This window comes from Streptomyces sp. NPDC031049 (assembly GCF_055571015.1).
Genome location: NZ_JBVIGC010000018.1, coordinates 56,152 through 111,836, shown reverse-complemented (window position 1 = coordinate 111,836; position 55,685 = coordinate 56,152). Strand labels below are relative to the sequence as shown.

The window sequence follows — 55,685 nt, the reverse complement described above, 5'->3', positions numbered from 1 at the left end:
TGCCGTGGTCCGTTGACAGGAGGACCACGAGCGACCATGCTAAGCAGTCGCTTAGATTGAGGAGGCCGGGACATGGCAGAGCCGAGGATCTTCACCTCCGTCGACGACCTGAAGGCGGCGGCGGGCGAGCAGTTGGGCCACACCGACTGGCTGGAGGTCGACCAGAAGCGCATCGACCTGTTCGCGGACGCGACCGGCGACCACCAGTGGATCCACGTGGACCCGGAGAAGGCCGCCGGGGGCCCGTTCGGCACCACCATCGCGCACGGCTATCTGACCCTGTCGCTGCTCCCGCTCTTCGGACCCCAGCTGATCCAGGTCGACGGCGTGAAGATGGGCGTCAACTACGGCACCAACAAGGTGCGTTTCCCCGCCCCCGTCCCGGTCGGCTCGCGGCTGCGCGCCACCGCGACGATCTCCGGCGTCGAGGACGTCACGGGCGGCGTCCAGGTCACCCTCGCCTTCACCGTGGAGCGCGAGGGCGGCGACAAGCCGGTGTGCGTGGCGGAGTCCGTCTCACGCTACTACCTGTGAGCGGCCGGCCCTGAGCGGCCGGCTGGGCGACCGGCCCTGAGCGCCCCGGCCCCGACGGCTAGTCCTGAGCGCTGCCGCCGGGCCGCTTCGCCCCCACCATCCTCAGCACGAGGTCGGCGTAGAGCGCGCCGACCTCGTCGGGCGTCCGGGGTCCGGCCACGTTGAACCAGCGGGCGACGTCGATGCAGAGCGAGAGCACGGCGAGGGTCGTGCCCTTGAGGTCCAGCACCTCGAATTCGCCGCTCGCCACGCCGTCCTCGATGATCCCGCGCACCTCGGCGTCGCACTGGCGGCGCAGCGCGAGGATCTCGGCGCGGGCCTCGGCGCCCAGCGCGTCCAGTTCGTACTGCACCACCCGGGCGGTCGTCCGCCGCCCGGCGTGCCAGCGGACGAAGGAGCCGACGGCGTCGGCGAGCCGCTCGGTGGCGCTGCCCTCGCCGCGAGCCGCCGTGCGCAGGATGTCCAGCGCCTTGACGTGGCCGAGCCTGCTGATGCGGTGGAGCAGCTCTTCCTTGGTCTTGTAGTGGATGTAGAGCGCGGCCGGGCTCATCCCGGCACGGCCCGCGATGTCCCTGGTGGTCGTCGCGTGGTACCCGCGCTCGGCGAAGGCCTCCACGGCGGCCACCAGCAGCCGCCGGGCCGCGTCAGGCGTGACCTCGCCCCACGGCTCGACCTCGCCGCCCGCCGTCTCCTCCGCCGTACTCATCTCGCTCTCGCCCCTCTCGGTGACAGGAGGCTCCACCATACCGCCCGAGGTGAGCGGTCGCTTAGAGAGCTGGTGCGCGGGAGTGACCGGCGGCCCGGACGCCCTCGTTCCTCACAGTTTCTCGAAGGGGTCGTGCTCGGCGAGCAGCTTCTCCAGCCTCGCCTGGTCGACGCGGCTGACGATCTGCCCGGCCTCCTGGCGGTCGCGGATGACCTTGGCCAGGGTGAAGGCGGAGGTGACCAGGTAGAGGACGGCGACGGCCAGGAAGGCGCGCACCCAGGCGTCGGTCTGGAGGTTGAAGATGCCGACGGCCGTGGCGGCCAGGGCGACCACGAAGGAGGCGACGGCCTGTCCGTAGAAGGCGGCCGTGCTCTGCTGCTTGACCGGTGTGTCACTCATGCGGAAAAGGATCGGCGGACGTGGCCGCCGCCACATCCGCCGGAATACTCAGCCGTCGTACTCAAGGCCCTCAGAACGCCGAGACACCCGTCAGAACGCCGAGACACCCGTCAGCGCCCGGCCGATCACCAGCTTCTGGATCTGGCTGGTGCCCTCGTAGAGGGTCATCACCCGGGCGTCGCGCAGCAGCTTGCCCGCCGGGTACTCGTCGATGTAGCCGTACCCGCCGAAGACCTGAAGGGCGTTGTTCGCGGCGCGGACGGCGGCTTCCGAGGCGAAGAGCTTGGCCTTGGAGGACTCGACCGCGAAGGGCTGTCCGCGGTCGATCAGGTCGGCGACCCGCCAGGTCAGCAGCCGGGCCGCGTCGACGTCGAGGGCGATGTCGCTGATCAGCTCCTGCACCAGCTGGTGGTGGGCGATGGTCCTGCCGAACTGCTCGCGCTCGCCCGCGTAGCGCACGGCCACGTCCAGGGCGGCCTGGGCTATGCCGACGCAGCCCGCCGCGACCGACATCCGGCCTTTGGCGAGGGCCGACATCGCGACCGCGAAGCCCTTGCCCTCCGGCGCCATCATCGCGGACGCGGGCACCCGCACGTCCTCGAGCACCAGTTCGGCGGTGGCCTGCCCGCGCAGACCGAGCTTGCCGTGGACGGTGCGGCGGGTCAGGCCGGGGGTGTCGGTGGGGACGAGGAACGCGGAGACGCCCTTGTGGCCGGGGGCGTCGGTGGAGCGGGCGAAGAGCAGGACGACATCGGCCCAGGTGCCGTTGGTGATGAACATCTTGGTGCCGTTGAGGACGTAGTCGTCGCCGTCGCGGACCGCGCGGGTGGCGAGGTTCCCGGCGTCGGAGCCGGTGCCCGGCTCGGTCAGGCCGAAGCAGCCGACCAGCTCTCCGGAGGTGAGCCCGGGCAGCCACCGCCGCTTCTGCTCCTCGCTCCCCCAGGCGGCGATCGTCTTGGCGACCAGGCCGAGGGAGACGGAGACAATGCCGCGCACGGAGGAGTCACCGCGGCCCAGCTCCTCGGTGACCAGGCAGTACGCGAGGTGGTCGCCGCCCGAGCCGCCGTACTCCTCGTCGATCGTGAGCCCGAGGAACCCGACCTCGCCCAGCTTCTTCACGATCCCCCGGTCCACCTCCTCGGCCCGGTCCCAGGTGACGACGTGGGGGGCGATCTCGCGCTCCACGAAGTCCCGGGCGAGCCGCCGGACGGCGGTCTGCTCCTCGCTGAGCTCCAGGTTCATGCCGAGTCACCCCACAGAAGACGGATCTTGAAAGCCGTACATTTAAATTAGCACTGCTAGTTTCCGGTCGCAGCCCTACTATGTGCGCCATGGCCCGACCGCGCAAGCCCCTGCTGAGCACCGACCGGATCGTCGAGACGGCCCGCGCACTGGTGGACGCGGAGGGCCTCGCGGCCGTCTCCACGCGTCGGCTGGCGGCGGAGCTGGGAGTCAGCGGGCCCTCGCTCTACAACCACTTCCGGACCAAGGACGAGATCCTGGAGGCCGTCGCCGACTCGGTGAGCGCGCAGGTCGATCTGTCGATGTTCGAGGACGGCCGGGACTGGCGGACCGCCCTGCACGACTGGGCGGTCTCCTACCGGGCCGCCCTGCGCGACCACCCGAACGTCGTCCCGGTACTGGCCCGCGGCCCCGGCCGCCGCCCGGCCGCGCTGCGGCTGGCCGACGCGGTGTACGGGGCGATGGTCGACGCGGGCTGGCCGCCGGCCCAGGCCACCTCGATCGGCGCGCTGATGCGGTACTTCATCATGGGTTCGGCGCTCGGCTCCTTCGCCCGGGGCTTCGTGGACGACGCGAGCGCCTACGACCCGTCCGACTATCCGCACCTCGGCCAGGCCCACCTGCTGGCGGAGCATCAGGAGAAGATCGACGAGCGCGCCTTCGAGACAGGACTGACGGCGCTGCTGGACGGGTTGGCCCAGCAGTACGAGGAGCTGGAGGGCCGGACCTAGGGCCTGCGGCGGGTGTCGGCACCTTTCGGCGGGGGCCGAACCAAGCGTGCCGCATGCTGGAGGCATGGGAACCCGGAACGCGACGGCCGCCGGACTCGCGGGGCTGGCCGGGCTGATCGCCGACGAGACGCGGGCCGCGTGCCTGCTGGCGCTGCTCGACGGGCGGGCGTGGACCGCCGGTGAGCTGGCGCGCCACGCGGGGGTCGCCCCGTCCACGGTCAGCGAGCACCTCGGCAAGCTCGTCGCGGGCGGTCTGCTCGCCGAGGAGCGGCAGGGCAGGCACCGGTACGTGCGGCTGGCCGACGCGAGGGTGGCGCAGCTGGTGGAGGACCTGGCGGCGCAGGTCGCACCCGAGGCGGCGGCGCGTCGCCCGCGCACACTGCGGGCGTCGAGCGCCGGCTCGGCGATGGCCCGCGGACGCACCTGCTACGACCATCTCGCCGGGCGCCTCGGGATCGCGCTGACCGACGCGCTGACCCGGCGGGGCCTGCTGCGGCAGGACACGGGCTTCGCCCTGACGGACGCGGGGCTGGCCTGGTTCGACACCGCCGGCATCCGGCTGGATCGCACCGGGCGCCGCCCGCTGGCCCGCGCCTGCCTGGACTGGACCGAACGCCGCCCGCACCTGGCCGGCGTCGCGGGCGCCGCGCTGTGCCGGCACGCCCTGGACAGCGGCTGGTGCGTGCGCATCGGCTCCGAGCGGGCGGTGCGGGTGACGGCGGCGGGTGCGGCGGCGTTGTCGGAGCTGCTGGGCATCGAGGCGCCGTCGCTGCGCTGAGCACCCGGACGGCCGCCGGACCTGGTGCCGGACGGCCGTCCGGGCGGGGCTCACGGGCGCTGGGAACGCGCCCTGGTGGCCAGGACCTTGATGGACGCCAGCGCGATCACCGACAGGGCGATGATGTAGCCCGAGACGGCCATCGAGGTGCCGGTCGCCTCCAGCAGCAGCACCATGACGAAGGGCGCGAGCCCGCCGCCCCCGACGGCCGCGATCTGGTAGCCCAGGGAGGCGCCGGTGTAGCGCATCTCCGGGGTGAACAGTTCGGCGAACAGAGCGGCCTGCGGGCCGTACATGATGCTCAGGAAGCAGCTGGCGACGAAGGTGCCGACCGCCAGCCACAGCAGCGAGCCCGTGTCGATGAGCAGGAACAGCGGGACGGCCCACACCGCGATGCCGACCGCGCCGAAGGTGTAGATGCGGATGCGGCCGAACCTGTCGGACAGGGCCGCGGCGGCCGGGATGAGCACGAGCTGGGTGAGGCTGACGCCGAGCGAGACGGCGAGCACCGCGCCGTGATCCATGTCCAGTTCACGGGTGGTGTAGTCGAGGACGCCGGTGATGAGGATGTAGAACGTCGCGGTGTTCACGGCGAAGGAGCCGCCGGCCAGCAGGACCGTGCCGAGGTGGCCGCGCAGGATCGTGCGCAGCGGGGAGGACTGCTCGCCGCGCTCCTTCTCGGCGAGCGCCCGCTCGGCCGCGCGGAACTCGGGGGTCTCCTCGACGCGGGTGTGGATGTACCAGGCCAGGCCCAGGACGAGCAGGCCGATCACGAAGGGCACCCGCCAGCCCCAGGACTCGAACGCCGGCTCGGAGGTGAGGGCGCCGGCCAGCAGGAAGACGGTGTTGGCGGTGACCACGCCGATGGGGACGCCGAGCTGGACGACGCTGCCGTAGATGCCGCGCTTGCCCTCGGGGGCGTATTCGGTGGCCAGCAGCATGGCACCGCCCCACTGGGCGCCGACCGCGACGCCCTGGGCGATGCGCAGCAGCACGAGCAGGATCGGCGCGGCGACGCCGATCGTCTCGTACGTCGGGAGCAGACCGATTCCGAGGGTGGCCACGCCCATCAGGGTGAGCGCGAGGACCAGCATCGGCTTGCGGCCCTTCTTGTCGCCGAGCTGCCCGGCGACGATGCCGCCGAGCGGGCGGGCCAGGAAGCCGACGGCGAACGTGGCGAAGGCGGCCAGGACCCCGGCGGTGGGGCTGCCGGCCGGGAAGTACAGGTCGCCGAGGACGAGGGCCGCGGCGATGCCGAAGACGAAGTAGTCGTACCACTCCACGGCCGAGGCGAGCGCGGCGGCGGTGGCGACCCGACGACGGTGCGGGTCGGCCGGGGCGGGGGCGGGGCGGGGGTGTGCGGAGGGGGGCTGAGCGGAAGGGGTGGCACCCATGCGTGCACGCTCCGGGGGTTGCGAGGGGGGACGTGGGGGGCGTTCCCGGGAACGTACTGACCGGACGGTATGCGGTCAACGGTCGTGCAGGAATTCGTCGGCAGCCGTGAGGGCGTGGCGGGGACCGGCGCCCGGCGGAGCGCGGCGAGGACCGGCGCCCGTGCGGGCATGACGGGGCGCCGGGGCGGCGTTCCCGCCCCGGCGCTCCCGCCGTGGTCGTCTAGAAGACCACCAGCGCCCGGCCGCCCTTGCCGGCGAGCATGTTCTCGAAGGCCGCCGGGATGCCGTCCAGCGCGATGCGCTCGGTCACCAGGGCACCGAGGTCCAGACGGCCCGCGCGGACGTGCTCGGCCAGCACCGGCAGATCGCGGGCCGGGTCGCAGTTGCCGTAGACGCAGCCGGCCAGGGTGCGGCCCCAGTGGAAGATCTCCAGGGCGTTGAAGGTGACCTGCTGGTCCTTGCCGCCGATGCCGACGACGGTGGTGCGTCCGCCGCGCCGGGTGGACTCCCAGGCCGTGCGGATGGTGACCGCCCGGCCGACGCACTCGACGGCCGCGTCGACGCCCTGCCTGCCGGTGAGGGCGCGGATCTCGCGGGCGGTGGTGTCGGAGGCGAGGAGGTAGTCGGTGGCGCCGGCGGCGCGCGCCAGTTCCTCCTTCTCGGGGGACACGTCCACGGCGACGATCTTGGAGGCGCCCGCGATCCGGGCGGCCTGGATCGTCGCCAGGCCCACTCCCCCGGCGCCGAAGACCGCGACCGTCTCGCCCTCCCGGACCTTCGCCGAGTGGTGGACGGCGCCGTAGCCGGTGAGGACGGCGCAGCCGAGCAGGGCGGCGTCGGTGAGCGGGATGCCGTCCGGGGCGGGCAGCACGCAGGACGCCTTCACCACCGTCTCCTCGGCGAACGCGGCGACGTTCAGGCCGGGGTGCAGGTCGGTGCCGTCGTCGGCGCGGCGGGCGTGGACGTCGGCGGTGCCGGCCAGGGCGTTCGCGCACAGCCACACCTCGTCGAGCGAGCAGGCGTGGCAGGCGCCGCAGGACGGCGCCCAGTTGAGGACGACGGCGTCGCCGGGGGCGACGTGCGTGACGCCCTCCCCGACCGCCAGGACGGTGCCGGCGCCCTCGTGGCCGAGGACGGCGGGGACGGGCACCCGCATGGTGCCGTTGGACAGGGACAGGTCGGAGTGGCAGACCCCGGCGGCGGCGAGCCTGACCCGCACCTGGCCGGGGCCGGGCTCGGGCAGCTCGACGCCGGTGATCTCAAGCGGGGCGCCGATGGCGGGGACGACGGCGGCACGGACAGCCATGAGGGAAGCAACTCTCCTAGAACTGGAGGGACTTGGTCTGGAGGTACTCGGCGAGGCCGTGGGTGCCCAGTTCACGGCCCACGCCCGACTGCTTGTAACCGCCGAACGGGGCCAGCGGGTTGAACCGCCCGCCGTTGATGTCGACCTGGCCGGTGTCCATGCGCCGGGCGAAGGCGACGGCCTCCGCCTCGTCGCCGGCCCAGACGGCGCCCGCGAGGCCGTAGACCGTGCCGTTGGCGATGCGCAGGGCGTCGTCCTCGTCGTCGTAGGGCAGGATCGCCAGGACCGGGCCGAAGATCTCCTCCTGCGCGATCGTCATCTCGGGGGTGACGTCGGCGAAGACGGTGGGGCTGACCCAGTAGCCCCGTTCGCGCGGGGCGTCGGGGCCGCCCGCGACGAGCCGGGCGCCCTCGGCGACGCCCTTCTCGATGTAGCCGCGCACCCGCTCCTGCTGCCGGGCGTTGACGAGCGGGCCGATGCGCTCGGCGTACTTGGCGGCGGCGGCCGCGGCCAGCTCCACGGCCTCGGCGTACCGGTCGCGGTGGACCAGCATGCGGGTCCAGGCGCTGCACGTCTGGCCGGAGTTGGACATGACGTTGGCGACGCCGACGTTGACCGCCTTGGCGAGGTCGGCGCTCGGCAGGATCACGTTGGCGGACTTGCCGCCCAGCTCCAGGGCGACCTTCTTGATCGCGGCACCGGCGGTCGCGCCGATCCTGCGGCCGACGGCGGTGGAGCCGGTGAAGGAGACCAGGTCGACGCCGGGGTGCTCGACGAGGGCCTGGCCGGCGACCGCGCCGAGGCCGGTGACCAGGTTGAACACGCCGGCCGGCACGCCCGCCTCGTGCACCGCCTCCGCGAACAGCTGGGCGGTGAGCGGGGTGTCCTCGGCGGGCTTGAGCACGATCGTGCAGCCGGCCGCGAGGGCCGGGGCCACCTTGGCGACGATCTGGTGGAGCGGGTAGTTCCACGGCGTGATGGCGCCGACCACGCCGATCGGCTCCTGGTACACGACCGAGTTGCCGACCTTCTCCTCGAAGGCGTACGTCCCCGCCAGCTCGGCGTACGAGCCCGCGACGGCGATCGGCGCACCGGCGTGCACGGCCTGCGAGAACGTCAGCGGGGAGCCCAGCTCCGCGGTGACGGTCTCGGCGATCTCGTCCTTGCGGGCCACCAGGACGTCCCGGAGCGCGGCCAGGCGCGCGGCCCGCTCGGCGGGCGGGGTGGCGGCCCAGCCCGGCAGGGCGGTACGGGCGGCCCGTACGGCGGTGTCGACGTCCAGGGCGGTACCGGCGGGGACCCGGCCGATCACCTGCTCGTCGGCCGGGTTCACGACCTCGATCGTGTCCCGGCCGTCGGCGGGGCGCCAGGCGCCGTCGATGTACATGCCGTCGTGTGCCTTCATCGCGTTCCTTCCGGCGGGCCTCGTCGTCCGAAACCCCAAACTAGCGCCGTTAGTTTTCCGGCACCAGAGGCCTCCGGAATGGCACGGGTCACCGTGCCGCCGGCTCACTCTTCCAGATCGGGCAGCCGCTCCGGGGCGGGGCAGATGCGCTCGCCGTGCTGGTCGAAGACGAACAGGTGGGCGAGGTCGACCAGGAGGGGGACCTGCATGCCGTGGCGGAGGTCGATGTCGGGCGTGGTGCGGACGATCAGGTCGCCGGGGAGGCGGCCCTCGGCGGGCGCGGGGTCGGTCCCGGGCGGGTCGTCCAGGGCGACGACGGGCCCGGCGCGCAGGGCCCCGGCACGCTCCCGCAGCCGGTCCAGGACGGTTCCGTCGCGGGTCTCGCGGCGGCGCCGCCGGGGCGTGCGGGCGGGCCGCGGGGCCTCCAGTTCCGGGACGACGGCGGGGCGGGAGCCGGTGTCGAAGTGGACCAGCGCCTCGTGGCCCTGGAACTCGACGTGCTCCACCAGGCCGGTGATGTGCACCTCCCCGGGCCGGGCGTCGGCGGGCCGGCCGATCCGGACCGCCTCCGAGCGCAGCCCGACGATGACCTCGCGGCCCTGCTGCACACGGAGCAACTGGTGGTCCAGCGACAGCGGTTCGGGCAGCCGCAGGTACTGCTTGCCCAGGCTGATGGTCATGGCCCCGTCGAGCGGGGCGCGGACCAGGCCGCGCAGCAGGTTGATGCGCGGGGTGCCGATGAAGGCGGCGACGAAGACGTTGGCGGGCAGGGCGTAGACCTGGCGGGGGCTGCCGATCTGCTGGAGCACCCCGCCACGCAGGACGGCGACCCGGTCGCCGAGCGACATGGCCTCCGCCTGGTCGTGGGTGACGTACAGGGTGGTGACGCCCAGTTCCCGGGTCAGCTTGGCGATCTCGGCGCGCAAATGGCTGCGGAGTTTGGCGTCGAGGTTGGACAGCGGCTCGTCCATCAGGAACGCGGTGGGGTGCCGGGCGATCGCCCGGCCCATGGCGACGCGCTGGCGTTCGCCGCCGGAGAGCTGGGCGGGGAAGCGGTCCAGGAGGTCCTCGATGCCCAGCATGCGGGCGGTGGCGTCCACGCGGGGGCGGGGATCGGACTGGGGGTCCTCGACCCGCAGCGGGAAGCCGATGTTGCCGCGGCTGGTCATGTTCGGGTAGAGCGCGAAGTTCTGGAAGACCATCGCCATGCGCCGCTCCGCGGGCAGCAGGTGGTTGGCGTACTCGCCGTCGAGGAGCAGCTCGCCCTCGGTGATCTCCTCCAGACCGGCGATCATCCGCAGGACGGTGGACTTTCCGCAGCCGCTGGGGCCGAGCAGGACGAGGAACTCGCCGGGCGCGATGTCCAGCGAGAGCCGGTCCACCACGCGGACGCCTCGCGTGTAGGTCTTGCTCACGTCGTGCAGGGAGATGGCGCGTGCGGGTGTCATGAGGGGTGCCCCCCGGGGCCAACTTGAGCGCTGATGGTCCGTGCCTCGGACGCCTTGTGCGGGTCGAACGGGGCCTGTGGGTCACGGAAGTTAACGGAACGTGCGCGGCCGGGGGAAGACACGTGACCGTATCGGGCGCCGGTGTCCGACTGGTGAGAAAGCGGACGGCCCCCTTCCGCGGGGGGCGCGCCCGGTCGTGCCGGTGCGGGCCGGGGGCCGGTGCGGGCCGGGGGCCGGTGCGGGCCGGTTCAGCGGGGGGGCTGGTGCGGACCGGCTGAGCGGGGGGAGCTGGTGCCGGGCCGGCTCAGCGTGGGGTGCGGCGCGGGAGGCGGGGGCGAGAGCGCCTGTCCGAGGGCGCCGGGTCCGGGCCCGGTGCCTGTCCCGGTGCCGGACCCGGTGCCGGTCCCGGCGGGGTGCGCAGCGCGACGCCCGAGGAGAGCAGGAGCAGGGCGCCGAGGAGGACGAACGGCGCGGCCACCCCCGCGACCCCGGCGACCAGGCCCGCGCCGGCCGGGGCGGCGACCTGGCCGAGCCGGTTGCCGGTCAGCCGCAGGGCGAGGGCGGTGGAGCGGGCCTCGGCCGGTGCCGCCTGGACGACGGTGGTCATGGACAGCGGCTGGCCGACCCCGAGGCAGAAGCCCAGCACGGCCAGCATCAGCGCGAGCGCCCACACCGGCACCGGCAGCGCGATGCCGGCGCACAGCAGGGCCGCCAGCAGACAGGTGACCGTCAGGAGCAGGGTGCGGCCGACCAGCCGCAGCAGCGGCGTCAGCACGAGCCGGCAGGCGATGGTGGCCGCCGCGCGCAGACTGAGCAGCACGCCGACCACCGACGGCGCGATGCCCCGGTGCTCGCCGACCACCGGCAGATAGGCGGTGAGGACGTCGGTCGCGGACAGCACCGACAGACTGATCAGGATGCCGGCGGGCACGCCACGGGACCGCAGGATGCGGTGCACCGGCACCCGCTGACCGCGCTTCGTCCGGGACGTGGGGGCCGTGGGGTGCTCTATCCGCCACAGGGAGGTGAACGCCATCGCCGCACCGGCGCCCGCGACCAGCAGGGCGAGCGCGCTGCCGGCCGCCATGGCCCGGCCGCCGATCAGCGAGCCCGCCGCGACGGGCCCCACGAGCTGGCCGAGCGAGGCGCCGATCGTGAAGTGCCCGAAGTTGCGGTCCTGGTCCCGCGGCGCCGACTGCCGGGCGACCAGCGACTGCGCGCCGATCACGAAGCACAGGTGGCCGAGCCCCATCACCCCGCTCCACAGGGCCATCGCCCACAGCGACCCGGCGACCCCGCTGAGCGCGCAGCCGCCGGCGATCAGCACCACGCCGGCCGGCAGCAACGGCGCGCACCGGCCGTGGTCGGTGCGCCGGCCGAGGGGGACGGCCGCGAACAGCGGCAGCAGCGCGTACACGCCCGCGATGACGCCGACCGCTCGCTCGTCCGCGCCCAGCGCGAGGGCCCGGTAGGAGACGGCGGGCCGGGCCATCGACACCGCCCCCTGCGCGAAGCTGAAGGCGATGACGAGGCGGAGCAGCCAGCCGCGGTTCCCACCGGGCCCCATGGTCGTGTCCTCCGGGATGTGTCTCTTCGTCGCTGTGTCAGCGTGTCGGTGTGTCTGTGTCCGTATCCGTGTGGCGGTGTCCGTGCGGTCAGATGATGCCGAACAGGATGCCCGCCGCCAGGACCACCAAGCAGGTGAGGGCCGCCCACTTCACCACGAACCGCGTGTGGTCGCCGAACTCGACCTTGGCCATGCCGACCAGGACGTACACGGCCGGGACGAGCGGGCTCGACATGTGCAGCGGCTGTCCGACGATGGAGGCGCGGGCGATCTCCAGCGACGACACCCCGTGCGCCTGCCCGGCCTCGGCGAGGACCGGCAGGATGCCGAAGTAGAAGCCGTCGTTGGACATGAAGTAGGTGAGCGGCAGGCTGAGCAGGCCGGTGACCAGGCCCATGTGCGGGCCCATGCCCTCGGGGATGACGTCCACCATCCAGCGTGCCATGTGGTCGACCATGCCGGTGCCGTTCAGCACGCCGGTGAAGACGGCCGCGGCGAAGACCATGCCGGAGACGTTCAGGACGTTGTCGGCGTGGGCGGCGATACGGGCCTTCTGGTCGGCCATGCGCGGGAAGTTGACGGTGAGCGCCACCGCGGCGCCGAGCAGGAACAGCACCGGGATCGGCAGCCACTGCATGATCATGGCGGTGAGCAGGACCACCGTGAGCAGCGCGTTGAACCAGTACAGCCGGGGGCGCAGGGTGGGCCGGTCGGGGTCGAGGGCCGCGAACCGCTCGTCGTCCTCGTCGGCCGCCGCGCCGTCGCCCGCGCTGGTCGCGCCGGACCCGGTACCGCCCTTGCCGCCGCCCGTGCCGGTACGGCCCTTGCCGTTGCCGCTGCCCGCACCGGTACCGCCCTCGCCGCCGCCCGTGGCGCCAGGGCCGGCCGGGCCGTTCCCGGCGCCGACCAGGACGGTCTCCTTCTCCTCCACGAGCACCTCGTCCAGCGTCAGGGTGCCCAGCCGCCTGCGCTCGCGCAGCCCGAGGACGTAGGCGAGACCGATGACGAAGAGCAGGCCGACGGCGAGCGCCGGGATCATCGGGACGAAGATGTCGGCGGCGTCGACCTTCAGCGCGGTGGCCGCCCGGGCGGTGGGGCCGCCCCAGGGCAGGGTGTTCATGACGCCGTTCGCCATGGCGGCGATGCCGGTCATCACGACCAGGCTCATCTTCAGCCGCTTGTACAGCGGGTACATCGCCGACACGGTGATCATGAAGGTGGTCGAGCCGTCGCCGTCCAGGGAGACGATCGCGGCGAGCAGGGCCGTACCGACGACGATGCGCATCGGGTCGGCCTGGCAGAACCTGAGGATGGCGCGGACGATCGGGTCGAACAGCCCGACGTCGATCATCACCCCGAAGTAGACGATCGCGAACATGAGCATCGCCGCGGTGGGGGCGAGGTCGGTCACGCCGTCGATGACGTAGTCGCCGAGCTGGGCGCCCTGGCCGACGAACACGCAGAACAGCGCGGGGATCAGCACGAGTGCCGCGATCGGCGACATCTTCTTCAGCATGATCAGGACCAGGAAGGTCGCGATCATGGCGAAGCCGAGGATGGTCAGCATGAGTGGATACCTAACGTTCGCCCTTGAACATCCCACCGGGCAGGCGGTGCGACGACGTTAGGTGGCCCAACAAGGCGTTAACAAGACGTCTACGAGCGAGCAATAAGCGCGAAACTCCAGGTCACGGCCCTGCTCAGGGCACGGGGGTCAGCTCGACGGGCACGCCGTTGAGGACCGCGTTGCCGGACAGCGGGTCGAGCAGGCTGCCGTCGAGGAGCTGGTTGACGTTGACGCCGGGATGGGTCGCGGCGTGGGTCAGCCGGGTGCCGGGACGGTCGTGGCCCCAGCCGTGCGGGAGGCTCACCACGCCCGGCCGGACGCCGTCGGTGACCTCGGCCGGGGCGATGACCTCTCCCCCGGCGCTCCTGACGCGGACGCCCACCCCGTTGCGTACGCCCAGCCGGGCGGCGTCGTCGGGGTGGATGTGCAGGGTGCAGCGGTTGGTGCCGCCGGTCAGGGCGGGGATGTTGTGCATCCAGCTGTTGTTGGAGCGCAGATGGCGGCGGCCGACCAGGACGATCCCGTCGGAGCGGTCCGCGAGCGCCTGCCGCAGGCGGGGCAGGTCGCCGGCGATGGCCGCCGGCAGCAGCTCCACCTTGCCGCTGCGGGTCTTCAGCGGCTGCGGCAGCCGAGGGCGCAGCGGGCCGAGGTCGATGCCGTGCGGGCGGGCCAGCAGCTTCTCCAGGGTCAGCCCGTCCGGACGTACGCCGAAGCCGTCGCCGTAGGGGCCGAGGCGGAGCATCATGTCCAGCCTCCGCTCGGGGCCGTCGTCGCCGGTGAGCTGTGCGGCCAGCTCACCGGGGTCGCGTCCGTGCACGGGCGAGTGCGGCTCGCGCACCGCCTTGCCGAGGGTCTGCTCGACGACCATGGCGTCGACGGCGGCGGGGTCCGTGCCGTGCATGCCGCCGGCGGCCAGGACCAGCCGGGCGAGGATCTCCGTCTCGGCCATCCGGCCGGGCTCCAGGGGCACGGCCGGGCGGGTGTAGCGGACCTGGTTGCGGACGGCGAGGGTGTTGAAGGCGAAGTCGTGGTGCGGGCTCTGGGCGGGCGGGGGCGGCGGCAGGACGACGTGGGCGTGGCGCGAGGTCTCGTTGAGGTAGGGGTCGACGCTGACCATGAAGTCGAGTGAGTCCAGGGCCTTGTCGAGGCGGTCGCCGTCGGGGGCGGACAGGACGGGGTTGGCGGCGATCGCGACGAGCGCGCGGACCGGCTCGCCCTCCTCGGTGGCGGTGTCGATCTCCTCGGCCAGCGCGGACAGCGGCAGTTCGCCCTTGGCCTCCGGGTGGCCGCTCACCCGGGAGCGCCAGCGGCCGAGCGCGAAGCCGCGGCCGGGGCCGGCCGGGCGCGGGGTCCGGTCGGTGGCGGCCTGCGGGAAGAGGGCGCCGCCGGGCCGGTCGAGGTTGCCGGTGAGGATGTTCAGGACGTCCACCAGCCAGCTGGCGAGGGTGCCGTGCGGCACGGTGCAGCTGCCGATGCGGCCGTAGACGGCGGCGGTGGGGGCGGCGGCCAGCTCGCGGGCGAGCAGGCGGGGCACCTCGGCGTCCACGTCACAGGCCGGGGCCACCGCCTCGGGCGTGAAGTCCGCCAGCGCTTCGCGGAGTTCGCCGAGGCCGTCGAGGTGCGGGGCGAGGCCGCCCACGTCGGCCAGGTCCTCCTCGAACAGCACGTGGGCGGTCGCGGCGAGCAGCAGGGCGTCGGTGCCGGGGCGGATCGCGATGTGCCGGTCGGCGAGCTTGGCGGTGCGGGTGCGCCGCGGGTCGATGACGGTGAGGGTGCCGCCGCGGGCCTTCAGTGCCCGGAGCCGGCCCGGGAAGTCGGGGGCGGTGCACAGGCTGCCGTTGGACTCCAGGGGGTTGGCGCCGATCAGCAGCAGGTGGTCGGTGCGGTCGAGGTCGGGCACGGGGATGGCGTTGGCGTCGCCGTACAGCAGTCCGCTGGAGACGTGCTTGGGCATCTGGTCGACCGTGGAGGCGGTGAACAGGCTGCGGGTGCCGAGCGTGCCGAGCAGGAGCGGCGGGTAGAGGGCGCCGGCCATGGTGTGCACGTTGGGGTTGCCGAGGACGATGCCGACGGCGTGCGGTCCGTGGCGTTCGACCACCGGCCGGATTCCGGCGGCGACCGCGTCGAAGGCCTCCTCCCAGGTGGCCTCGCACAGCTCGCCGTCCCGGCGGACCAGGGGGGTGCGCAGCCGGTCGGGGTCGGCGTCGACGGCCCCGAAGGAGGCGCCCTTGGGGCAGATGAAGCCACGGCTGAACACGTCGTCGCGGTCGCCGCGGGCGGCGGTGACGCGGGTGCCGTCGATGGTGAGGGTCAGGCCACAGGTGGCCTCGCACAGGGGGCAGATGCGCAGGGCGGTGCGGGACACGGGTCCTCCCGGTGGGCGGCGCGGTGGCGCACGAACGTGGCGTCGAGCATACCGACCGGTAGGCATGTCGGGGAGTCCCTTGGCGGGACGGGGCCGGAATCCCTCGGAGAACGGGCGCCCCGCACCGGCCTCCCCCGGCCCTCGCCCCCGCCGTCAGTCCAGTACGCGCCCCAGGTAGGCACGCAGCAGCTCCCTCGCCTCCTCGATGATCCGCGGGTCCCCGTCGGGGGCGACCCGGAAGGCGAGCTGAACGAGGGCGTCGGCGGTCTCCACCGCGACCAGGAAGGTGCGCCGCAGGTCGTCGTCGGGACTGCGGCCGAGGTGGCCGGAGATCAGGTCGGTGAGGCGGTCGGCCACGCGGTGGTTGGGTACGGCGGGGCGGCACCCCACCGGGATCTGGTTGCCGAAGTCGATCAGCGCGAAGCCGGGCGCGGTGCGCTTCATCACCAGGTACTCGTCGAGGACCGCGTCCAGCGCCGCCCGCCAGCCCCCGCCGGCCGCCTTCAGGCGCTCGGTCACGCGCTCGGCGTAGCGCTCCAGGTTGCGCTGGGCCAGGGCGTCGGCCATCTGCCGCTTGTTGCCGAAGAAGCGGTACACCGAGCCGATCGGGACACCGGCGCGCTGGGCGACGGCACGGGTGCTCAGGGCGTCGTAGCCGACCTCGTCGAGGAGGGCGGCGCAGGCGTCCAGGATCCTGGTCAGGCGTTCGGCGCTGCGCCGCTGCACGGGGGCACGGCGGAGCGGGGTCGCGTGGGGCACGGTCCTCATGATGCCTTCCCGCCACGGTCCGGTGAACTGTGCCCTCGGGTACGGACCGGAACCCCCTCGGCACTCAGCACGCCCCCGCCACCCCCGTCCGCACCGCCTTCACACGCACCGCACCCCCCGTCACCGGTCACCCCCGCCCGCACCACGCCCCGCGCCGCCTCCGCTCTCACCGCTCCCCCGTCGCCCGGTCGGCGCCGGCCCCGGTGGGCCCCGACTCCGTGATGTCCGCCGAGTTCTCGACGGGCTCGCCGTCCACCGCCCAGACCGTGCCGTCGTCGGCGTACAGCCGCACGGTGAGCTGGTGCGTGCCGCGCGTGACGAGCCCGGCGCCGAGGCGGTACCCGGGGCCGTGCAGGCGGGTGACGAGGTCGCCGTCGAGGAAGAGGTGCGCGACACCGCGGCCGGCCACCGCCTCCCCTTCCGTACCCGGCGGCGAGAACCGGAAGTTGCGCACGGTGAGCCGTACGTCCCACCCGGCGTCGCCCTCCGGCTGCACCTCGATGCCGACCTCGGGCGCCTCCGCGCCGTCCACCTCCCGCAGCCGCCGCCCCTCGGGGTCCGTGTCGTCCAGCAGCCGGCCCACCGACGACCCGGACGGCGCGGACGCCCCGGGCGACGAGGCCCCGGCGTCCGGCCCGCCCCCGCCACCGGTGCCGCAGCCCGCGGTGCCGGCCAGCAGCAGGACGCACAGCGCGAGCGCGGCGCGAGATCTCCGCGTCCACGACATGGCGGCGAGAGTAGAACAAGGGTCCGACGACCCGAATCCCCCCTGAGTCGGGTTCCGGTCATCCTCACGGCCCCTCTTGCGCGACGGCAACCGCAATCCTACGGTGATGCATAGGAATCGATCGGATCGTGATGCGGGCGGCAAGGGAGCGAACATGAGCGACGCGCGGAAGACCGCGGAGGGGCTGTCCTACCTCTCCGGGTTCGGCAACGAGCACAGCTCGGAGGCCGTGCCGGGCGCACTCCCCGAGGGCCGGAACTCCCCCCAGCGGGCACCGCTCGGGCTGTACGCCGAGCAGTTGAGCGGCACGGCGTTCACCGAGCCGCGGGCGCACAACCGCCGCTCGTGGCTGTACCGCATCCGCCCGTCGGCCGCCCACCCGGCGTTCACCCGCGCGGACAACGGCGCGGTACGCACCGCCCCCTTCACCGAGACCGTGCCGGACCCCAACCGGCTGCGCTGGGACCCCCTGCCCGAGCCCCCGGCCGGCACGGACTTCCTGGCCGGCCTGTGGACCCTAGGCGGCAACGGCGACGTGGCCCAGCGCACCGGCATGGCGGTGCACCTCTACCACGCCGACGCCGACATGGACCGCGTCTTCAGCGACGCCGACGGCGAGCTGCTCATCGTCCCCGAGCGCGGCGGTCTGCTCCTGCACACGGAGTTCGGGCTGCTGCACGCCGAGCCGGGCCACGTCGCCCTGATCCCGCGCGGGGTGCGCTTCCGGGTGCGGCTGCTGGACGCGTCCGCCCGCGGCTACGTCTGCGAGAACTACGGCGCCCCGTTCCGCCTCCCCGACCTCGGCCCGATCGGCGCCAACGGCCTCGCCAACCCCCGCGACTTCCTCGCCCCGGTGGCGGCGTACGAGGACGTGGAGGGCCCGGTGGAGGTGGTGAACAAGTACTGCGGCAACCTGTGGACCGCCACCTACGACCACTCCCCGCTCGACGTCGTCGCCTGGCACGGCAACCACGTGCCGTACGTCTACGACCTGCGCCGCTTCAACGTCATCGGGTCGATCTCCTACGACCACCCGGACCCGTCGATCTTCACGGTGCTCACCTCGCCGTCCGACACCCCGGGCCTCGCGGGCGTCGACTTCGTGGTGTTCGCGCCGCGCTGGCTGGTGGGCGAGGACACCTTCCGGCCGCCGTACTTCCACCGGAACGTGATGAGCGAGTACATGGGCCTGATCGAGGGCGCCTACGACGCGAAGACCGCCGGGGAGGGCGGCTTCGTGCCGGGCGGCGGCTCGCTGCACAACATGATGTCGGCGCACGGCCCGGACCGGGAGACGTTCGACCGGGCGAGCGCCGCCGAGCTGAGGCCCCAGAAGATCGACGACGGGCTGGCGTTCATGTTCGAGACCCGCTGGCCGGTGACCCTCACGGCCCGGGCGGCCGGCGCAGGACACCTGCAACAGCGCTACGACGACGTGTGGCAGGGCCTCGAGCGCCACTTCCGCCCGTTGCGTTGAGCACCGCCGCCCGGTACGGATAGCCCGTGACCTCCTTCGCCCCGGACTCCATCGTCCTGAACCGCAAGCTGCCGCTCTGGTACCAGGTCTCGCAGTCCCTGCGCGCCTCCATACTCGGCCGCTCGCCCCAGGACCCGCTGCGCCTGCCCACCGAGGAGCAGCTGGCCGGGCACTACGGCGTCAGCGTGCTGACGATGCGGCAGGCGCTGAAGGAACTGGAGGACGAAGGGCTGATCACCCGCCACCGCCGGCGCGGCACGTTCATCGAGCCGCACGCCCGGCGGGGCACCCCGGTGCGGCTGCTCGGCTCGGTGGACGCGATCGTGGCCCAGCAGTCCGGCATGACGACCGAGCTGCTGGCGCAGGGCAGCGAGCCGGTGCCGTCCGAACTCGCCGAGTACTTCCCGGCGGGCGGCGAGGTCGCGACGTACCACCGGCTGCGCAGCGACGAGAAGACCGGCGAGCCCACCAACCACGCCCGTAACTACGTCCGTCCGGAGCTGGCCGCCCGCATCGACCCCGAGGACCTGGTCCGCTGGCCGATGACGAAGGTGCTGCGCGACGTGGTGGGCGTGGCCATCAGCCGCATCACCGACACGGTCGAGGCCCGGCTCGCCGACCCCGACACGGCGCGGCTGCTCGAGGTGCCGCTGCTCAGCCCGATCCTGCACTACACCGGCGTCACCTACGACACCGACGGACGGGTGCTGGACGTGGCCGTCATCCACTACCGGGGGGACCGCTTCTCCTTCACGGTCACGCTGGACGCCCACTGACCGCGGTGGCACCGCGTCGTACGATGCCCGGCGTGACGCACGACGACGCTCCGCCGCTGGCGGACCTCATGCCGTGGTCCGTCGCACCGCCGCGCCTCGGCCGCGGCTGGCCGGCGGGCCCCGACCCGGCGTCCCTCAAGGCCCGTTGGGAGGCGCTGGTCAAGGCGGAGGGCCCGGACCGCGCGGCCCTGTTCCAGCCCACGCGGGCACGCACCCTGCACACGGCGGTCGGGCAGTTGCCGGGCGGCCGGGGCGGCACGGAGAAGCTGGCGCGGGCCGGCGGACCGTGCCCCGAGCCGGTGCGGGTGCTGCGCGCGCCGTTCGACGAGCAGTGGCTGATCCCGGACCACCGGCTGATCGACGCGGCGCGGCCGGAGCTGTGGCGGGTGGCGGACGCGCGTCAGGTGTTCCTGCTGGAGGGCGCCGACGCCGCCGACGGCCCGCTGGCCACCTCGCTGCTCCCGCTGTCCGGCCCGGGCCGGGTCCGCCCGCTCTACCGGCGCCCCGGCGCGGCCGAGCCGAACCTCGCCCCCGGGCTCCTCGACCACCTGGCCGCCCGCCTCGGCCACCGCCCCGGCCCACCGGACGTGCTGGCCTGGATCCTGGCGGCGGCCCGCCCCGGCACGACCGCCGTGCCGCTCACCGGGGACCCGGCGCTGTGGGCCCACGGCGTGGACCTGGGCCGCCGGGCGCTGTGGCTGATGCGCCGGGACGGCGAGCGCCCCAAGCTGCCCGGCGGGCGCCGCCCGTACGTCCGTGCCCCGCTGCCGCCGCGTCCGCTGGCCCTGCGCTACGACCGCGACGAGGAGGTCCTGCACCTCGACGAGGGCCGCGTCTCCCCGGTGCCGCCGGACGCCTGGGACTTCGAGGCCGGCGGCGTGCGGGTCCTCGAGCAGTGGTTCGCGGCCCGCATCGACCCTGCCGAGCCGGGCACCCTGGCCGCGATCCGCCCGGCCGTATGGCCGCAGGCGTGGACCTCCGAGCTGCTGGAGCTGATCACGGTCCTGGCGCTGCTGGCCGAACTGCGTCCGCGCCGGGAAGAGCTGGCCGTGGCCGATCCGGTCACGCGGGCCGAGCTGCGCGCCGCCGGTGTGCTCCCGGTGCCGGCCGCCGCCCGTCGGCCCGCCTCCGTCCTGGACGGCCAGGAGGAGGGGCCGGAAGGGCAACTGGCGCTGCTGTGACGGCGCCCGCGGCGCGGACCGCGCCTCCTCCGCGCCGGGCGGGGCCGTCGCGCCGTCAGGCGAACCCGTCCAGCACCCGCCCCAGCGCCCGTTCGAAGGCCGCGTCGAGGTCGACCGGCCCGGGGTCCTCGGCGATGGCCGCCGCCAGCCGCGGGTAGTCGCCGGCGGCGAGCCGGGTGCCGAGGTAGGCCGCGCGCGCCTCGTGCTCCCGCTGCGCCGACCAGGGCAGGGAGCGGGTGCGTTCGGCGGTGGCGAGTTCGTTGCTGACGAGCGTGGTCACCACGCCGTTGACCATCGCCACCAGCTCCACCTTGGTGCCGTAGGGCGCGTCCAGCGGGTCCAGGCAGGCCAGGCAGTGCTCCAGGAAGCGCAGGGCGTTCGGGCTGAAGCCGTACACGGGGGACAGCAGGCGCGGCAGCCAGGGGTGGCGGTGCATCAGGGCGCGGGTCTGCCGGGCCACCCGGAGCATGTCGGCCCGCCAGTCCCCGGTCGGCTCCCAGAGCTCCTGCTCACCGCTGACGGCGTCCACCATCAGCTCGTACACGTCCTCCTTGCGGGGGACGTAGTTGTACAGCGACATCGTGCCGCAGCCCAGCTCGGCGGCGACGCGCCGCATCGACACGGCGTCCAGGCCCTCGGCATCGGCGATCCGCACGCCGGCCGCCGCGATGTCGGCGCGGGTGTACGCCGGCTTCGGCCCCCGCCCTGTGCGCTCGGGGCGCGTCCAGATCACGTGGGGTTCGGCCGCTCGGCCTGGCATCGGTCATCACCTCGGCCACCATCCTAGTTACGTACAGCGTACGTAGTGCGCTATGGTCGACGCATGACTACTACGTACGCTGTACTTAGTGAGGGTCTGGAGAAGCGCTTCGGACCGGTGCACGCGGTGCGCGGGCTGGATCTGGCGGTGGCGGAGGGCACCGTGTGCGGTCTGCTGGGGCCGAACGGCGCGGGCAAGACCACGGCCGTACGGCTGCTGACCACGCTGCTGCGGCCGGACGCGGGCTCGGCCCGGATCGCCGGGCACGACCTGGTGCGCCGGGCCGCCGCCGTGCGCCGCCGGATCGGGGTCACCGGGCAGTCCGCGTCGGTCGACGGCGATCTGACCGGCCGGGAGAACCTGCGGCTGTTCGCCCGGCTGCACCGGGTACCGGACGCGGCGGCGCGCGCGGACGAGCTGCTGGAGCGGTTCGGGCTCACCGGGGCCGCGAACCGGCCCGCGTCCGGTTACTCGGGCGGCATGCGGCGCCGGCTGGACCTGGCGGCGAGCCTGGTCCGCCGCCCCGACGTGCTGTTCCTGGACGAGCCGACGACCGGGCTCGACCCGGCCGGACGGAACGCGATCTGGGAGGCGGTGCGCGAACTGAAGGCGGAGGGCACGACGATCGTGCTGACCACCCAGTACCTGGAGGAGGCCGACCGGCTCGCCGACGACATCGCCGTGGTGGACCGGGGCCGGGTCGCCCACACGGGGACGCCCGAGGAGCTGAAGGCGCTGGTCGGCGTGTACGCGGAGGCGGTCGTCGCGGACGCGGAGGCGATGGCGCGGGCGGCGGCCGTCCTGGACCGCCTCACCGGCGCGGAACCGGTCCTCGACGCCGGGCGGCGAACGGTCGGCGCGGTCAGCACCGACCGGACCCTGACGCTGCCGCGCCTGGTGCGCGAACTGGACGCGGCGGGCGTGCCGCTGGCGGACGCGAGCCTGCGCCCGCCCACCCTCGACGACGTGTTCCTCCGCCTGACCGGCGGCAGCGGCACCCTGGACGACGACAAGGAGCGCGCGGCATGAGCACGTTGGCGTACGACGGCACGGCACTGCTGGGGCGGCAGCTGCGGCGGATGCGGAACAACCCGGGCCTGGTGGTCCTGACCCAGACCATGCCGATCACGATGCTGCTGTTCTTCGGCTACGTCTTCGGCAGCGCGCTGGCGATGCCGGGCACGGAGTACCGCTCGTTCCTGGTGCCGGGGCTGCTGGTCGCCACCGCGGCCGGCGGGGTCATGACGGGGATGTTCCAGGCGGCCCAGGACACCCACCGGGGCGTCATGGACCGGCTGCGCACACTGCCGGTGAACCGGGCCGCGGTGCCGGTCGGACAGGCGGTGGCCGACCTGGTCGTCACGGCGGTGGGCACGGTGCCGCTGCTGCTGGTGGGGCTCGCGGTGGGCTGGCGAGTGGAGGGCGGCCCGCTCGCCGCGGCGGGCGCGGTGGGGCTGCTGCTGCTGTTCCGGTTCGCGGCGACCTGGGTCGGGATCTTCCTGGGGCTGCTCACCCGGAACGAGGAGGCGGCCGGTCAGCTGGGCGGCGCCACCTTCGTCCTGCCGCTGCTGTCGAACGCGTACATCCCGACCGCAGACCTGCCGGACGGGCTGCGGACGGTCGCGGAGTGGAACCCGATCAGCGCGGTGACGACGGCGCTGCGGGACCTGTTCGGCAACGCTCCCGCACCGGACGGGGCGGCCTGGCCGGTGGCCCACCCCGTCGCCGGGTCGCTGGTGTGGTGTGCGGTGCTGCTGGCGGCGTTCGTGCCGCTCGCCGTGCACCGGTACACGCACGGGGAGCGCTGACACCGGGCGCGGGCGGACGGGGGACGGGTCCGCGGGGGAGACAGCACTCCGGGGCGCCGCTGCGTGCCGTGGGGATGACGGACGACGGGTGCGCGGCGCCGCCCCGGGAGAGCGGCTGTCCGGTGCCGGAGCGCGGGTGTCAGTTGCCGCCGAACAGCGAGCGGCGGAGGCGGCGCAGCGGCGCGAAGAGCGAGACCCGGCGGACCCGCGCGCCCCTGCCGCTGCGGGTGTGCGCGGTGTCGCGCGTGGTCAGCTCGCGCATCAGGGACGTCGCCTCGACCGTCTCCCGCTGCGGGACGGCCGGACCGCCCAGCACCGACAGGTGCCGGTCGAGCCGCGAACTGCTCGCGCTGCTCCCGCAGGTGATCGCAGGGACCCTTGCCCTGCTGCGCACTGTTATCTGTTCCATGTCACTCCCCACCCGTACGAGTCCACCCGGCCCGGGCAGGGTAACCCTATCGCCCCCATGGGGCACCCGTGTATCGCGGTCACAGGATTCACCTTCCCCGTAAGGCCGTTGACGATCACTCTCCGAATCCGACGGATTCCAGGGCGAGTTGAACGACCGGCTGGCCGGTGGGGCGGGCCGATCCGCCGCCGGGTTCGACGGTCACGGCGAGTGACGAAACGGCCGGGTCGAGGCCGGTCGCGAGCAGGGGCGTGTCGCCGTCCAGAAGCCCGAGGGAGCGCGGTGGCGCGCCGGGGCGCATGGCCCACAGCTGGTGCACCCGGCCGCCGGGCGGTTCTCCGTATCCGCGCAAGGTGACGACCGCCCGGCGCTCCGCTGCGGAAGCGATCACTCCGATTCCTCGTCCGCGCTCGTCCCGGCCGCTCGCCGCCCGGGCGTCCGGGGCCGCCAGAACGTGGGCGATCTCACGCGAGCGGTCCCGGGCGGCGTCCAGTTCGTCCCGGGTCCGCTCCGCCTGGACGGCGAAGAGGGAGGCGACGACCAGGGCCGCGGCGGCCGTCGTGGTGGCGAACGGCACGAGCAGGGGGCGCGGCCGGGGCGCACGGGAGCGCACCGGTGGCAGCCGGTCGCCCCGGACGTGCGGCGGCAGTCGCGGGGTGCGGGCGGGTGCGGGGTCCTGCGGGGTGCCGCGTACGGCGGTCATGACCCGTTCGCGCAGCGCGGGCGGCGCCGGCGCGGCCGTCGACCAGGCCAGCCGGACGGCGTCCTCGGTCAGCTCGCGCACCTCGGCGGCGCAGCGGTCGCAGCCGCGCAGGTGTTTCTCGAAGCGGGCCCGCTCGTCGGGCTCGAGGGCGTCGAGCGCGTAGGGGGCGGCGAGGGAGTGCAGCTCGCCGCGGCGCAGCCGGCCGAAGAGGCTCATGCGGCACCTCCCAGGCAGTCGCGCAGCCGGCTGAGACCGTCCCTCATGCGGGTCTTGACCGTGCCCAGCGGCAGGGACAGGCGTTCGGCCACCTCACGGTAGGTGTAGCCGTCGTAGTAGGCGAGGGTGACCGACTGGCGCTGGAGGGCGGTGAGGCGGTCCAGGCAGCGCCGTACCCATTCCCGTTCGAGTCCGGCCTCGACCTCCTCGGCGACCTGGTCGAAGGCGGGATGGTGCGCGCGCCGGGCCTCGCGCCGCTCGCGTTCGCCGGCCGCGCGGGCGCTGCGCACCCGGTCCACGGCGCGGCGGTGGGCGAGGGTGAGGACCCAGGACAGGGCGCTGCCCCGGCCGGGGTCGAACCGCGCGGCGGACCGCCACAGTTCCAGGAGCACCTCCTGTGCCACCTCCTCCGACTGGGCCGGGTCGCGCACCACCCGGCGTACGAGCCCGTACACGGGGCCGGACACCAGCCCGTACAGCTCCTCGAACGCCTTCTGGTCGCCGTCCGCCACGAGCATCAGCAGCTCGTCCGCCTCCACTCGGCCTCCCCCTCTCCGCGGGCCGGGACCGGCCCCTTGGCAGGGGTTACGGATCAGCGGGCCGAAAACGCGGGTCGGGCGGGCGGCAATCGCGTCGCTCCGCCGACGCGGTCGCCGGCGACGTGGTGTTCCGCCGCCCCATGACGTGGTGTTCCGCCGACCAATCCGGCCGCACGGCCGCTCCGAACGGGTGGGTGTCAGGCACTCAGGCAGGAGGACGAACGGCATGGCAGCTATCTCCAGGCCCAGGACCGGTGGCGGTGCGGGACGCGCGGGCGTCGCCACCCTGATCTGCGGCGCGCTGGCCGCCGGCGGGCTCGCCGCCGCCGGGGCGGGCGCGCTCACGCCGGGGGCGGCCGTCGCCTCCAGCCACCGGGAGGCCCCGCTGATCTCGGGGACCCCGCAGTACGACAACACGGACCTGTACGCCTTCGTGAGCCCGGACCGGCCGGACACCACCACCGTCATCGCGAACTGGACGCCGTTCGAGGAGCCCGCGGGCGGGCCGAACTTCTACCCCTTCGCCGAGGACGCGCAGTACGACCTGCACATCGACAAGGACGGCGACGCCCACGGCGACCTGCTCTTCCGCTACACCTTCACGACGCACACCAAGAACGAGAAGACGTTCCTGTACAACACCGGCCCGGTCACCTCCCTCGACGACCCCGATCTCAACATCACGCAGACCTACGACCTGGAGCAGGTGGAGCTGAAGGACGGCAAGGAGGTCGCGCGCACCACGATCGCCCACGACGTGCCGGTGGCGCCGTCGAACGTCGGCAAGGCGTCGATGCCGGACTACGCGGCGCTGCGGGAGCAGGCGATCCACGAACTGGCCGGCGGGGCACGGACGTTCGCCGGGCAGGCCGACGACCCCTTCTTCCTCGACCTGCGCGTCTTCGACCTGCTCTACGGCGCGGACCTGTCCGAGGTCGGCAACGACACCCTCAAGGGTTACAACGTCAACTCCGTCGCCCTCCAGGTGCCCACGCACCTGATCGTGGAGTCGGCCGACCAGCCGGTGGTGGGCATCTGGTCGACCACGCGGCGCAAGAACGCGCAGGGAAGCTTCAGCCAGGTCTCCCGGCTGGGCAACCCGCTGGTGAACGAGGTCGTCAACCCGCTGGAGGACAAGGACGCGTTCAACGCCTCCGCCCCGGGGGACGACGCGCAGTTCCTGAAGAACGTCACCCACCCGGAGCTGCCGAAGCTCATCGAGGGCCTCTACAGGATCGAGGCCCCGAAGGAGCCCCGCGACGATCTGGTCGACGTCTTCCTCAAGGGCGTCGAGGGCCTCAACCGGCCCCCGCACGTGACGCCGTCGGAGCAGCTGCGCCTGAACACCTCGATCCCGCCGGCCGCCGAGCCGAAGCGGCTCGGGGTGCTCGACGGCGACAAGGCGGGCTTCCCGAACGGACGCCGGCTCACCGACGACGTGATCGACGCCGCGCTCCAGGTCGTCGAGGGGGAACTGGTCGGCGCCGCCAACGACCTGGGCGACGCGGTCGACGCCAACGACAAGGAGTTCGGGCACGCCTTCCCCTACCTGGCGAACCCGACGGAGGGTTCGCGCGGCCCGCTCGCCAAGGGGGTGGGCGACGGCAACGACGTGCGCAGCGGGCTGGGCGAGGCCCTGCGGCCGGCCGGGGCCGCCGGCTCCGACGACACGACCCTGATCGCCGCGTCCGCCGGCGCCGGAGCCGCCGGGGTCCTGCTGATCGGCGCCGGCCTGGCCTGGTGGCGCCGGGCCCGGGGCCGGGCCTGCTGATCCCGGTCCGCACCGACCGGCGCGGCCCGTCCTTCCCCACCCCCACGCGGGCCGCGCCTCCTTTCCCTTCCGTACCGCGCACCGAGCGAGGAGAGGCATGGCGCCACGGACGAACGACAGCGCACCGGCGAACGAACCGCCCGGACGGCCCGAGCAGGACGGGTCGTACGAGCGGAGCGAGCAGGGCGAGGCGTACGAGCAGGACGAGCAGGGCAAGGCGTACGAGCAGGGCGAGCGGCAGCGGGAGCTGTCCCGTGACCCGGTCGGCGACCGCCAGGTGGCGGCCGTACGGCGGCTGCGCGCGCTGCGGGCCGCCGCGTGTGCCGTGCTGCTGGCGGTGGCGCTGACCGCGGGCGGTGTCGCCTCCGGCGGCCTACGGGACGGACGCCCGGGACCGGGGTCCGGCGGGCCGGCGCCGGCACCCGGTGGCGCCGCGTCCGGGACGATGGCCGGCGCCGGTCTCGGCACCCGCCCCGGCCGCCTCGCCGGGCCCGGCGACGGAACGGACGTCGACCGGCTCCGGGCGCACCTGCGGGCCCGCCCGAAGGACGCCGGCGCCTGGGCCTCCCTCGGGCTCGCCCACGTCGAGCGGGCCCGCACCGACGGCGACCCGTCGCACTACCCGAAGGCGGAGCGTGCGCTGCGGCGCTCCCTCGGCCTGTCCCCCGGCAACGACCAGGCCCTCGCCGGCCGGGCCGCCCTCGCCGCCGCCCGGCACGACTTCACGGCCGCCCTCGACGACGCCGAGCGGGCCCTGCGGCGCAACCCGTACAGCGAACGCGCGCTGGCCACCCGTATCGACGCGCTCGTGGAGCTGGGCCGCTACGAGGAGGCGGCCGAGGCCGCCGACACCGCCGACGACCGGCGTCCGGGCGTGCCGGTGTTCACCCGGTACGCGTACGTCCGTGAGCTGCGCGGCGAGACCGGCACCGCCCGCCGGGTGCTGGAACAGGCGCTGGCCGGCGCGGTCTCCCCGTCAGACGTGGCCTACGTCGCCACCCGGCTCGGCGACCTCGCCCGCGGCCAGGGGGAGTACGGGACGGCACTGCGCCACTACGCCCGCGCCCTCGCCGCCGACGACGCGTTCCTGCCCGCGCTGGAGGGCCGTGCCCGGGCCAGGGCGGCGAGCGGTGACCGCGGCGGCGCGGTCCGGGACCTGGAGCTGGTGGTCTCCCGCGCCCCGTTGCCCGGTGCCGTCGTCGCGCTGGGCGAGCTGTACGAGGCCGGGGGCGAGACGGCCGAGGCCCGCGAGCAGTACGCCCTCCTGGACGCCTGGGCCGCGCTCGCCCGCGCGGGCGGGGTGCGCGCGGACCTCGACACCGCGCTGGCCGCGGCCGACCACGGTGACGCCGCCGAGGCCCTGCGCGCGGCCCGCGCCGCCTGGGACCGGCGCCGGACCGTGCACACCGCGGACGCCCTCGCGTGGGCGCTGCACGCCAACGGACGGTCCGAGGAGGCCCTGCCGTACGCCCGCCGGGCCACGGCCACCGGCTACCGCGACGCCGCCTTTCTGTACCACCGCGGCATGGTCGAACGCGCCGTCGGCCGCACGGACGAGGCCCGCCGCCATCTCACCGCGGCGCTGGAACTGGACCCCGGCTTCTCCCCGCTGGGTGCCCGGGCCGCGCGGGCGGCGCTGAAGGACCTCACGGGCCCGGAGGAGGCGCGGTGAGCGCCCTGGGTCGCCTGGTCCGTGCCGGCGCGGTGCCGGCCGTCACCGCGGGGCTCGTGCTGCTGCCCGCGGCCGGCGCGAGCGCGCACCCGCTCGGCAACTTCACCGTCAACCGCCACGACGGACTGGTCGCCGCCCCCGGCGAGCTGCGCGTCACGCACGTCGAGGACCTCGCCGAGATCCCGGCGACGCAGGCCCGGCCGGACATCGCGCGCATGGGGACGGCCGCGTGGGCGGGGCGGCGGTGTGCGACGGCCGCGCGGGAGAGCACGCTCAGCGTCGACGGCCGCGAGGTCCCGCTCGCCGTGGAACGCGGCCACGCGCGCGTGCGGCCGGGTCAGGCCGGGCTCGACACCCTCCGGGTGGAGTGCCGGTTCACGGCGCCGCTGCCCCGTTCCGGCCCGGTGGTCGTGGACTTCCGCGCCTCCGGCGCCTCCGCGGGCCCCGGCTGGCGGGAGGTCACCGCGCGCGGCGACCGCATGACGCTCATCGCGTCGGACGTGCCCGAGGCGTCGCCGTCACGGGAGCTGACCCGGTACCCGCGGGAGTCGTCGGCCTCCCCGGCCGACACCGTGACCGCGTCGCTGCGGGTGCGGCCGGGCGGTCCGGCCCTGGGCGAGGAGCGGCCGGACGCCCCCGCGGCCGGCGTTCTTCCTCGCGGCGCCGACCGCTTCACCCGCGCCCTGGACGGCCTGGTCGCCCGCCGCGACCCCGGGTTCGGGTTCGCGGCGCTCGCCCTCGTCGTCGCGGTCGCGCTCGGCGCGGTGCACGCGCTCGCGCCGGGCCACGGCAAGACGCTGATGGCGGCGACGGCCGCCGCCCGGGGCGGCCGGGCCCGGCTGCGAGACGTGCTGCCGATGGCCGCCTCGGTGACGGTCACCCACACCCTCGGCGTGGTCGCCCTCGGCCTCCTGGTCGCTGCGGGTTCGGCCGCCGCGCCCTCGGTCCTGGCCTGGCTCGGCATCGCCAGCGGCGCCCTGGTGACCCTGGCGGGCGCTGCCCTGGTACGGCGCGCACTGCGCAACCGGGGGCGTGGACCCGCTCACGCACACCCCCAGGGCCACCAACACCCCCATGAACACGACCACGCGCACTCCCACGGGGGCGCCCACACCCACGGCGGCCACACCCACACCCACCCCCCGGTCCCCACCCTTCGCGGCACCGTCCTGCTCGGGTTCGCCGGGGGGCTGGTGCCCAGTCCGTCCGCCGTGGTCGTGCTGGTGGGGGCCGCCGCCCTGGGCAAGGCGTGGTTCGGACTGCTGCTCGTGGTCGCCTACGGGGCCGGGCTGGCCCTCACGCTCACCGCGGCCGGCGTCGCCGTGGTCCGCCTCGGGGGCCGCGCGGCCCGGGTGCTCCGGCGCCGTCCGCGCTGGACCTCCGGCCCGCTGGCCGGCCGGGTGCGGCGGGCCGTGCCCCTGGGCTCGGCGTGCGCCGTGGTGGTCCTCGGAGCCGGATTGGTGTTCAGGGGGGCGGCATCCGCCATCGGCTGAGCTACTTTGAACCCATCGGGGGAGAAATCCGCGGAATCTCCCGGCAGGGGCGGGGAGGAACCGGGCAGGAACCGCGCGAGACGTCGTAGGGGGGCGCCGGTGTCCGAAGAACCCGGCGGCGAGCGGGTGATCGCCGGCCGCTACCGCCTGTTGTCCGCTCTCGGCGAGGGCGGCATGGGGACCGTGTGGCGCGCCCGTGACGAGGTGCTGCGCCGCGAGGTCGCCGTGAAGGAGGTGCGGGCGCCCGCCGGGCTGCCCGACGCCGACGTACGGCGGCTGTACACCCGGCTGGAGCGCGAGGCGTGGGCCGCCGCGCGGGTCGCCCACCGCAACGTGGTCACGGTGTACGACGTCGCGGCCGACGAGGGCGCGGCGGGCGGGGCCGGCCGGCCCTGGATCGTGATGGAGCTGGTCCGCGGGCTGTCGCTGGCCGATCTGCTGGAGGCCGAGGGCCCGTTGCCGCCGCGCCGCGCCGCCCGGATCGGCGCCGAGGTGCTGGCCGCGCTGCGGGCGGCGCACGCGGCGGGCGTGCTGCACCGGGACGTGAAGCCCGCGAACGTGCTGCTCGCCAATGACGGCCGGGTGGTGCTGACCGACTTCGGGATCGCCGTCGTGGAGGGCAGCTCCGCGCTGACCATGACCGGGGAGGTGGTGGGCTCCCCGGAGTACCTGGCCCCCGAGCGGGCGCTGGGGCGCAGTCCGGGCCCGGAGTCCGACCTGTGGTCGCTGGGCGTACTGCTGTACGCGGCCGTCGAAGGGACGTCCCCGTTCCGGCAGGACACCCCGCTGAGCACGCTGCGGGCCGTCGTCGACGAGGAGTTGCCGCCGCCGCGCCGGGCGGATGCGCTCGGCCCGGTCATCGAGGGGCTGCTGCGCAAGGACCCGGCGCAGCGGTGGCCGGCCGGGCGGGCCGAGCAGCTGCTGCGGCTCGTCGGCGCGGGCGGCGCCCCGCGCGCGGACACGGCCGTGGGCGGCGCCTACGCGCCGACGGTCGCGGCGCACCCGGAGCGGCCGTCGCCGACCCCGCCGTCGCCCGCGCCGGTCCCGGCTCCGCAGCCGGCGACGGACGCGACGGCGCCGACGGGGACGGCGACGGCGGGGACAGCGGCGGCGGGCCGGAACCGGCGCACGGTCGTGGTGGCGGCCGCCGGCCTGGCCCTGCTGGCACTGGCGCTGGCCTGGCTGGCGTACGCGCTGGCGAACAGGGGCGGCGGCGGGAACGGCGGGGACGAGGCCGGTGCGGTGGGCGGCCGGGAGACCGGCGTCGGCGAACCCGCCACGAGCCGGCCGGAGACGAGCGGGGAGCCGAGCCCGTCGCCGACGACCGGCGGCACGGACGAGGAGAGCCCCACGAGTTCCACGAGTTCCCCTCCCCCGCAGTCGGTCAAGGTGGCGGTGACCGGCGTACGGACCGAGTACGCGGGGGTCTGCCCGCCGCCGCACGGGCAGGCGCCGGCGTTCACGGCGACGTTCACGGTGGGGCGGCTGCCGGCGGAGGTGGTCTACCGCTGGGTGGTGGAGGACGGCGCGGTGGCCGAGCCCGGCTGGAAGACGCTGTCGTTCCCCGCGGACGGCGGCCGGTCCCGGCAGGACACGGTGGTCGTGACGACGCACGACGACGACGGCACGTTCGAGAGCGGGATCCGGGTGCAGGTGCGGGAGCCGGTGGAGGTCACCTCGGCGCCGGTGGCGTTCTCGGTGACGTGCGAGGAGGAGACCCCGACGGACGGGGCCTCCTCCCCCACGCCTTCCGGTTCGGCCTCGCCCTGAGGGGCGGCGAGGTCGGGCGGCGTTGATCAGGCGGCGCTGTTCAGGACGGGCAGATAGCCGCCCGACTGGCCGGCCGCGGTCGGGTGGTAGGACTCGCCGATGTTGGTCCACTTCACGCTGTGCAGCCAGGAGTCGCCGGAGCAGATCTCGTGGCCGGTGAAGGTGGTCCGTACGTCGCCGAACGTGAAGCCGTGGTCGGCTGCCCGCTTGGCGATCGCGGCGTTGAGGTGGTCGGAGGCGTCGTTGATCGCCTTCCGCTTGGTCTCGGACAGGCCGATGCAGTACGTGCCCAGCTTGTAGAAGCGGGGGTAGCCGAGGACGACGACGTGGGCGTTGGGTGCCTTGCTGCGGATCGCCGAGTAGACGTTGTCGAGGTTGCCGGGGAGCGTGGAGTCGACGTAGGCGCGCGCCGTGGCGATCCGGGACAGGCAGGCGCTGTCGGACTGGAGCACACAGGTCGTCATGACGTCGGCGAAACCGGCGTCGTTGCCGCCGACGCTGAGGGAGACCAGCCCGGTGGAGGTGCCGAGCGGGCCGAGCTGCCCGGCGAGAACATCACCCGTTCGGGCGCCCGAGCAGGCGGTGAAGTGGAACGTCGAGGGTGAGTTGGCGGCCTGCCACAGGTAGGGGTAGGCCCGCGTGCTGCGCTTGCAGTCGCCGCTGGCGGCGATGTAGCTGCCCGCTCCGACTCCGGAGGAGTAGGAGTCGCCGAGGGCCACGTAGCCGTCGGCGGCGGCGGGTTGGGCCGCCTGTGCGGTCGCGGCCCCGCCGAGGGCCGCGCCGGCGGCGAGGAGGAGGGAACTCAGGATGCCGACAAGTCGGGAACGTCTCATGGAACCTCCCTTTAGCAGGATCTCTGCCTCAACCGTGGTAGCAGCTACGCGTGTTGACTGGAAGTGTCCATGCCAATTGAACCGTCACATGTGGCTGACTGGTCGTTCAAAGTCGGACGAAAATCGATCGGTGCCCCGATGCCGTCTTGACGCTCCGAGCCGCACTGCGCGACATTGAGGCCCGGCATCCGGGGCTTCGGGGGGCAAAGCGGAACGGCCGGAAGCGCACACCGCTGCGCACGGGCCGCGCCGCGACAGGACAACGCCCCCCACAACGAACGGATGACGGTCAAAACAACGAAAACGTGAGAGTCCCGTCCAGGCCTTGCCATTGGGGCTCACGCGTCAATACCGTCAACATCTCACCCGCATCGGTCCGTCGGGCACGTGGTTCAGGGAGGGGCTCAGGACCGCGACGGCCCGGGCGGGGCGCGGTAGGGGGGTGCCGTGCTCGGTGACCGCACAGGTGACCGAGCCGTGCCGCGCAGTCGGCTGCCGTTTTTCTCCGGCGCCGGCCGGACATGCCAGCTCGCCTGGCTCGCACGACGGAGACGATCCGCCGTGCCCGGGTGAGACCAACCCCCCTTTCGAACCGGACACCATGCCGGACCGCCCATGGGGCGGGCGGTCCGCCGGACGAGAGGGACCAGACTCATGAGCTCAGTTCTCCAGCCGGCGAGTACCGGCGAGGACCCGTCGACGGCCGGCCGGTACCGGCCCGTCTCCACCCACCTGGCCATCGCGCCGCCGGTGAGCGTGGTGATCCCCGCCATGAACGAGGCGGAGAATCTCCCGTACGTCTTCAAGACGCTGCCGGACTGGATCCACGAGGTCGTCCTGGTGGACGGCAACTCCACGGACGACACCGTCGCCGTCGCCAAGGAGCTGTGGCCGCAGGTCAAGGTGGTCGAACAGCGCGGCAAGGGGAAGGGGGACGCCCTGATCACCGGCTTCCAGGCGTGCACCGGTGACATCATCGTGATGGTCGACGCGGACGGATCGGCCGACGGCCAGGAGATCGTGTCGTACGTCTCCGCCCTGGTCTCCGGCGCCGACTTCGCCAAGGGCTCCCGCTTCGCCAACGGCGGCGGCACCGACGACATGACCTTCATCCGCAAGCTCGGCAACCGCGCCCTGTGCGCAGTGGTCAACCGCAAGTTCGGCGCCCGGTACACCGACCTGTGCTACGGCTACAACGCGTTCTGGCGGCACTGCCTGGACAAGATCGACCTCGACTGCACCGGCTTCGAGGTGGAGACGCTGATGAACATCCGGGTCGTCAAGGCCGGCCTGAGAGTGCAGGAGATACCCAGCCACGAGTACCTGCGCATCCACGGGACCAGCAATCTGCGGGCCGTCCGGGACGGGCTGCGGGTGCTCAGGGTGATCCTGGGCGAGCGGTCCAACCGGCGCGCCCTGCGCAGCCGTACGCACTCGCCGATGCTCGGCACGGTCCGGGGGAAGGTCTCTTGAGCGGTCCCGACATCTCGGTCGTCGCCTGCGTCTACACCGAGGACCGCTGGGCCGACATCCTCGCGGCGGTCGCCTCGGTGCGGGCGCAGTCCCGTCCCGCGCGGGAGACCCTGCTGGTCGTCGACCACAACGAGGCGCTGCGGGAGCGACTGGCCGAGGAGTTCGAGGAGCTCGCGGAGACCGGGGAGGTGCGGGTGCTCGCCAACGCGGGCCCCCGCGGCCTGTCCGCCGGCCGCAACACCGGCATCGCGGCGTCCCGCGGGGAGGTCGTCGCCTTCCTCGACGACGACGCCGTGGCCGAACGCGACTGGCTGAAGCACCTCTCCGAGGGGTACGCCGACCCGCGGGTCATGGCGGTCGGCGGCCGTACGGTGCCGATCTGGGCGTCGGGGCGGCGGCCCGCCTGGTTCCCCGAGGAGTTCGACTGGGTGGTGGGCTGCACGTACCGCGGGCTGCCCCCGGGCCGGGTGCGCGTCCGCAACGTCCTCGGCGGGAACGCCTCCTTCCGGCGCAGCGCCTTCGACATCGCGGGCGGCTTCGCCACCGGCATCGGACGGGACGGCGACAAGCGGCCCCTGGGCTGCGAGGAGACGGAGCTGTGCATCCGTCTCGGCCGGGCCAGGCCGGACGCCGTCCTGCTGATCGACGACCGCGCGGTCATCCACCACCGGGTGCCCTCGGCGCGCGAGCACTTCGCCTACTTCCGCACCCGCACCTGGGCCGAGGGCCTGTCGAAGGCGCTGGTGGCGCGGAGCGTCGGCGCCGCCAAGGGACTGGAGGCGGAACGCCGGTACACCACCCGCGTCCTGCCGGCCGGCGTGGCCCGCGGCCTGCGCGACGCCCTGCTCGCGCGTCCGGGCGGCGCGGGCCGGGCGGGCGCGATCGTCGCCGGGGTCCTCACGGCGGCGGGCGGCTACGCGGTGGGCACGGCACGGGCCCGACGCGGCACGGTGACGTTCTCGGTCCCCCCGATCGAGAACAGCACGGGCAAGGACGACGGCGCCGCCGCGCCGGGGCCACCGGCCGACGGGACCGAGGCCGAGGACGCGGCGCCGGGGCCACCGGCCGACGGGACCGGGGGTACGGACACCGCGCCGCGGCCTTCGGGCGGCGGCAGCGAGGACGCCGCGCCCGGGTCTCCGGCCGACGGGACCGGGGTCGGGGGCGCCGTGCCGGGGCCACCGGCCGACCGGAGGGGAGGCGCCGTGCCCGGGGCACCGGGCGGCGGAGGCGCGGGCGGCGATGCCGTGGTGGCCGGTTCGCCCGGTGCCGGGGCCGTGCGGGAACGGGGCGGGGATGGCTGACGTCCCGGTGCCGATCCTGATGTACCACTCCGTCGCGGCCGAGCCGAACGACGCCACCCGCGCCCTGTCCGTCACGCCGGAGGCGTTCGCGGAGCAGATGGCGGTGGTGGCCGACCGGGGGCTCACCCCGGTCGGCACCGCCGACCTCGCCGCCGCGTGGCGGGACGGACGGCCGCTGCCCGAACGACCGGTCCTCGTCACCTTCGACGACGGCTACGAGGGCGTCCACCGGCACGCCCTGCCGGTGCTCGCCGAACACGGCTTCCCGGCCACGCTGTTCGTCTCGACCGGCTGGCTCCGCGGCCCCTACGACACCGGCGGCGCCCTGGCCACCATGCTCGACTGGGACCAGGTCCGCGCCCTGGCCGCCGCCGGGGTCGAGATCGGCGGCCACAGCCACAGCCATCCGCAGCTCGACCAGCTCGGCGACGACCGGCTCCGGTTCGAGCTGATCCACTGCAAGGAGGTCATCACCGACCAACTGGGCACCGCACCCGCCTCGTTCGCCTACCCTTACGGCTACTCCGACCGCCGGGTGCGGGCCGCGGTACGGGAGACGGGGTACGGCCAGGCCCTCGCCGTCGGCAACGCGCTGGCCCGGCGCCGGCAGGGGCCGTACGCCCTGCGCCGCGTCACCGTGCGCCGCGCCACGGGGACCGAGGAGTTCGCCCGGCTGCTGGAGGGCCGGGCGATCGGCCGCACCTTCGCCCGGGACCGCGCCCTGACCAAGGGGTACGCCGTGGTGCGCAGGACGCGGCAGGCCGGCCGCCGGCTGCTCGGCGCCCGTGCCTGACCCGCCGCCCGGCGCGCACCGGGCACCGGGCACCGGCCGGCCGGAGACACGCGCCACGCCCGGGACCCCGGGCGCGCGCGCCACGCCCCGGAGCCAGGGTGTGCACGCCACGCCCGTGAGCCCCGGGGCACGCGCCACGCCCGGAAACCGGGTGCACGGGGCGTGCCCGTGCCGGATCATGGCCGCATGTCCGTGAACCCGCACGACGCCCTGCCGATCCGGCTCAACGTCGACGACAGCGACTCCCCTTCCGACGTCGTCGACGCGCTGTTCCTCGGCCGCTTCGCGACGGGCGAGCAGCCCTATTCCCACGCCGCCAACATCGACCGCCTGCGCTCCGGCGCGACGCTGCTGCCGCCCGGCGCGCGCGTGCTGCGCTCCGCCCGCGACGACGACCGCAGCGCGACACTCGCCGAGGGCGACGGCTGGACCCTGCTGATCTCCCGCTGGAGCCGGGGCGCCGACGTCACGGTGACGGCGACCAGCGCCGAACTGGCCGAGGAGGTCCTCGGCCAGGCCACGGACGGTGCGGCGGACGAGCCCGAACCACAGCCGGAGAACGTGACCATGGGCTTCTGGTACGTCTCCCCGCGCCGCGGCCCGCACCGCACCACCCGGCAGATCTCGGCCGGCACCTGGGACGAGGTCCGGGCCAACTACACCGCGCCGGTCGCGGACGCGATGGACCGCCTGATGAAGACCACCCCGGAGGACATCGCCGGCCGGCTGCTGCTCCTGCACGGCCCGCCCGGCACCGGCAAGACCTCCGCGCTGCGCACGCTGGCCCGGTCCTGGCGGGACTGGTGCCAGGTCGACTGCGTGCTCGACCCCGAACGGCTGTTCTCCGACGTCGGCTATCTGATGGACATCGCCATCGGCGAGGAGGACGCGGCCGGCAGGGGCCGCTGGCGGCTGCTGCTCCTGGAGGACTGCGACGAGCTGATCCGCGGCGAGGCCAAGCACACGGCGGGACAGGCCCTGTCCCGGCTGCTGAACCTCACCGACGGCCTGCTCGGCCAGGGCCGCAACGTCCTGGTCGGCGTGACGACCAACGAGGACCTGGAGCGGCTGCACCCCGCCGTCGTCCGGCCCGGCCGCTGCCTGGCCCGCATCGAGGTCGGGCCGCTGACCCGCGCCGAGGCGGTGAACTGGCTGGGCAGCGAGGAAGGGATCGGCCGCGAGGGCGCCACGCTGGCCGAGCTGTACGCGCTGCGCCGGGGTACCTCGCCGACGGCACTGCCGGAGCCGCGGGACGGAGCGGACGCCGGGCTGTACCTGTAGCGGGGTGCTTTGATGGGGGTGTGACCCTGTTCGTCGGCACGTCGGGCTGGCAGTACCGGGACTGGCGGGACGTGCTCTACCCGTCGGGGCTGCCGGTGCGGCTGTGGCTGGAGGAGTACGCGGCCGGTTTCGCCACCGTGGAGATCAACAACGCGTTCTACCGGCTGCCGGCCCGGGAGACCTTCGCCGCCTGGCGGGAACGGGTGCCGGCCGACTTCACGGTCGCGGTGAAGGCGAGCCGGTACCTCACCCACATCAAGCGGCTGCGGGAGCCGGAGGAGCCGGTGCACCGCCTGATGACCCACGCCGCCGGCCTCGGCGACCGCCTGGGACCCGTGCTGCTCCAGCTGCCGCCGACGCTCAGGGCGGACGCGGGGCTGCTGGACGCCTGCCTCGCCTGCTTCCCGCCGGACACGCGGGTCGCGGTGGAGCCCCGGCACGCCTCCTGGTGGACGCACGAGGTGCGCGACGTCCTGGAGTCCCGGGGCGCGGCCCTGTGCTGGGCCGACGTCCGTGCCCGTCCGGTCACTCCCCTGTGGCGCACCACCGGCTGGGGCTACGTCCGCTTCCACCAGGGCCGGGCCGCCGCCTGGCCGCGCTACGGACAGCGGTCGCTGCGCACATGGCTCGACCGGATCGCCACCACCTGGCCGGACGGCGACGACGTCTACGCGTACTTCAACAACGACCCGAACGCGGCAGCCGTCCACGACGCGATCCGGTTCGCCCACCTGGCCCGAGCCGCAAACCACCCGGTCACCCGAACCCCCCTGGGGGCGCGGGGAACTGCGCGACCAGCCACACCCCACCCGCACCCGCAAACGCCCCCCAACGGCGTTCACCCGTAAGCCGCCCGCAGGGCGTCCCGCACGGCGTCCAACGCCGCCTCCTCCGACACCCCCAGCCGCCGCGCCCGGGACGCGTAACCCTGCGCGGCCGACGCCACCTCCCGCTCCGCCGCGCCCCCCGCCGCGGCGACGAACGTGCCGTTGCGGCCCCGCGTCTCGATCACCCCGTCCGCCTCCAGGGCCCGGTAGGCCTTGGCGACGGTGTTGGCGGCGAGCCCCAGGGACTCGGCGAGGCCCCGCACGGTCGGCAGCCGGTACCCCACCGGGAGCGCACCCGACCGCGCCTGCTCGGAGATCTGTGCCCGCACCTGCTCGTAGGGCGGGGCGCCGTCATCGATGTGGATCTTCAAGGTCACCCGGCGATTGTCCCGCACGGGCCGGAAAATCGGAGGCAGCGCACCCGCCCGCCCGCGTACGGTGCGACCCCATGACAGTGATCGTGCGCGACCTGCGCCCCGAGGTCCGGTCCGACCTGGAGGGCTTCGCCCTGGTGAGGCGTCTCGCCCTGCCCTTCATCCTGGTCACCCCGGAGTCCGTCGTCCACGCGCTCACCCGCACCCACCCCGACGCGCGGTTCCGCTCGCTCGTCGCGGAGGCCGACGGCGAGGTGATCGGCACCGCCCAGGTCGGCCTGGTGCACGACAGCCCGGAGCCCGGCCAGGGCTTCCTCAACGTCTACGTGCGGCCGGACCGTCTCCGGCAGGGGGCGGGCGGGCTGCTGGTGCGCACCGCCGAGGAGTACCTGGCCGCCGAGGGCGCGGTGAAGCTGTTCGCGTGGGTGCTGGACGAGCCGGCCAACCGCGTCTTCGCCGAGGGGTGCGGCTACCGGAGCAGTCGTTCCGCCCACTTCCTCAGGCTGGACCTGGCCGGGGGCGCGCTCCCGCCGATGCCGCCCCCGGCGCCCGGCGTGGAGCTGCGCACGGCGGCCGACTTCGGGGACGACCCGCGCCCGCTGTTCGAACTGGACGCGGAGACGACTGCGGACGAACCGAGCGACGTGGACGTGGAGTTCACCGACTACGAGGCGTGGCTGGCCGAGACCTGGCGGCACCCGCTGCTCGACCGCGACCTGACGACCGTGGCGGTCGTCGACGGCCGGCCCGCCGCCTTCACCGCCGCCTACACGGACGGCGGGGGCCGCTACTCCACCGGCATGACCGGAACCGCCCGCGCCTTCCGGGGCCGGGGACTGGCCAAGCTCGCCAAGAACGCCTCGCTGCACCGGGCCCGGGCCGCCGGATGCACGGAGGCGTTCACCGGCAACGACACCGGCAACGGGCCGATGCTCGCGATCAACAAGTGGTTCGGCTACGAGGTCTGCGCGACGGAGGTGCGCTATGTCCGCGAACTCGGCTGAGCCGCCCCGCCGGGTGGAGGTCGTCCTGGTCAAGGCGGGCCGTACGAAGATCCGTTACGACAGCGTGCTCGTGCACGACGACGGCACGCGCATCGCGGTCCGCGCGGACTGGGCGGGCGGGGCCGTCCGTGACTTCGGCTTCGTGCGCTTCGAACCGGGGGACGTCTTCACCGAGTACTACTGGCGCGACCGGTGGTACTCGGTGAAGGAGGTCCGGTCCGGCACCGGCGCGCTGAAGGGCTGGTACTGCGACATCACCCGCCCCGCGGTGCTCAGGGGGACGGAGCTGGTCGTGGAGGACCTCGACCTGGACCTGTGGCGCTCCGCGGACGGCCGTGACGTGCGGCGGCTGGACGAGGACGAGTTCGCCGCGAGCGGTCTGGCGGAGCGGGACCCGCGGGCCGCCGCCGCGGCGGTGGCCGCGCTGGACGAGCTGGAGCGGCTGGCACGCGGCCGGGACTTCACGGCGCTGCTCGCCTGACGACGGCTCCCGGTGTGACACGCGCCACCGGGCGCCGATGCGTGACACCCGCCACTGACAGGGATGTGTCGAGGGGCGACTCTCGGGAAAGGGGTCTACCTCCGGAGAAACGCGGAACCCGGTGGACCCCCGAGGAGGCAGCCATGCGCCGTGTGACCGTGCAGAAGCCCCTGAAGAAGACCGACGCCCGCCGGACCCGCGAGGAGCCCGAACAGCTCGCCTCCGGGCGGCCGGAGGTCCGCAAGGACATCGCCCGCACCTGGTGGCCCGACGGCTGACGGTGCGGCCGACCGGCGGGAACGGCCGCGGCGCGGACTTTGTCGTGTCAGACCGGTCGCCTGCGGTAGTGGATGCGGTCGTACGGCCCGTCCACGCGGCGTTCGACCACCTCGTAGCCGTACTTCGGGTAGATGGCCTGGTTCTCCCACATCATCGCGTTGGTGTAGAGCCTGATCTCGGGCAGGCCGAGGGCGCGCGCGTGCGCGTCGACGAACCGCAGCAGCCGTCCCCCCACGCCCTTTCCGTGCGCGTCGGGGTGGACGGCGATGCTGTCGAGGAACAGATGGTCCGTGCGCGCCTCGACCACCACGAGACCCGCCACGGGGTCGCCGGTGACGAACACCCTCCCCGCCGCCACGTCCGCCGCGTGGTCCGCCTCCATGGGCGCGGGCACCACGCCGATGCGCGCGATGTAGGGGTGGTACGCCGCGTCGGTGACCGCCTTCACCGCGGGCACGTCGGCGGCACGGGCCGGCCTGATCTCCTCGTTCGTCATGGCCCGAACGGTAGCTACCTGAGCGGAGCCTGAGCACTCCCTTAACGGGACCATAAGGATCTCCTCCACCCGCCCTCAGCAGGCGATTTCACGGCCTGCCGGGGCTAGCTTGCTGATCGCCCCCACGGGTCCGTGGCCCGAGCAGTCCAGCAAGCCTTTCGAGGAGTTCCCCATGCCCGCACCCCGCAGGGTCGCCGCCGTCGCCGCCGCCGGCGCCCTCCCGCTCGCCCTGACCGCGCTGTCCGCCGCCCCGGCGTCCGCGCACGGTTCGATGGGCGACCCGGTCAGCCGTGTCTCGCAGTGTTACGCCGAGGGTCCGGAGAGCCCGCGGTCGGCCGCGTGCAAGGCGGCGGTCGCGGCCGGCGGCACCCAGGCGCTGTACGACTGGAACGGCATCCGGATCGGCGACGCGGCCGGGAAGCACCGGGAGTTGATCCCGGACGGCAAGCTGTGCAGTGCCGGCAACGAGCAGTTCAAGGGCATGGACCTGGCGCGTGCCGACTGGCCGGCGACAAGCGTGAGCAGCGGTGAGCACACCTTCAAGTACCGCGTCACCGCCCCGCACAAGGGCACGTTCACGGTGTACATCACCAAGCCCGGCTACGACCCGGCGCAGCCGCTGGCGTGGGACGACCTGGATCTGGCCGCCCCGGTGGCGACGGCCACCGACCCGGCGGCCTCGGGCGGCTTCTACACCTTCTCCGGCAAGCTCCCCGAGCGCAGCGGCAAGCACCTGCTGTACGCGGTCTGGCAGCGGTCGGACAGTCCCGAGGCGTTCTACTCCTGCTCCGACGTCGCCTTCGGCGGTGGCGGCAGCGGTGGCGGTGGCGGCGAGGCCGCGGAACCGGCGGGCGGCTCCGCTCCCGCACCCACGGCGTCGGCGCCCTCCGAGGAGCAGATCGAGGCCGGCAACGACAAGTCCAGCATCGAGAACCACGGCCACGGCGACCACGACGCGAAGACGACGGCCGACCCGGCCGCGGGCGTGGCCGGGGAGGGCTCGGACACCGGGACCGGGTCCGGGTCCGGGTCCGGGGACGAGGGTGGCGCGGCTCCCGCCGCGGACGCCGGCGCCAACCGGCCGAAGGCCGCCGGTGCCGGCGAGAACCTCGCCGAGACCGGCGGCGACAGCACCACGCCGTACATCGCCGTCGGCGGTGCCGCCGCCCTGGCGCTGGGCGCGGCGGCGCTGTTCGCGTCGGTCCGGCGGCGCGCGGTGAGCGGCGGCCGGCACGGACGCTGATCCCCGGCGGACTCGGGGCCTGTCCGGCGGCTCAGGCCGGGCAGGCCCCGCGGCGTTCCTCCGGGCGGCTCACTCGAAGGCGGACGCACAGGTGGTGGGCCGGGAGTTCGCGGGGTCGAGGGCGCCCGCCACCGCGTGGAAGGCGATCCGGTCGAACAGCCCGATCGCCAGGTGCTCGGACAGGTCGACCGGGCAGAGGTCCTGGAGCAGGACGTTGCGGACGCCGGGTCCGCTCAGGAACTGGCTGCGGTACGGCGTGACCACCTGGTCGTACCGGGTGGCGAGGACGGTGTAGCGGACGCCGGGCACGGTGTCGCCGCCCTCGTTGAGCTTGGTGAGGAAGGCCGAGCCGGCGATCTGGTCGGCGAGGGCGGGGGCGTGCTCGGTCAGCAGGTCCCCGGCACCGGGGAAGTACGGCAGCAGGCGGGTGAGCCCGGACAGGGTGGTGCCGTGGTTGCTGGGCGCGATGCCGACCAGGGCGTTCACCTTGGCCGCGCCGCCGAGGTACTTGAGGTAGTAGCGGGGCATCATGCCGCCCTGCGAGTGGCCGACGATGTCGGTCTCGGCGGCGCCGGTGGCGGCGAGCACCTTGTCGACGAAGGCGGCGAGCTGCTCGGCCGATGCGTCGACGGGGCCGAGGCCGTGGAAGAACGGGACGCCGGGCAGTTGCCCGTAGTCGAGGGAGAAGACGCAGTAGCCGCGGGCCTTCAGGTAGGGGGCGAGCCCCAGCCAGTTGTCGACGGAGTTCCCGAAGGTGCCGTGGACTAGGACGACGGGCCGGGGGTGGGCGGCGGAGGGCCTGCAGGCGTAGTCGTTCCAGCCGGAACCGGTCGCTGCGGCGGCCCGCGCACCGGCGGCGGGCACCAGGGCGACCGCGACGGCCAGCAGCAGCGCGGCCAGGGGTCCGAACGCTCGTCTCCAGGGCAGCATCGTGTGATCTCCTTGCGGATCGGGAAGGTGCGACGGCTCTGCGCCCTGTGATCCGGATCACGAGGATGCTGTTCACTCGTCAAGTTACGAGCGAGTAGTCCAGGTGTGAAGTTACGCGCCGGTAAAAACTCTCGGCGATAACCGACGCCGCATACATGCGATGTGATAACGGCTCACCAGCCGGGCCCGCGTGTGGGCGTGCTGCCGATCACCTCGACGGCCGCACCGAGCACGTCACCGCGGGTGACACGGTGATCGTCGGCCGCGGCGCGACGCTCGCGGTCGGGAACCCGGGCGACGGCACCGCCGTCACCTGGGTCACCGCGTCCGTCGGCCTGGTGGCGGAGCCGGCCGACGGCACCCGGCTCGCACCGCCGTGGGCCGGCTGAGCCTCACTCCCCCGCGGGCGGCCCCGGCTGCGCCCGTGGGGGTTCATGCCGCCAGGGAGCCGGGCATCACCGCCCTCGGGCCGAACTTCGCCCGGGCGCGGTCCGCGACCTCCTCGATGCGGCGGACCTTCTCGTCCACGGGGTCGAAGGTGAGCTGGTGGGAGGCCTGTTCGGCGGGGGCGAGGCCCTCGGCGCGCAGGGCGAGGGAGCGGACCCGGGCGCGCTGGAGGCCGAGGGCCTCGTACATGCCGTAGGCGGCGCGGGTGAGCGCCGCCGAGTGGGCGGTCGGCTCGGGCAGGGTGCGGGTGCGGGTGGTGGCCGAGCGGTCGGCGTAGCGGACGGTGAGGGTGAGGGTGCGGCAGACCTTGTCGACGTTGCGCAGCCGGGAGCCCAGCTCCTCGGCGGCGGACAGCAGGGCGCGGCGGTGGCGGCCGGGGTTCAGTTCGTCGCGGGTGAAGGGGCGTTCGGTGGCGAGGGAGCGGGAGATCCCGTTGGGCACCACGCGGCTCCGGTCGACGCCGTTCGCCTTCTCGCGCAGGTCGCGGCCCGCCTTCGCGCCCACCAGGCGCTGGAGCGTGGACAGCGGGGCGGCGGCGACCAGGCCGAGGGTGTCCAGGCCGTACTCGCACAGGGTGCGGGCGGTCGCGGCGCCGACGCCGGGCAGCGCGACGACGGGCTGGCCGGCGAGGAACTCCCGTACCGCGTCCGGCGGCACGGCGCGGGTCAGCCCCGGCCGGGCCTGGTGGAGCGCCATGCGGGCCAGCATCGGGCCCGGCCCGGCGCCGATCGCGCACTCGACGCCGTGCAGGGCGAGGGCACGGACGCGGATCACCGCGGCCAGTTCGAGGGCCGTGCGCCCGAAGTACCGTTCGGCGCCCCGCAGATCGGCCAGCGCCCCGTCCGGCGGCAGGGCCTCGACGACCGGCGTGAACTCCTCCAGCAACCCGAGCAGCCCCGGCAGGGCCGCCTCGTCCGTCGGCGGCAGCTGGAAACGTACGCAGAGAATGGTCATCCCGCACTCCCCGGACTCTGGTGCCACAACTTCCTTCCCGCCGCGGGCCCTTCGCCCGCGGGGCGCAGATCGGCCCAGGGGTGCATCTCGTACCCCGTGGGCATGCGGATCGTCCGCTGCCCCTCCATCGGGTCCTGGGCCGCGGAACCCGACGGGGCCGGCCGCCCGTCCGAACCGGCGAGCCGCCGGCGAGCCGCGCCGTCCCCGGGGGCGTCACCCGGGGAGGGCGGCCCGCCCGTGCCGGCCAGCCGGGCCGCGACGCCCTCCAGCCCCTCCTCCCGGCGCACCTCCAGCAGCTCCGCGAGGTTCCAGGCGGCGGCGCCCACCACGCTGAGGCTGCGCGGGCCGCGGCGCTGCACCACCCCGCGCACCAGCAGCAGCCAGGAGTGGAAGACGGTGTGGGCGCAGGTGTCGTGGGAGTCGTCGAAGAAGGCCAGGTCGACCAGGCCGGTGCCGTCGTCCAGGGTGGAGAAGATCACCCGCCTGCCGGACCGGATCGGCGGCGTCTGGGTGGCCGCCTTGGCGCCCGCCACCAGCACCGTCTCGCCGTGCCGCACCGAGCGCAGCCGGCGCGCCGAGACCACGCCCAGTTCGTCGAGGAACCTGCGGTGGTCGTCCATCAGATTGCGCGAGGCGTCCATGGACAGCACGCCCAGCTCGGCGCTGAGCTTCTCCTCCGAGGTGAGGTCGGGCAGCCCGGCGGGGGCCGTCCTCCGCCCGCCGGACAGGGGGAGCTGGTCGCCGCGTCCGCCGCGGGTGCCCCGGTGCAGCTCGGTCAGGTGCAGTTGCAGGTCGCGGCGGTTGGCGCCGAACGCGTCCAGCGCGCCGACCTGGGCGAGCCGCCCGGCCAGCGGCCTGCTGGGCCGGGCCCGTTCCCAGAAGTCGAGCAGGGAGGCGTACGGCTGCCCCTCGGCGATCCGCGCGGCCTCGGCCTCGCTGATGTTGTGCACGTCCGACAGGGCCAGCCGGAGACCCCATACCGGCGGCCGGCGTGAGCGCGACCCTGATTCAGACACCAGTTCGATCCTGTGTGCGACCCCCGACTTGTTCACGTCCAGCGGCAGGATCGGCACCCCGCGCCGCCGCGCGTCCGCCAGCAGCAGCCGCTTGGGGTACATCCCGGGATCGTGGGTGAGCAACCCGGCGTAGAAGGCGGCCGGATGATGGGTCTTCAGCCAGGCCGACTGGTACGTCGGGACGGCGAAGGCGACGGCGTGCGCCTTGCAGAAGCCGTAACTGCCGAAGGCCTCGACGATCTCCCAGGTCCGCTGAATCGTTTCCGCGTCGTATCCGTTCGCCGTCGCGTGCTGGGCGAACCACACCTTGATCCGCCCCTGCGACTCCGGGTCGGACAGCCCGCGCCGCACCCGGTCGGCCTCGCCGCGCCCGCAGCCGGTCATGATGTCCACGATGTCGATGATCTGCTCGTGGAAGACGACGACCCCGTAGGTGCCCCGCAGCGGCTCCTCCAGGTCGGGGTGGGGAAAGCGCACCGGCGCCCGCCCGTGCCGGGCCTCGATGAAGGGCCGCACCATGTCGGCGGCGACCGGTCCGGGGCGGAAGAGGGAGATGTCGACCACGAGGTCGTGGAAGGTGCTCGGCTGGAGCCGGCCCACCAGGTCCCGCTGGCCCGGCGACTCGATCTGGAAGCAGCCCAGCGTCTCGGTCGAGCGGATCAGCCCGTACGTCGCCGGGTCGCCGTCCGGCACCGCGTCCAGGTCGATCCGCTCCCCCGTGGCCCGTTCCACCTCGGCGACCGCGTGCGCCATCGCCGACTGCATCCGCACCCCCAGCACGTCCAGCTTGAGCAGCCCGAGGTCCTCGACGTCGTCCTTGTCGAACTGCGCCATCGGCAGCCCCTCGCCGCTGGTCGGCACGACCGGCGTACGGGAGAGCAGGGAGGCGTCGGAGAGCAGGACCCCGCAGGGGTGCATGGCGACCCCGCGCGGGAGGGCGTCGAGCGCCTCGACCAGCTCCCACAGCTTCCCGTACCGCTCCCGCTCCCCGGCCAGCTCCTTCAGCTCGGGCAGTTCGTCGAGGGCCGCGCGGGCGTCGCGGGCGCGGATGTGCGGGAAGGACTTGGCGATCCGGTCGATGTCGGCCGGGTCCATGGACAGCGCGGCGCCGACGTCGCGGATCGCGTGGCGCACCCGGTACGTCTCCGGCATCGCGACCGTCGCCACCCGCTCGGCGCCGAACCGGTCGATGATCGCGCGGTAGACCTCCAGACGGCGCGCGGACTCCACGTCGATGTCGATGTCGGGCAGCACGACCCGCTCCTTGGACAGGAACCGCTCCATCAGCAGCCCGTGTTCGACCGGATCGGCGTGCGCGATGCCGAGGAGGTGGTTGACCAGGGAGCCGGCGCCGGAGCCGCGGGCCGCCACCCGGATGCCCATCCGCCGCACGTCGTCCACGACCTGGGCGACGGTGAGGAAGTAGGAGGCGAAGCCGTGGTGGGCGATGATGTCCAGCTCGTGGCGGACCCGCTCCCAGTAGCCGCGCCGCCGGTCGTACCCGCGCAGCACCATGCCCGCCGCCGCCCGGGAGGCGAGCGCGCGCTGGGCGGTGCGCCGGCCGGCGCCCACCAGGTGCGGTTCGGGGAAGTGGACGGTGCCGATGCCGAGGTCGTCCTCGGGGTCGACCAGGCACTCGGCGGCCGTCGCCTGCGTCTGCTCCAGCAGGCGGTGTGCGGCGTCGCGCCGGAAGCCCGCCGCCTCCACGATCCGCTCGGCGGCGTGCCGCATGGCGTCGGCGCCCTTCAGCCAGGCCTCCCCGGAGTCCAGCTCCCCGCTCGCGTCGACCGGCACCAGCCGGCGCGCGGCGTCCAGCACGTCGGCGACCGGACCCTGACCGGGGTCGGCGTACCGAACGGCGTTGGTCAGCACGGGCCGCACCCCCTGCTCGGCGGCGAAGCCGACGGTCCGGGCGGCCAGCCGCAGCGAGCCGGGGCCGGTGCCCGTACGGCCGTGCCAGACGGCCTCCAGGCGCAGGGCGTCGCCGTACACCTCCCGCCAGGGGGCGAGGAGCCGCACCGCGCGGTCCGGGCGCCCGGCGGCGAGGGCGCGGCCGACGTCGGAGGCGGGGCCGAGCAGGACGGTCAGTCCGTCGGCGACGGGGGCGGCCCCGTTCCGGTGGGCCCGCGAGCCGGGGACGCCGTCCCAGGGCAGCAGCGGGGTGTCGGCCGCGGTCCGTGCGTCGGCGTGCGCGGCGGACACCAGCCGGCACAGCTCGGCCCAGCCGCGGGCGCCGTCGCGCGCGAGGAAGGTGACGCGCTGCGCCGACTCGTCGACGAAGGCGCCGCCGCGCACGGGGGTGCGGCGCCGGTCCCGTCGCACGGAGGTCTCCGAGCGGTCGGCTCCGGCCGTGGGCGGTGCCACCGCCAGCTCCGCGCCGAACAGCGGGCGGACCCCCGCCTTCGCGCAGGCCTTGGCGAAGCGGACCGAGCCCGCGAGGGTGTCGCGGTCGGTCAGGGCCAGGGCGCCCATGCCGCGCTCCGCGGCGCGCTCGGCCAACCGCTCCGGGTGGGAGGCGCCGTACCGCAGGGAGAACCCGGAGACGGTGTGCAGATGCGTGAACCCTGGCACACGCACCTCCTGCACTCGTGAGCTTCCGACGTCGGACCGAGGCCTCTTTCGAACATCTGTTCCCAGCTACCCCACCCCCACCATAGACCAATTTTCGAAAGCGTGTGCGACATCCGTTCGGCCCCGTCCCACCTGCGCAAACGCCCGGCTCCCCGGACCGTGGGGACATGACACGGACCACCTCCGCCGGACCTCCGCACGGCCCCCGCGGCTCATTCCTCGGTGAGGTGCAGGACGCCGTCACCCCCCGGGCCACGCTGCTCGTGCTCGGCGTGATCGCACTCCAGCTGCTGTTCGTCGCCTCCTACGTCGGAGCGCTGCACGACCCGAAGCCCAGGGACGTGCCCTTCGGGGTGGTCGCGCCCCCGGCCGCCGCGGACCAGGCGGTGACGCGGCTGGAGCGGCTGCCCGGCTCACCGCTGGACCCGCGCGCGGTGGCCGACGAGGCGACCGCGCGGAAACAGATCATGGACCGGGAGATCGACGGCGCCCTGGTCCTGGACCCGGCCGGCGACCGGGACACGCTCCTGGTCGCCTCCGGCGGCGGCACCGTCCTCGCCTCCACCCTGGAAGGCCTGGTCACCCGTCTGGAGACCGCCCAGGGACGCACCCTGCGGACGGTCGACGTGGCCCCGGCCTCGCCGCGGGACTTCGACGGGCTGTCGTCCTTCTACCTCGTCGTCGGCTGGTGCGTCGGCGGCTACCTGTGCGCCTCGATCCTGGCCATCAGCACCGGCGCCCGGCCCGCCGACCCGCGCCGCGCGACGATCCGGCTGCTGGTGATGGCGCTGGTGTCGGTGGTCGGCGGACTGGGCGGTGCGGTGATCGTCGGGCCGGTCCTGGACGCCCTGCCCGGCGGCGTGGCGGCGCTGTGGGGGCTGGGGGCGCTGATCACCTTCGCGGTCGGCGCGGCCACGCTCGCGCTCCAGGGCGTCTTCGGGATCGTCGGCATCGGGCTGGCGATCCTGCTCGTGGTGATCGCCGGCAACCCGAGCGCGGGCGGCGCCTTCCCGCTGCCGATGCTGCCGCCGTTCTGGGCGGCGATCGGCCCGGCACTGCCCCCGGGCGCGGGCACCTGGGCGGCACGCTCGATCGCGTACTTCGAGGGACACGCCCTGACCGGCCCGCTGCTGGTGCTCTCCGCATGGGCGGCGGGCGGCGTCCTGGTCACGCTGCTGGCGGCGGGGCTGCGCCGGCGGCGGCAGAGCGGGGAACTGCCCACCCAGGTGGCCTGACGGGCGGCACCGGCACACGGAAGTCCCGCCCCTCGCGCGCGGGGCGGGACTTCCACGGGGTGCCGTGGGGGGATCAGCCGATCTGCGTCCCGGTGGCCGACAGGGCCTCCGTCACCGACTGGAAGAAGGTCTCCCCGCCGGAGGTGCAGTCGCCGCTGCCGCCGGAGGTGAGGCCGACCGCCTTGTCGCCGGAGAAGAGCGAGCCGCCGCTGTCGCCGGGCTCGGCGCAGACGTCGGTCTGGATCAGGCCGTTGACGATGTCGCCGTTGCCGTAGTTCACGGTGGCGTCCAGGCCGGTGACCGTGCCGGAGTGCACCTGGGTGGTGGAGCCGCTGCGGGTCACCTCCATGCCGACGGTGGCCTCGGCGGCGCCCGAGATGGCCTGCGTGGAGCCGTTGTAGAGGTTGACCTCGCTCGGGCGGGCCACGTCGGCGGTGTACTTGACCAGACCGTAGTCGTCGCCCGGGAAGCTGGACGTGACGTTCTCGCCGATCACGTTGCCGGAGGAGTCCGACCACGTGGAGATGCCCTCGGTGCAGTGCCCGGCGGTGAGGAAGTGCGGCTCGCCGCCCTTGGTCACGTTGAAGCCGAGCGAACAGCGCCCGCCGTTGCCGGTGATGGCGTCGCCGCCCGCGATGAAGGGCTTGTACTCGCCCTTGGTGCGCTTCAGCTCCGCCTTGGCGCCCAGGCCCTCGACCACCTCGGTCAGCTTGGCCCACTCGGCCTCGGAGACCGTGCGGTCGGCGGTGACGACGACCTTGTTGGTGGTCGGGTCGGTGACCCAGGACGTGCCCGGAATGGTGGCGTCCTGCTTGAGGGTGGTGCGCGCGCTCTTGAGGTCGGCGAGCGAGTTCTGGACGACTCTCGCCTTGGCGCCGGCCTCCTCGACGACCTGCGCGGCTGCCTGGTCGAGCACGTTCACCACGAGGCTCTCGGCCTCGGCGTCGTAGTACGTGCCCGCCGTGTCGGCGCCCAGGTCCTCGACGAGGGTGGAAGCGAGCTTTCCGGCCGCCGCGACCGACAGGGTCTTCGGCTCGGCGGTCCGTGTGGGCTCGCTGGCGTTCGCACTCTGGAAGGTGACTCCCGCGGCGACGAGTGCGGCGATGCCCGCACCTGCCACGGCTGCCCGCCGCCTGGGTATGCGTCGGTGCTTCAACTCACGTCCTCCTGTGGGGGGTCGGTCCGGGAGGTTGTGGGGACCTCGGGGACCGGAAGGCTGGTTGACGAGCGCTTACTCTTCCGAACCCGCCAGTAGCACACAAGGTCGACTTCAAGACGTGCGCACGACAACTCCAAGGCGGGCACACGCCCTTCACCGTCCACTGCCGCCCAGTCCCCTTCGCTCTGCAAACACCAGGCGCGAAGAACCGATCACCGACCGGTGAGGTCTACTCCTGTCCTGAACTCGCCCCTCACGCACCGTCGTTCACCCATGCCCCGCCACCCGGACCGGGCTCCGGACCGGGTACCGGACCGGAGCTGAAACCGGCTAACGAACCGGATCCGGACAGGGATGAGCCCCCGCAGGCGGTCGCCTGCGGGGGCTCGTGGTGCTGCCGGCTGCGTCCTTGGGGGGTTCGGCCTAGTAGACGCTCACCCCGTAGGCGCTCAGGGCCTCGGTGACGGGCTGGAAGAAGGTCGTGCCGCCGGTCCGGCAGTTGCCGCTGCCGCCCGAGGTCAGACCGTAGGCGGTGCCGTTGCTGCCGTAGAGCGGGCCGCCGGAGTCGCCGGGCTCGGCGCAGACGTTCGTCTGGATCAGCCCGTAGACGATGTCGCCGCCGCCGTAGTTGACGGTGGCGTTCAGGGCGGTGACCCGGCCGCTGTGGGTGCCGGTGGTCGAGCCGTCCCGGATGACGGTGGTGCCCACGCTGGGCGTGGCGGCACGGGTGATGTCCACGCCGTTGGCGGTGCCGGGCTTGCTGATGGAGCTGTTGGTGTACCGGACGATGCCGTAGTCGTTGCCCGGGAAGCTGGAGCCGGCGGTCGAGCCGAGGACCGTGGTCCGGCCGGAGTTGGCGTACCAGGTGCCCGCGCCGTCGGTGCAGTGGCCGGCCGTCAGGAAGTACTCGGCGCCGCTGCTGCTGCGGACGTTGAAGCCGAGGGAGCAGCGCCAGCTGCTCGCGTAGATGGCGTCACCGCCCTGGATCAGCTTGGTGAACTTGCCCGGGGTGCGCTTGATGGTGAGCGCGTCGGCGTTGCCGCCGGCCTGCTTCTTGATCTTGGCGATCTCGGCCTGGGAGACGGTGCTGTCGACGGTGACCAGCACCCGGCCGGACTTGCTGTCGACGGCCCAGGCGGTGCCCGGGACGTCGGCCTTCAGCACGGCGCCGCTGGCGCTCTTGAGCTCGGCGGAGCTGAAGGTGGCGGGGGGCTCGGACGCGTTCGCGCTGGGGACCGCGATCGCTGCGGCGGCCACGAGGCCGGTGGATACGGCGATCAGCCGAGTCCGTCTCGAGATGCCGCTGCGGGGGGTGGTGCGCTTGATCCTCACTTTACGTTCCTCCACGGGGGAAGTCGGGGGCCCTGTCGTGGGGTTGCGGGCCCGTGAGGCGCAGCCAGGGAAACAGCGGGTGTCCGGATTGCGTACACGCCGTGCCCCTGACAAGCGCTGAGGGGGAGTATTCGGCCGAACGGCCGGTCGGCGCAAGGGTGCCTTTCGGCCGTCAAGCTTTGAACGATCTGTGAGGGTTGTGCCGTGAACGAGCGGTGCGGGCCGTGGCCCTACAGGAGGTCGCGCTCCCCGGCCGCGATGCCGGCGCCGAGGGTGTTGCCCGGCGGCGGGAAGGGGCAGACGAAGTGGCCGGCGAAGGCGCAGGGCGGCAGCAGCGCGCGGTTGAAGTCGACCGTCGTCCGGCCGTCGGCGTCCGGCGCGGCCGGGCGCAGGAACCGGAAGCGGTAACTGCCGTGGCCGCTGGTGGCGTCGGCGAAGACGGCCCACAGCGAGCCGTCCTCCTCGACCGTCACCTGAAGCGTCAGCTCCCGCCCGTCCAGGGTGAACGCCAGCTCACCGCCGAGCCCGAGCCCGCGCTCGCGCCCGTCGGCGTTCGGCACCCGCACCTCGCGCCGCCCGGTGCCGTACGGGGTGAACCGCCCCGGCACCGACCAGCGCGGGTCGTACGGCGTGACCTCGATGCCGCGAAACGCCCGCCGCGCCTCGGCGGCCGGGTCGAAGTCGCGCACCCCCCACAGGCCCTCCCGGACCAGCACGACCAGCCGCCGCTGCCCCTGGGCCACCCGGGCGGCGCTCGCCGGGCCCGGGTCGGCCGCGAGCCGCACCGCGCCGTCGAGCGGTTCGCCGTCCACGGTCAGCCCGTCCGCCGCGGCGGCGGTCAGCAGCACGGCGTCACCCTGCGCACGCCAGTTCCCGGGGATGTCCGGAAGTCGCCCCTCCGGATGGTCGTCCAGCCAGTGGGTGGCGGTCAGCGCGAGCGGTCCGTAGGGCGCCGTCACCGCCGCGACGCGCCGCTCGTGCCAGCGCCGCCACTCCTCGGACGGGTTCGTCGTCGACGGGTTCGTCGTCATGGGAGCCACCCTGGCACACCGGCGGGCCGACGGCGCCTCAGCAGCCGCAGTCGCAGCCACAGCCGTCACAGCAGCCGTCCTCGCCGCAGCAGTTGCCGCAGCACTCGCAGCCGCCGCAGCAGTCGCCGCAGCCGCCGCAGTCGCAGTTGGCGCACGGGCTCTGCTTGCGCTCCCCGCTCCAGGGGTCCTCGTACGTACCGCAGCACATCTGGCACGTACAGGCGAGCCCCAGCCACACGGCGCATCCGGCGAGCAGCCCGCGCCGGTTGCGGTGGGGCGGCTCCGGCGGCGGACCACCGGGGCCGCCCGGGGCACCCGTACCGGGCGGCGCGTACGGGCCGGCGGCGTACGGGCCCACGGGGTGCGGGACGGCGGGGTGCGGGACGGCGGGGTGCGGGACGGCGGGGTGCGGGACGGCGACGGCGTCGGGGCCGGCGGTCCGGTGCGCGCATGTGGCCGTGCCGAACGCGCGGTCGACCGAGGTGCGCAGCTCGTGCACCAGCAGCCGGTGCACCAGCCGACCGTCGTCGAACTCCGCCTCCCGCAGCGCCAGCCGTATGCCGTGCACCGCGTCGTCGGCGAGCCGCCGGGCCTCGGCGAGCGGGGTGCCCGTGGCGGCCAGGGGGTTCCAGGCACCGGAGGCGGCGTCGGCCTCGCGGTCCTCCACCGCGTCCAGCAGATGGGCGAGCCGGCCGAAGAGCCGGCCGGCCTCGGCGAGCGGGGCCGCGTTGTGCGGGCGGCCCGCGAGGCGGGCGGTGTGCGCGAAGGCCGCCGCGGTGGCGGTCTCGGTCGGCTCGGTGACCGTCAGCAGCGGCGTGCCGGGCCCGGCGAGCGACTCGATGCCGGCCTGCCGGTCCACGGCGTCGACCAGGACGGCGGTGTCGAACCCGACGGCGGTGCCGGTGCGGGCCCCGGCCGTCTCCCAGTTCGCGGCGACCCGGCGGGCGGCGCGGGCCACCGGCCGGCGGGCCAGCGGTCCGTCGCCGTCGGTGACGTGGTCGCGGAGCTTCGCCGAGGCCAGCACCAGGGACACGGCCGCCGCGAGCCGGGCGCCCTCGCCGTGGGCCACGGAGGCGGTGCGCAGGCCGCGCAGCGGGCACGGTCCGGCCGTGCGCCGTCCCGAGCCGGGACCCTCGCGCCAGGACTGAGCCTCCGTCAACACCGATATGAGAAGCCCGTCGTAATTCGTCACGATCCGCGCGAACTGACCGTGGTCCCCGCGCAGTGCGAGGCACAGCCCGCACAAATGGGCCATCCACTGGCCGGTGAGCCTCTCCCCCAGCCGGTGACGGCAGGGCCTGACGATTCCGAACACGACGTTCCCCCGTGGTTCGTACGACGCTGAGCTGCGGCATCGTATCGACCGCGGTGGTTCACCCGGACGCCCCGTCCATCACCCGTACGCCGAGAAGAATCATATTTCACTCACAGTCAGCAGCCGTTTGGGAAACGACCCTTGGGACACACGGACTCTCGACGGATTCGCTGTGCACCAGTACCGTCACAAACCCCCCGCGCGGCGTCTATCCACTTGGCGCGACGTCCGCATCATGGATGACCATAGGGATGCGGAAAGCACGTAAGACCGCTGTGAGAGGAGGCGTCCATGGGATCGGTACGCAAGGCGAGTGCGTGGCTCGGCCTCGTCGACGACAACGATGACGAGCGCTACTACGACGACGACTACTCCGAGGGCACCGACGCCGGGGACGCCTGGGTCACCGACCCGCGGGTGAAGGTGGCCGCGGACTCGGCCGAGGAGAAGGGCCGCCGCATCGGCACGGTCACCCCGGACAGCTTCCGGGACGCGCGGGCCATCGGCGAGCTGTTCCGGGACGGGGTCCCGGTCATCATGAACCTCACGGCCATGGAGCCCGCGGACGCCAAGCGCGTGGTGGACTTCGCGGCCGGGCTGATCTTCGGGCTGCGCGGTTCGATCGAGCGGGTGTCCAACCGCGTGTTCCTGCTGAGCCCGTCCGACACGCAGATCATCAGCGGCGAGCCGGCCGCGCACCGTTCGGACGGTTTCTTCAACCAGAGCTGAGGCAGGGCCGTACCCACCGGCCCTGCCCCCTGTTTCCCCGGCCCTTACCGGAAGGCGTCGATTCCGGTGAGCGCCTTGCCCAGCACGAGCTGGTGCATCTCGACGGTGCCCTCGTAGGTGAGCACCGATTCCAGGTTCGTCGCGTGCCGCATCACGGGGTATTCGAGGGAGATCCCGTTGGCCCCGAGAATCGTCCGGGCCGTGCGGCAGATCTCGATCGCCTCCCGTACGTTGTTGAGCTTGCCGAAGCTGACCTGCTCCGGGCGCAGGCGGCCGGCGTCCATGCGCCGCCCGAGGTGATGGGCGAGCAGAATTCCCTTGTGCAGTTCGACCGCCATGTCGGCGAGCTTGGCCTGCGTCAGCTGGAATCCGCCGATGGGCCGCCCGAACTGCTCCCGCGACTTCGCGTACTCCACGGCCGCCTCGAAACAGCTGCGGGCCGCGCCCATGGCGCCCCAGACGATTCCGTACCGCGCGTGCGACAGGCAGCTGAGCGGGCCGCGCAGCCCGGTGACCTCCGGCAGGACGGCGTCGGCGGGGAGCCGTACGTCGTCCAGGACCAGCTCGCTGGTGACGCTGGCCCGCAGGGACCACTTGTGCTTGATCTCCGGGGCGGAGAAGCCGGGGGTGTCGGTGGGGACGGCGAACCCGCGGATGCCGTCGTCGGTCTGCGCCCAGACGACGGCGACGCCGGCCACGGATCCGTTGGTGATCCACATCTTGCGTCCGTTCAGCACCCAGTCGCCGCCGTCGCGCTTGGCGTACGTCCGCATGGAGGCGGGGTCGGACCCGTGGTCGGGCTCGGTCAGGCCGAAGCAGCCGATGACCTCGCCGGCGGCCATCGGCGGCAGCCATCGCCGCTTCTGCTCCTCGCTGCCGAAGCGGTGGATGGCGTACATGGCGAGCGAGCCCTGTACGGAGACCAGCGAGCGGATGCCGGAGTCGGCGGCCTCCAGTTCCAGGCAGGCCAGGCCGTACTGCACGGCGCTCGCGCCGGCGCAGCCGTAGCCGTCGAGCGACATGCCGAGGGCCCCGATGCCGCCGAGTTCGCGTGCGAGCCCGCGGA

General features: G+C 74.1%; 49 protein-coding genes and 2 pseudogenes (1 of these 51 running past the window's edge). 24 read left to right on the top strand and 27 right to left on the bottom strand.

From position 1 onward, the window contains the following. Positions 1-72 precede the first annotated feature (72 nt). Positions 73-534 (top strand): MaoC family dehydratase, encoded by a 462-nt coding sequence (locus tag ACZ45Q_RS27130; RefSeq protein ID WP_468265987.1) that lies wholly within the window; start codon positions 73-75, stop codon positions 532-534. A gap of 58 nt (positions 535-592) precedes the next feature. Here ACZ45Q_RS27130 and ACZ45Q_RS27125 read toward each other — a convergent pair whose 3' ends face one another. The 3 genes from ACZ45Q_RS27125 to ACZ45Q_RS27115 form a co-directional block, all read right to left on the bottom strand. After that, the gene (locus ACZ45Q_RS27125) at positions 593-1,240 is read right to left on the bottom strand and encodes a TetR/AcrR family transcriptional regulator (RefSeq protein ID WP_468265985.1); all 648 of its coding nucleotides are present in this window, start codon (positions 1,238-1,240) and stop codon (positions 593-595) included. 111 nt (positions 1,241-1,351) lie between these two features. Continuing rightward, complete coding sequence (locus tag ACZ45Q_RS27120; RefSeq protein ID WP_468265983.1) at positions 1,352-1,639, bottom strand: YiaA/YiaB family inner membrane protein; 288 nt, start codon at positions 1,637-1,639, stop codon at positions 1,352-1,354. Positions 1,640-1,729: 90 nt separating this feature from the next. Further along, a complete protein-coding gene (locus ACZ45Q_RS27115) occupies positions 1,730-2,881 on the bottom strand; it encodes an acyl-CoA dehydrogenase family protein (protein ID WP_468265981.1) in 1,152 nt (383 codons plus the stop codon). An 89-nt stretch (positions 2,882-2,970) separates the two neighbouring features. Here ACZ45Q_RS27115 and ACZ45Q_RS27110 point away from each other — a divergent pair, with 89 nt between their 5' ends. After that, a complete protein-coding gene (locus tag ACZ45Q_RS27110) occupies positions 2,971-3,612 on the top strand; it encodes a TetR/AcrR family transcriptional regulator (RefSeq protein WP_468265979.1) in 642 nt (213 codons plus the stop codon). 64 nt (positions 3,613-3,676) lie between these two features. Then, positions 3,677-4,390, top strand: coding sequence for an ArsR/SmtB family transcription factor (locus ACZ45Q_RS27105; RefSeq protein ID WP_468265977.1), 714 nt, complete (start codon positions 3,677-3,679; stop codon positions 4,388-4,390). 50 nt (positions 4,391-4,440) lie between these two features. Here the strand turns inward: ACZ45Q_RS27105 and ACZ45Q_RS27100 are convergent, their stop codons facing one another. From ACZ45Q_RS27100 to ACZ45Q_RS27060, 9 genes are all read right to left on the bottom strand, one after another. Then, a complete protein-coding gene (locus tag ACZ45Q_RS27100; protein WP_468265975.1) occupies positions 4,441-5,784 on the bottom strand; it encodes an MFS transporter in 1,344 nt (447 codons plus the stop codon). 220 nt (positions 5,785-6,004) lie between these two features. Further along, positions 6,005-7,090, bottom strand: coding sequence for a Zn-dependent alcohol dehydrogenase (locus ACZ45Q_RS27095; RefSeq protein WP_468265973.1), 1,086 nt, complete (start codon positions 7,088-7,090; stop codon positions 6,005-6,007). Between the two features lie 16 nt (positions 7,091-7,106). Then, positions 7,107-8,495, bottom strand: coding sequence for an aldehyde dehydrogenase family protein (locus tag ACZ45Q_RS27090; protein WP_468265971.1), 1,389 nt, complete (start codon positions 8,493-8,495; stop codon positions 7,107-7,109). A gap of 104 nt (positions 8,496-8,599) precedes the next feature. Beyond that, positions 8,600-9,943: an ABC transporter ATP-binding protein gene (locus tag ACZ45Q_RS27085; protein WP_468265969.1), complete on the bottom strand. Its 1,344-nt coding sequence runs from the start codon at positions 9,941-9,943 to the stop codon at positions 8,600-8,602. 304 nt (positions 9,944-10,247) lie between these two features. After that, complete coding sequence (locus ACZ45Q_RS27080) at positions 10,248-11,510, bottom strand: MFS transporter (RefSeq protein ID WP_468265967.1); 1,263 nt, start codon at positions 11,508-11,510, stop codon at positions 10,248-10,250. An 88-nt stretch (positions 11,511-11,598) separates the two neighbouring features. Next, entirely contained in the window at positions 11,599-13,077 is a 1,479-nt protein-coding gene (locus ACZ45Q_RS27075) for a CitMHS family transporter (protein ID WP_468265965.1), read from the bottom strand. Positions 13,078-13,210: 133 nt separating this feature from the next. Beyond that, positions 13,211-15,442: a molybdopterin oxidoreductase family protein gene (locus tag ACZ45Q_RS27070; RefSeq protein ID WP_468265963.1), complete on the bottom strand. Its 2,232-nt coding sequence runs from the start codon at positions 15,440-15,442 to the stop codon at positions 13,211-13,213. 153 nt (positions 15,443-15,595) lie between these two features. After that, entirely contained in the window at positions 15,596-16,210 is a 615-nt protein-coding gene (locus ACZ45Q_RS27065; protein ID WP_468265961.1) for a TetR/AcrR family transcriptional regulator, read from the bottom strand. Between the two features lie 166 nt (positions 16,211-16,376). Next, complete coding sequence (locus ACZ45Q_RS27060; RefSeq protein ID WP_468265959.1) at positions 16,377-16,937, bottom strand: hypothetical protein; 561 nt, start codon at positions 16,935-16,937, stop codon at positions 16,377-16,379. A 154-nt stretch (positions 16,938-17,091) separates the two neighbouring features. Between ACZ45Q_RS27060 and hmgA the strand changes: the two genes are divergently transcribed. From hmgA to ACZ45Q_RS27045, 3 genes are read left to right on the top strand one after another with little or no spacing between them, the layout of a single operon-like run. Continuing rightward, complete coding sequence (gene hmgA / locus ACZ45Q_RS27055; RefSeq protein WP_468265957.1) at positions 17,092-18,414, top strand: homogentisate 1,2-dioxygenase; 1,323 nt, start codon at positions 17,092-17,094, stop codon at positions 18,412-18,414. Positions 18,415-18,440: 26 nt separating this feature from the next. Further along, positions 18,441-19,190, top strand: a complete 750-nt coding sequence (locus ACZ45Q_RS27050) for a GntR family transcriptional regulator (protein WP_468265955.1) — start codon at positions 18,441-18,443, stop codon at positions 19,188-19,190. Between the two features lie 23 nt (positions 19,191-19,213). Beyond that, positions 19,214-20,371: a type ISP restriction/modification enzyme gene (locus ACZ45Q_RS27045; RefSeq protein WP_468265953.1), complete on the top strand. Its 1,158-nt coding sequence runs from the start codon at positions 19,214-19,216 to the stop codon at positions 20,369-20,371. Between the two features lie 55 nt (positions 20,372-20,426). Here the strand turns inward: ACZ45Q_RS27045 and ACZ45Q_RS27040 are convergent, their stop codons facing one another. Beyond that, positions 20,427-21,131: a TetR/AcrR family transcriptional regulator gene (locus ACZ45Q_RS27040; RefSeq protein WP_468265951.1), complete on the bottom strand. Its 705-nt coding sequence runs from the start codon at positions 21,129-21,131 to the stop codon at positions 20,427-20,429. Positions 21,132-21,194: 63 nt separating this feature from the next. On the opposite strand from ACZ45Q_RS27040, the gene ACZ45Q_RS27035 reads away from it, so the two are divergent. Next, complete coding sequence (locus tag ACZ45Q_RS27035) at positions 21,195-22,160, top strand: ATP-binding cassette domain-containing protein (protein ID WP_468265950.1); 966 nt, start codon at positions 21,195-21,197, stop codon at positions 22,158-22,160. Next, positions 22,157-22,939 carry an ABC transporter permease gene (locus tag ACZ45Q_RS27030; protein ID WP_468265948.1) on the top strand — a complete coding sequence of 261 codons (783 nt, stop codon included), beginning with the start codon at positions 22,157-22,159 and terminating at the stop codon, positions 22,937-22,939. Before ACZ45Q_RS27035 ends, ACZ45Q_RS27030 begins: the two co-directional genes overlap by 4 nt. Positions 22,940-23,078: 139 nt before the next feature. On the opposite strand, the gene ACZ45Q_RS27025 is transcribed toward ACZ45Q_RS27030, so the two are convergent. The 3 genes from ACZ45Q_RS27025 to ACZ45Q_RS27015 all read right to left on the bottom strand — a co-directional run bounded on the left by ACZ45Q_RS27025 (position 23,079) and on the right by ACZ45Q_RS27015 (position 24,806). Then, the gene (locus ACZ45Q_RS27025) at positions 23,079-23,348 is read right to left on the bottom strand and encodes a hypothetical protein (protein WP_468265946.1); all 270 of its coding nucleotides are present in this window, start codon (positions 23,346-23,348) and stop codon (positions 23,079-23,081) included. Positions 23,349-23,463: 115 nt separating this feature from the next. Continuing rightward, a complete protein-coding gene (locus ACZ45Q_RS27020; RefSeq protein WP_468265944.1) occupies positions 23,464-24,267 on the bottom strand; it encodes an anti-sigma factor in 804 nt (267 codons plus the stop codon). After that, positions 24,264-24,806, bottom strand: coding sequence for a sigma-70 family RNA polymerase sigma factor (locus ACZ45Q_RS27015; RefSeq protein WP_468265942.1), 543 nt, complete (start codon positions 24,804-24,806; stop codon positions 24,264-24,266). The genes ACZ45Q_RS27020 and ACZ45Q_RS27015 overlap by 4 nt, the downstream gene beginning before the upstream one ends. A 226-nt stretch (positions 24,807-25,032) precedes the next feature. Between ACZ45Q_RS27015 and ACZ45Q_RS27010 the strand changes: the two genes are divergently transcribed. The 4 genes from ACZ45Q_RS27010 (at position 25,033) to ACZ45Q_RS26995 (ending at position 31,512) form a co-directional block, all read left to right on the top strand. Further along, entirely contained in the window at positions 25,033-26,577 is a 1,545-nt protein-coding gene (locus ACZ45Q_RS27010) for a DUF4331 domain-containing protein (protein ID WP_468265940.1), read from the top strand. Positions 26,578-26,674: 97 nt separating this feature from the next. Beyond that, positions 26,675-28,249, top strand: a complete 1,575-nt coding sequence (locus ACZ45Q_RS27005; protein ID WP_468265938.1) for a tetratricopeptide repeat protein — start codon at positions 26,675-26,677, stop codon at positions 28,247-28,249. Next, entirely contained in the window at positions 28,246-29,742 is a 1,497-nt protein-coding gene (locus ACZ45Q_RS27000) for a nickel transporter (protein WP_468265936.1), read from the top strand. Before ACZ45Q_RS27005 ends, ACZ45Q_RS27000 begins: the two co-directional genes overlap by 4 nt. Before the next feature lie 99 nt (positions 29,743-29,841). Next, the gene (locus tag ACZ45Q_RS26995) at positions 29,842-31,512 is read left to right on the top strand and encodes a serine/threonine-protein kinase (RefSeq protein WP_468265934.1); all 1,671 of its coding nucleotides are present in this window, start codon (positions 29,842-29,844) and stop codon (positions 31,510-31,512) included. 26 nt (positions 31,513-31,538) lie between these two features. Here ACZ45Q_RS26995 and ACZ45Q_RS26990 read toward each other — a convergent pair whose 3' ends face one another. Then, positions 31,539-32,345, bottom strand: a complete 807-nt coding sequence (locus ACZ45Q_RS26990; RefSeq protein WP_468265932.1) for an SGNH/GDSL hydrolase family protein — start codon at positions 32,343-32,345, stop codon at positions 31,539-31,541. Between the two features lie 654 nt (positions 32,346-32,999). On the opposite strand from ACZ45Q_RS26990, the gene ACZ45Q_RS26985 reads away from it, so the two are divergent. From ACZ45Q_RS26985 to ACZ45Q_RS26965, 5 genes and pseudogenes are all read left to right on the top strand, one after another. Further along, positions 33,000-33,818 carry a glycosyltransferase family 2 protein gene (locus ACZ45Q_RS26985; RefSeq protein WP_468265930.1) on the top strand — a complete coding sequence of 273 codons (819 nt, stop codon included), beginning with the start codon at positions 33,000-33,002 and terminating at the stop codon, positions 33,816-33,818. Further along, positions 33,815-34,801: pseudogene (locus tag ACZ45Q_RS26980) on the top strand (glycosyltransferase family 2 protein); the annotation flags it as partial. The gene ACZ45Q_RS26985 and the pseudogene ACZ45Q_RS26980, both read left to right, overlap by 4 nt. Positions 34,802-35,114: 313 nt before the next feature. Continuing rightward, positions 35,115-35,915, top strand: a complete 801-nt coding sequence (locus ACZ45Q_RS26975) for a polysaccharide deacetylase family protein (protein ID WP_468265928.1) — start codon at positions 35,115-35,117, stop codon at positions 35,913-35,915. A gap of 186 nt (positions 35,916-36,101) precedes the next feature. After that, positions 36,102-37,196 carry a DUF5925 domain-containing protein gene (locus ACZ45Q_RS26970; RefSeq protein ID WP_468265926.1) on the top strand — a complete coding sequence of 365 codons (1,095 nt, stop codon included), beginning with the start codon at positions 36,102-36,104 and terminating at the stop codon, positions 37,194-37,196. Between the two features lie 20 nt (positions 37,197-37,216). Beyond that, positions 37,217-38,044, top strand: a complete 828-nt coding sequence (locus ACZ45Q_RS26965; protein ID WP_468265924.1) for a DUF72 domain-containing protein — start codon at positions 37,217-37,219, stop codon at positions 38,042-38,044. Here the strand turns inward: ACZ45Q_RS26965 and ACZ45Q_RS26960 are convergent. Further along, complete coding sequence (locus tag ACZ45Q_RS26960; protein ID WP_468265922.1) at positions 38,035-38,400, bottom strand: GntR family transcriptional regulator; 366 nt, start codon at positions 38,398-38,400, stop codon at positions 38,035-38,037. The genes ACZ45Q_RS26965 and ACZ45Q_RS26960 overlap by 10 nt on opposite strands. Positions 38,401-38,471: 71 nt before the next feature. Between ACZ45Q_RS26960 and ACZ45Q_RS26955 the strand changes: the two genes are divergently transcribed. The 3 genes from ACZ45Q_RS26955 (at position 38,472) to ACZ45Q_RS26945 (ending at position 40,160) form a co-directional block, all read left to right on the top strand. Further along, positions 38,472-39,401 carry a GNAT family N-acetyltransferase gene (locus ACZ45Q_RS26955; RefSeq protein WP_468265920.1) on the top strand — a complete coding sequence of 310 codons (930 nt, stop codon included), beginning with the start codon at positions 38,472-38,474 and terminating at the stop codon, positions 39,399-39,401. Then, a complete protein-coding gene (locus ACZ45Q_RS26950) occupies positions 39,382-39,882 on the top strand; it encodes a ribonuclease FAU-1 family protein (RefSeq protein ID WP_468265918.1) in 501 nt (166 codons plus the stop codon). Before ACZ45Q_RS26955 ends, ACZ45Q_RS26950 begins: the two co-directional genes overlap by 20 nt. Positions 39,883-40,025: 143 nt before the next feature. Continuing rightward, on the top strand, positions 40,026-40,160 hold the full coding sequence (locus tag ACZ45Q_RS26945; protein ID WP_468265916.1) for a hypothetical protein: 135 nt from the start codon (positions 40,026-40,028) through the stop codon (positions 40,158-40,160). A gap of 47 nt (positions 40,161-40,207) precedes the next feature. On the opposite strand, the gene ACZ45Q_RS26940 is transcribed toward ACZ45Q_RS26945, so the two are convergent. Further along, entirely contained in the window at positions 40,208-40,657 is a 450-nt protein-coding gene (locus tag ACZ45Q_RS26940; RefSeq protein ID WP_468265914.1) for a GNAT family N-acetyltransferase, read from the bottom strand. A 172-nt stretch (positions 40,658-40,829) separates the two neighbouring features. Here ACZ45Q_RS26940 and ACZ45Q_RS26935 point away from each other — a divergent pair, with 172 nt between their 5' ends. Further along, positions 40,830-41,900, top strand: a complete 1,071-nt coding sequence (locus tag ACZ45Q_RS26935; protein WP_468265912.1) for a lytic polysaccharide monooxygenase auxiliary activity family 9 protein — start codon at positions 40,830-40,832, stop codon at positions 41,898-41,900. 69 nt (positions 41,901-41,969) lie between these two features. Here the strand turns inward: ACZ45Q_RS26935 and ACZ45Q_RS26930 are convergent, their stop codons facing one another. Next, the gene (locus tag ACZ45Q_RS26930) at positions 41,970-42,830 is read right to left on the bottom strand and encodes an esterase/lipase family protein (protein WP_468265910.1); all 861 of its coding nucleotides are present in this window, start codon (positions 42,828-42,830) and stop codon (positions 41,970-41,972) included. A gap of 212 nt (positions 42,831-43,042) precedes the next feature. Here ACZ45Q_RS26930 and ACZ45Q_RS26925 point away from each other — a divergent pair. Continuing rightward, a pseudogene (locus tag ACZ45Q_RS26925) lies at positions 43,043-43,219 on the top strand (cupin domain-containing protein); the annotation flags it as partial. Positions 43,220-43,262: 43 nt separating this feature from the next. On the opposite strand, the gene ACZ45Q_RS26920 reads toward ACZ45Q_RS26925, so the two are convergent. Together ACZ45Q_RS26920 and ACZ45Q_RS26915 are read right to left on the bottom strand one after the other, a co-directional pair. Beyond that, entirely contained in the window at positions 43,263-44,231 is a 969-nt protein-coding gene (locus tag ACZ45Q_RS26920) for a DNA polymerase Y family protein (protein WP_468265908.1), read from the bottom strand. Then, positions 44,228-47,818 (bottom strand): DNA polymerase III subunit alpha, encoded by a 3,591-nt coding sequence (locus tag ACZ45Q_RS26915; protein ID WP_468265906.1) that lies wholly within the window; start codon positions 47,816-47,818, stop codon positions 44,228-44,230. The genes ACZ45Q_RS26920 and ACZ45Q_RS26915 overlap by 4 nt, the downstream gene beginning before the upstream one ends. Before the next feature lie 167 nt (positions 47,819-47,985). On the opposite strand from ACZ45Q_RS26915, the gene ACZ45Q_RS26910 reads away from it, so the two are divergent. Continuing rightward, entirely contained in the window at positions 47,986-49,053 is a 1,068-nt protein-coding gene (locus ACZ45Q_RS26910) for an ABC-2 transporter permease (protein ID WP_468265904.1), read from the top strand. Positions 49,054-49,126: 73 nt separating this feature from the next. Here ACZ45Q_RS26910 and ACZ45Q_RS26905 read toward each other — a convergent pair whose 3' ends face one another. The 4 genes from ACZ45Q_RS26905 to ACZ45Q_RS26890 form a co-directional block, all read right to left on the bottom strand. After that, a complete protein-coding gene (locus tag ACZ45Q_RS26905) occupies positions 49,127-50,209 on the bottom strand; it encodes a S1 family peptidase (RefSeq protein WP_468265902.1) in 1,083 nt (360 codons plus the stop codon). A gap of 426 nt (positions 50,210-50,635) precedes the next feature. Next, positions 50,636-51,544, bottom strand: coding sequence for a S1 family peptidase (locus ACZ45Q_RS26900; protein ID WP_468265900.1), 909 nt, complete (start codon positions 51,542-51,544; stop codon positions 50,636-50,638). A 230-nt stretch (positions 51,545-51,774) separates the two neighbouring features. Further along, the gene (locus tag ACZ45Q_RS26895; protein ID WP_468265898.1) at positions 51,775-52,575 is read right to left on the bottom strand and encodes a DUF1684 domain-containing protein; all 801 of its coding nucleotides are present in this window, start codon (positions 52,573-52,575) and stop codon (positions 51,775-51,777) included. Between the two features lie 37 nt (positions 52,576-52,612). Continuing rightward, complete coding sequence (locus ACZ45Q_RS26890; protein WP_468265896.1) at positions 52,613-53,890, bottom strand: DUF5685 family protein; 1,278 nt, start codon at positions 53,888-53,890, stop codon at positions 52,613-52,615. A gap of 291 nt (positions 53,891-54,181) precedes the next feature. On the opposite strand from ACZ45Q_RS26890, the gene ACZ45Q_RS26885 reads away from it, so the two are divergent. After that, on the top strand, positions 54,182-54,619 hold the full coding sequence (locus ACZ45Q_RS26885; protein WP_468265894.1) for a cell division protein SepF: 438 nt from the start codon (positions 54,182-54,184) through the stop codon (positions 54,617-54,619). A 44-nt stretch (positions 54,620-54,663) separates the two neighbouring features. Here the strand turns inward: ACZ45Q_RS26885 and ACZ45Q_RS26880 are convergent, their stop codons facing one another. Further along, positions 54,664-55,685: the 3' portion of an acyl-CoA dehydrogenase family protein gene (locus tag ACZ45Q_RS26880; RefSeq protein WP_468265892.1), read on the bottom strand. The gene runs 169 nt beyond the window's last position; the window shows 1,022 of its 1,191 coding nt (coding positions 170-1,191); its start codon lies off the right edge, out of view; its stop codon occupies positions 54,664-54,666.

Coding starts and splice junctions, on each gene's coding strand:
- ACZ45Q_RS27105 (WP_468265977.1), top strand. CDS start 3,677: ATGGGAACCCGGAACGCGACGGCCGCCGGACTCGCGGGGCTGGCCGGG.
- ACZ45Q_RS26970 (WP_468265926.1), top strand. CDS start 36,102: ATGTCCGTGAACCCGCACGACGCCCTGCCGATCCGGCTCAACGTCGAC.
- ACZ45Q_RS27075 (WP_468265965.1), bottom strand. CDS start 13,077: ATGCTGACCATCCTCGGCTTCGCCATGATCGCGACCTTCCTGGTCCTG.
- ACZ45Q_RS27090 (WP_468265971.1), bottom strand. CDS start 8,495: ATGAAGGCACACGACGGCATGTACATCGACGGCGCCTGGCGCCCCGCC.
- ACZ45Q_RS27100 (WP_468265975.1), bottom strand. CDS start 5,784: ATGGGTGCCACCCCTTCCGCTCAGCCCCCCTCCGCACACCCCCGCCCC.
- ACZ45Q_RS26985 (WP_468265930.1), top strand. CDS start 33,000: ATGAGCTCAGTTCTCCAGCCGGCGAGTACCGGCGAGGACCCGTCGACG.
- ACZ45Q_RS26950 (WP_468265918.1), top strand. CDS start 39,382: ATGTCCGCGAACTCGGCTGAGCCGCCCCGCCGGGTGGAGGTCGTCCTG.
- ACZ45Q_RS27025 (WP_468265946.1), bottom strand. CDS start 23,348: ATGGAACAGATAACAGTGCGCAGCAGGGCAAGGGTCCCTGCGATCACC.
- ACZ45Q_RS27115 (WP_468265981.1), bottom strand. CDS start 2,881: ATGAACCTGGAGCTCAGCGAGGAGCAGACCGCCGTCCGGCGGCTCGCC.
- ACZ45Q_RS26895 (WP_468265898.1), bottom strand. CDS start 52,575: ATGACGACGAACCCGTCGACGACGAACCCGTCCGAGGAGTGGCGGCGC.
- ACZ45Q_RS26930 (WP_468265910.1), bottom strand. CDS start 42,830: ATGCTGCCCTGGAGACGAGCGTTCGGACCCCTGGCCGCGCTGCTGCTG.
- ACZ45Q_RS27065 (WP_468265961.1), bottom strand. CDS start 16,210: ATGAGGACCGTGCCCCACGCGACCCCGCTCCGCCGTGCCCCCGTGCAG.
- ACZ45Q_RS26975 (WP_468265928.1), top strand. CDS start 35,115: ATGGCTGACGTCCCGGTGCCGATCCTGATGTACCACTCCGTCGCGGCC.
- ACZ45Q_RS26920 (WP_468265908.1), bottom strand. CDS start 44,231: ATGACCATTCTCTGCGTACGTTTCCAGCTGCCGCCGACGGACGAGGCG.
- ACZ45Q_RS26885 (WP_468265894.1), top strand. CDS start 54,182: ATGGGATCGGTACGCAAGGCGAGTGCGTGGCTCGGCCTCGTCGACGAC.
- ACZ45Q_RS27005 (WP_468265938.1), top strand. CDS start 26,675: ATGGCGCCACGGACGAACGACAGCGCACCGGCGAACGAACCGCCCGGA.
- ACZ45Q_RS26935 (WP_468265912.1), top strand. CDS start 40,830: ATGCCCGCACCCCGCAGGGTCGCCGCCGTCGCCGCCGCCGGCGCCCTC.
- ACZ45Q_RS27110 (WP_468265979.1), top strand. CDS start 2,971: ATGGCCCGACCGCGCAAGCCCCTGCTGAGCACCGACCGGATCGTCGAG.
- ACZ45Q_RS27040 (WP_468265951.1), bottom strand. CDS start 21,131: ATGCCAGGCCGAGCGGCCGAACCCCACGTGATCTGGACGCGCCCCGAG.
- ACZ45Q_RS26945 (WP_468265916.1), top strand. CDS start 40,026: ATGCGCCGTGTGACCGTGCAGAAGCCCCTGAAGAAGACCGACGCCCGC.
- ACZ45Q_RS27125 (WP_468265985.1), bottom strand. CDS start 1,240: ATGAGTACGGCGGAGGAGACGGCGGGCGGCGAGGTCGAGCCGTGGGGC.
- ACZ45Q_RS27080 (WP_468265967.1), bottom strand. CDS start 11,510: ATGGGGCCCGGTGGGAACCGCGGCTGGCTGCTCCGCCTCGTCATCGCC.
- ACZ45Q_RS26955 (WP_468265920.1), top strand. CDS start 38,472: ATGACAGTGATCGTGCGCGACCTGCGCCCCGAGGTCCGGTCCGACCTG.
- ACZ45Q_RS27030 (WP_468265948.1), top strand. CDS start 22,157: ATGAGCACGTTGGCGTACGACGGCACGGCACTGCTGGGGCGGCAGCTG.
- ACZ45Q_RS27120 (WP_468265983.1), bottom strand. CDS start 1,639: ATGAGTGACACACCGGTCAAGCAGCAGAGCACGGCCGCCTTCTACGGA.
- ACZ45Q_RS26910 (WP_468265904.1), top strand. CDS start 47,986: ATGACACGGACCACCTCCGCCGGACCTCCGCACGGCCCCCGCGGCTCA.
- ACZ45Q_RS27020 (WP_468265944.1), bottom strand. CDS start 24,267: ATGAGCCTCTTCGGCCGGCTGCGCCGCGGCGAGCTGCACTCCCTCGCC.
- ACZ45Q_RS26940 (WP_468265914.1), bottom strand. CDS start 40,657: ATGACGAACGAGGAGATCAGGCCGGCCCGTGCCGCCGACGTGCCCGCG.
- ACZ45Q_RS27010 (WP_468265940.1), top strand. CDS start 25,033: ATGGCAGCTATCTCCAGGCCCAGGACCGGTGGCGGTGCGGGACGCGCG.
- ACZ45Q_RS27035 (WP_468265950.1), top strand. CDS start 21,195: ATGACTACTACGTACGCTGTACTTAGTGAGGGTCTGGAGAAGCGCTTC.
- ACZ45Q_RS27095 (WP_468265973.1), bottom strand. CDS start 7,090: ATGGCTGTCCGTGCCGCCGTCGTCCCCGCCATCGGCGCCCCGCTTGAG.
- ACZ45Q_RS26990 (WP_468265932.1), bottom strand. CDS start 32,345: ATGAGACGTTCCCGACTTGTCGGCATCCTGAGTTCCCTCCTCCTCGCC.
- hmgA (WP_468265957.1), top strand. CDS start 17,092: ATGAGCGACGCGCGGAAGACCGCGGAGGGGCTGTCCTACCTCTCCGGG.
- ACZ45Q_RS27130 (WP_468265987.1), top strand. CDS start 73: ATGGCAGAGCCGAGGATCTTCACCTCCGTCGACGACCTGAAGGCGGCG.
- ACZ45Q_RS27045 (WP_468265953.1), top strand. CDS start 19,214: ATGCCCGGCGTGACGCACGACGACGCTCCGCCGCTGGCGGACCTCATG.
- ACZ45Q_RS27085 (WP_468265969.1), bottom strand. CDS start 9,943: ATGACACCCGCACGCGCCATCTCCCTGCACGACGTGAGCAAGACCTAC.
- ACZ45Q_RS27060 (WP_468265959.1), bottom strand. CDS start 16,937: ATGTCGTGGACGCGGAGATCTCGCGCCGCGCTCGCGCTGTGCGTCCTG.